This window comes from Micromonospora desertarenae, from assembly GCF_056150265.1.
In genome coordinates, this window is sequence record NZ_JAXCFQ010000025.1 from 1 (window position 1) to 44,435 (window position 44,435).

Sequence of the window (44,435 nt, forward strand, 5' to 3'; positions counted from 1 at the left end):
CACGCAGCAGGCAGAGACGCGACCACCCCCACGCACCAGCCACCGACCCGACCACCGCAAGACGACGCACCCGACGGGCCAGGGCGACGCGGCCAGCACCCGACAGTTCCGTCCCGCGGGGTGGACAGGCGTAACGCGATCGGTGGCCGGGCACGCTCACCCAATAAGGGCATGATCAGCTTTTGGTCACCGCCTGATCGGGGAGGAACAATCCGAGACAACAGGCAGGACGCACGAGCCGGCCATCCGCCCGTCCGGGACGCCGGCGGCGCGGTCCGGGCGACCGGAGGAGCACATGCAGGGTGAGCTGCAACGCATCGTCGACGCACTCGCCGCCCACGCCGGCCGCCCGGCGTTGATCGAGGACCGGCGGCAGCGGGTCGTGGTCTACAGCGAGCACACCGGCGTGATGGACGACGTGCGCAAGGCGTCCATCCTGCGCCGGCAGACCACGCCGGAGGTGATGGCCTGGTTCCGCGACGTGGGCATCATGGAGGCCCGGGAGCCGGTGCGGACCCCGGCGTCGGCGGAACTCGACCTGATGCCCCGGGTCTGCGTGCCCATCCGCCACCAGGACCTGCTGCTCGGCTTCGTCTGGTTCATCGACCCGGACGGCACCATGGCCGACGCCGACCTGGAGTCCACCGGCCTGGTCAGCGAGCTGTCCCTGGCGCTGTACCGGGAGAACCTGCTCGGCGAGCTGGCCTCCCAACGCGAGACCGAGGTGGCGCGTACCCTGCTCGCCGACAGCGCGGCGACGCGGGACCGGTCGGTGCGGGCGCTGCGGGAGGCCGGCCTGATCGCCGGCGACGGCCCGGCCACCGCGCTCGTCGCGCAGCTGGTGACGGCCGGCCAGCCGCCCGACGAGGTCGCCCGGCTGGCGTTGGAGCAGGCGCTGGTGACCACCCGTCGCTGGATCGGGACCCGGGAGGCGCTGCACGTGGTCCGCGACGACCACGGGGTGCTGCTGCTCTGCGGCGGCCGGTTCGCCGGGCGCCCCTCCCCCGAGGCCGCCGCCAAGCTCCTCGACGACAACCTGCGGCAGGCCACCCGCGGGCTCGGCTCCGTCGAGCGCACGGTGGTGGGGATCGGCCAGGCCCGCGCCGGGCTGGTCGACGCCGTCGGATCGTACGGGGAGGCGCTGCGCTCGGCCCGGGTGGGCGTACGGCTGCCCGCCCTCGGCCGGGTGGTCTCCTGGTCCGGGCTGGGCATCTACCGGGTGCTGTCCCGGCTGGACGGCCAGCAGCCGGACATCTCCGACGTGCACCCGGGGCTGGAGCGGCTGCTGCGCGAGCAGTCCAACCCGGTGCTGCTGGAGACCCTGGAGCGCTACCTGGACCTGGCTGGCAACGCGCACGCCACCGCCGAGCAGCTGCGGCTGCACCGCACCACCCTCTACTACCGGTTGCAGCGGATCGAGGAGCTGGCCGAGACCGACCTGAAGGACGGCAACGAGCGGCTCTGCCTGCACCTGGCGCTGAAGCTCGGTCGGCTCACCGGCCGCTACCGGCCCGAGGGCTGACCGGCCCCGGCCGCCGCGCGCCGGCCAGCCGCCAACCCGCCGTCGGCCGGTGCGTTCCGGGAGGCCGACCGGCGACCAGCAGACCCGAGGCGACCACCAGACCCGAGGCCGACCGACGACCGGTCGACCGAGGGCCGGGCGACCGACGACCGACGACCGCCAGACCGCCGGGTGGGCGGGGCGCCGGTGCCGGTGCCCCGCCCACGGACCAGCTACAGGCCGGCGGCGACCGCGGCGCTGCGGCCGCCGACCACCGGCAGCTCGATCCGGCTGCGGTCGAAGTGCACGGTGATCTCCGCCTGGTTCTGCTTGGCCCGGCTGCTGTAGCCGGAGTACGAGCCGAGCAGCACCACGCCGATCTGGTGGCCGGCCTCGAAGACGTAGTCCTCGGGCAGCAGCCGCACGTCGACGGCGTTCTTCTGCCCCGGCACCAGCGGCGTCGACACGCTCAGCGAGTCGAGGTTGAGCCCGTCGAGGATGCCCTTGGTGACCAGTTCCTGGGGGTTGCTGGCCACCGTCTTCTCGGTCTGCCGGTAGCAGGCCTCCTCGGCGTGCCCGCCCCAGGTGGCCGCGCCGCCCCAGCAGTCCTCCGTGCCGAGGGTGCGGATGCCGTCGCCGGAGGTGCTGAACCGGGGCCGGGTCCCGTAGTCGACCAGCAGCCCGGCGAAGCTGGTGTCCACGTCGTCCACCGACGCGTTGATCTTGACGATCGGCGAGCCGGAGACGTGCAGCGGCGCCAGCAGCGGCCGGGACAGGAACACCAGCCGGTTCTCGGTGTTCGCCTGCGGGTCGGACGGGTGACGGATGGCGTTGGTCTGGCTCATCGAGGGGGTGTCCTGGAAGCTGGCCCGGGCGTTGCCGGGGTGCGGACGCACCGACAGCCCGCCGGCCGCGCCGTCCGCGCCGGGCTGGAGGAACACCTGGGTCGGCCGGGCCTGCGGCACCGGCCAGTCCGCGTACGTCTCCCAGACGTCCGGCGCCCGCTCGATGTCGACCATCGGCTCGGCCATGATGCCGTTGTCGATGCCGTGCAGCCAGTAGTCGAACCACCGGTGCAGGGTGTCCACCCACTCGCCGCGGCGGAAGTCGAACGGGTCGACGTGCCCGGTGCCGGTCAGCCACAGCTTGCGCGGCACGTTCCGCTCGGCCAGCGCGTTCCACCAGGTGCTGAAGTGGTCCGGCCGGACGTTGTTGTCGTTGATGCCGTGCACCACGAAGACGCTGGCGCGCACCTGGCCGGCGTGGGGGACGTAGTCCCGCTCGGCCCAGAAGTCGTTGTAGTCGCCGGTGGCGTCGTCGACCTGCTCGCCCAGCCGTTCCCGCACCGGCGCGCAGTACGCCCGCCGGGCCGGGTTGGTGACCGTGTTGGCCAGGCTGCCGGAGTAGTTGTTGGCCCGGGTGACCAGCCCGCCGCTGCGCGAGTAGTCGTACCAGCTGGAGATGGCGGAGATGGGCACGATGGTGGCGAGCCCGTCCACGCCGCTGGCGGCGGCCGCGTTGGCGAGCGTGCCGTCGTACGACTTGCCGATCATGCCCGTGCGGCCGTTGTGCCAGTCGGCGACGACCTCGCGCCCGGCGGCGTCCCGGCCGGGCCGGCGGCCGTTGAGCCAGTCGATCGCGGTCGGCGCGCTGACGTTGTCGGCGTGCCCGCCGGTGACCGGGCAACCGGTCGAGTTGTTGGTGCCGATCATGTCCAGCAGCACCACCGCGTACCCGCGCGGCACGAAGTAGTTGTCGTAGAACAGCGGCCACTGGTCGTTCAGGCCGTCGCCGTCGAGGTCGCCCTTGCACTCGCCCTCGTTGCCCCGGCAGACCGTGGAGTAGTACGGGCTGGCGTCCATCACCACCGGGACGCGCAGGCCGTCGTCGCTGGCCCGGGGCCGGATGATGTCCATCGCCACCACGTCGGCCGCCCCGTCGGCGTCGGTGTCCACGTCGGAGGTGACGAAGACCCGCTGGCGGATCGCGTCGTCGTACCCGTACACCGGCTGGGTGACCCCGTCCTCGACGACCGGCCCGGGGCGCTCGGCCGCCGGCTGGGCCGTCGCGGTGGCCGCGGGCAGGCCGACGGCGGTGGTCGCCACGACCACCACCGCCGCCCGCCACCAGGTTCTCCTGCTTCGCATCGTGCTCCTCCCTCTCGGCACCGGCCGTGGCCGCCACGCCCGGTCCGGACGCGGTCACCGTGAGCACGGCGCTGTGATCGAACCCTACGAATGGGCGGACGGCCGGTCATCGGACACGTGTGGGAGGTGCCGGCCGGCGGCTCCTACGTCTGTCGCAGGCGAGCCCGGCCCGGCGACCGGCCGGCGGGCCGGTCGCCGGCACGTCGGCGGCGTCCGCGCGGTTCCGGCCGGTACGACAGGCGTAGGAGGCGGCGGGGCCCGATTCCAACAGGTGCCCGATGATTCGCGGGCCCGGCGGCCATAGGTTCGGCGACGTGCGGTTGTCGGGTCGGGCCACGATCCCGCGGATCATCGGGCGTTTCGTGGTGCCGGCCCTGTTCGCGGCGCTGTTCGCCGCCCCGCTGTGGTTCATGGTGGTCGGCTCGCTGCGCCCCGCCGGCCTGCCCCCGCCGCGGACCCTCGAGGTCCTCCCGCCCGAGCCGACGCTGGCCGCGTACGCCCGGCTGCCCGAGCTGATCCCGCTCTTCCGCTACCTGGCGAACTCGGCGCTGGTGGTGGCGCTGGCCGTGCCGCTGACCGTGGCCGTCGCCTCGCTGACCGGGTTCGGGCTGCGGCTGCTCACCCCGACCGCCCGCCGGCGGGTGGTGCTCGGCCTGCTCGCGGTGCTGCTGGTGCCGGTCACCGCGGTCTGGGCCACCCGGTTCGAGCTGTTCCGGCTGGCCGGCGTGGTCGACACGTACCTGCCGTTGCTGGCCCCGGCGGCGCTGGCCGGCAGCCCGTTCCTGGTGCTGCTCTACGCCTGGAGCTTCGGCGGCGTGCCGGACAGCCAACTGTGGGCGGCCCGGTTGGAGGGCGCCGGCTGGCTGACCGTGTGGCGGCGGGTGGCGCTGCCCCAGGTCCGCCCGGCCACCCTGGCGGTGGCGGTGCTCGCCTTCACCTTCCACTGGGCCAACTTCATCGACCCGCTGCTGTACCTGCAGAGCGGCGACCGGTACACCTACCCGCTCGGCCTGCAGTTCCTGCGCCTGCTCAACCCCACGGACTGGCCGCTGCTGATGGCCGGCAGCGTGGTGGCCACCGTGCCGTGCGTGCTGGTGTTCCTGCTGGCGCAGCGGGTGCTGTTGAACGACGATCCACTGGCCGCACTCAGATCTGGAGGACGCAGGTGACGAACACCCGGGCACGACGGTGGTGGGCCCTGGTCATGGCCGCCCTGCTGGTCGGCTATGCCGCCGGCTGTGGCAGCGGGGACGACCGTGCCGAGGACGCGTCGGGCATCACCGTGGTGCTCTTCGGCGACGCCGAGGAGATCGCCGGCTACCGCACCATGGTCACCGCCTTCGAGCAGGCCAACCCCGACGTCGACGTCAACCTCTCCCCGGTGGCCGGCCAGGACGAGCTGATGGCCCGGCTGACCACCGCGTTCGCCGGCGGCAGGCCACCGGACGTGTTCCTGCTCAACTACCGCCGCTACGGCCAGTTCGCCGCCCAGGGGGCGATCGAACCGGCGCAGTCCTACCTGGACCGCAGCACCGTGCTCAAGGAGAGCGACTTCAGCCCGCGGGCGCTGGACGCCTTCCGGTACGACGGCAAGGCGCTGACCTGCCTGCCGCAGAACCTCTCCTCGCTGGTCGTCTACTACAACGCCGACCTGTTCGCCGCCGCCGGCGTGCCGCTGCCCAAGGCCGGCTGGACCTGGGACGACTTCCTCGCCACCGCCCGCGCGCTGACCCGCGACGGCCGCTACGGGCTGGGCGTGGAGCCGTCCGTGCCCCGGCTCGCGCCGTTCGTCTGGTCCAACCGGGGCGAGCTCGTCGACGACCCGGCCCGCCCCACCGCGCTGACGCTGCGCGGCGACCCGGCCACCCGGGCGGCGGTGGACTGGTTCCTCGACCTGCAACTGAAGCACCACGTGGTGCCGCCGGACGCCGAGGAGCAGAGCGAGTCCAGCGAGGCCCGGTTCCTGCGCGGCACGCTGGGCATGTACCTCAACAGCCGGGTGGCGGTGCCGACGCTGCGCACCATCGAGGGCTTCACCTGGGACGTGGCACCGCTGCCGGTCGCCCCGGGCGGGGTGCCCGCGTCGATCCTGCACAGCGACGCGTACTGCATGAGCGCCGGGCTGCCCGAGCACGGCGACGCCTGGCGGTTCATCGAGTTCGCGATGGGCCCGGAGGGGCAGAAGATCCTCGCCGAGTCCGGCCGCACCGTCCCGTCCCGGCTCGACGTGGCCAACTCCCCCGTCTTCCTCGACCCGGCCGCGCCGCCGAAGTCGGCGCGGGTCTACCTCGACGCCGAGCCGCACCTGCGCGCCACCCCGCGCACGGCCACCTGGTCGCGGGTCGAGAAGGAGACCGGCACCCTGCTGGAGGAGCTGTTCTACGGCCGGATCGACCGGGAGGAAGGGCTGCGCCGGCTGGAGGAGCAGAGCCGGCAGCTGTTCGCCCTGCCGGTCGGAGGGGGCTGATGGGCGGGCGCGGCGAGATCCGGCTGGCGGAGCTGACCAAGTCGTACGGGCGGACCACCGCCCTCGACGGCGTCGACCTGGAGGTGCGCGCCGGTGAGCTGCTCACCCTGGTCGGGCCGTCCGGGTCGGGGAAGTCGACGGTGCTGCGGCTGATCGCCGGCCTGGACCGGCCGGACCGCGGCCGGGTGCTGGTCGACGGCCAGGACGTGGCCCGGGTGCCGCCGCACCGGCGGGCCGTGGCGATGGTCTTCCAGGACTACGCGCTCTACCCGCACCTGACAGTGCTCGGCAACCTGACCTTCGGGCTGCGGGTGCGCCGGGTCCCCCGCGCCGAGGCCGACCGGCGGGCCCGCGCGGCGGCCGACCGGCTGGGCATCGCCGAGCTGCTCGACCGCCACCCGGACGAGATGTCCGGCGGGCAGCGGCAGCGGGTGGCGCTGGCCCGCGCCCTGCTCCGCGAGCCCAGCGTCTACCTGCTCGACGAGCCGCTGGCCAGCCTGGACGCGCCGCTGCGCTTCGCCACCCGGGCCGACCTGCTCGCCCTGCACCGCGACCTGGGCACCACCACCGTGCACGTCACCCACGACCAGGCCGAGGCGATGACCCTCGGCGACCGGGTGGCGGTGCTGCACCAGGGCCGGGTCCGCCAGGTCGGGCCGCCGCAGCAGGTCTACGACGAGCCGGCGGACACCGTCGTGGCCGCGTTCCTGGGCAGCCCGCCGATGAACCTGGTGCCCGGCGGCGGGGTGCTCGGCGGCGCCGCCGGGCTGACCCTCGGCGTACGGCCGGAGGACCTGGCGCTCGACCCGGCGGGGCCGATCGAGGCCACCGTGGAGGCGGTGGAGGCGCTCGGCAGCGAGGCGGTGCTGCTGACCCGGTGCGCCGACGGCACCCGGTTGACCGTCCGCACCGGACCCCGTCCCGGGGTGCGCCCGGGTGACCCGGTGCGGCTGCGCCCCGACCCGGACCGCATCCACCGGTTCGACGCCGCGACGGGCCGGCGCCGGTGACCGGCGGCCGCAACCGCCGGCCGCTCACCGGCTGGGCGTTCCTCGCCCCGTACGCGGTGGCGGTCGCGCTGCTGGTCGCGCTGCCGGCCCTGCTCAACGTCGGCTACGCGTTCACCGACCACACCGGGCTCACCCGGGATCCGCGGTTCGTCGGCCTGGCCAACGTGCGCCGGCTGCTCGACGACCCGTTCCTGCTGGACAGCCTGCGGGCGTCCCTGCTGCACGTGGCGCTGGCGGTGCCGGTGCGGCTGCTCGCCGCGGTGGGGCTGGCGCTGCTGCTGGCCGCGCCCCGCCCCGGCGGGCGCTGGTTCCGGGTCGCGGTCTACCTGCCGACCGTGGTACCCGACGTGGCGCTGGCCGTGCTCTTCCTCTGGGTGCTCAACCCGCTGTACGGCCCGCTCAACCAGCTGCTGGGCCTGTTCGGCCATCCCGGCTTCACCTGGCTCGCCGACCCCACCACCGCCCGGCTGGCGGTGGTGCTGATGCTGGCCTTCCCGATCGGCGAGGGCTTCGTCGTCGTGCTGGCCGCCCGCCGCTTGCTCGACGGCCGGCTGTACGAGGCGGCGGCGCTGGAGGGCTGCGGGCCGTTCGGGCAGCTGCGCCGGCTCACCCTGCCGCTGCTGGCCCCGGTGCTGGTGCTGCTGGCGGTGCGGGACACCATCCTCACCCTCCAGGTGAACTTCGTCCCGGCGTACGTGCTGACCGACGGCCGGCCCGCCAACGCCACGCTCTACCTGCCGGTCTACATCTTCGACCAGGCGTTCGAGTTCTCCGGCTTCGCCTACGGGGCGCTCATCTCGATGGTGCTGATGGCGGTCACCGGCGTCATCATCACCGGCCTGCTGCTGATGGTCCGGCGCTGGCGGGTGCTGCGGTGAGGTGGCATCCTGCTGCGGTGAGACTCCGGACGTCCCCCGCCGCCGGCCGAGCCGCGTCGTCGGCCGCGGGGCGCCGCGGCGCGGCACTCCTCGCGCTCACCGTCGTCGCGCTGCTGGCCGGCTGCGGCGGCTCGGACGCCCCGCCGGCCACCGACCGGGGCCGGGGCATGCTGGCCAACCTGCCCAGCTGCGACCGGGTGCCGCTGGACACCGAGCCGGAGGTCGACAGCCCGGTCACCGGCCTGGTGCTGCCTGACGGCGCGCGGGTCACCTCGGTGGTGGAGCAGGGGGCCCTGACCACCGTCGAGGCCACCGTGCGGATGACCCCGCTGGACGTCCGCGCCCACTACGAGGGCCGCGCCGACATCGACCTGCTGCGCGTCGAGGACGAGGTGTTCGAGACCGAGGTGCTGACCCGGGCGCAGCAGCGCCGGATGTACCTGCGGGCCGCCGCGCTCTGCGCCGACGGGACCACGCTGACCGCGGTGGTCGGCCCGGATTCCGACGACGCCGGCCTGCCGGAGTTCCAGAGCGGCTCGTGAGCCGCCGGCTCGACAGGTGTCCTAACCCGACGGCCGGAATCCCAACAGTTGCCTGGTGACGTGGCTCACCGCGCCCTCTAGCGTGCGACAGACGACTGATACCGGTCGTACCCGCACGTGGACAGGGAGATGCCGTATGAGTCCCAGCCTCGTCCGAGGTAGACGCGTCCTGCCGGTGGCTGCGGTCCTCGCACTGCTGACCGCGGCCGCGCTGACCACCTCCGCACCATCGGCGAGCGGCGAGGAGTCGCTGGCCACCAGCACCCCCACCGGCCCGATGGAGCTGCCCGCCGAGTGGATGACCGCGCAGCGGCTCAGCGACGGCAGCACCGACCTGTCCGCCGCCAAGTACGCCCGGGCGCGGGGCGAGGCGAACCAGCTCGCCGCGCACACCCGCAGCGTCTACCGGCACCTCGCCGAGCAGGAGTGGAACTTCTTCGGCCCGAGCAACATCGGCGGCCGGGTGGTGGACATCGCGGTCGACCCGCAGGTGGCCAACCAGGTCTTCATCGCCGCCGCGTCGGGTGGCATCTGGCGTTCCGGCGACGCGGGGGCCACCTTCGAGCCCGCCTGGCCGGACACCTGGCAGCAGAGCATGGGCGCGGTCGCGATGACCACCGACGGGGTGCTCTTCGCCGGGACCGGCGAGGCGCAGCCCGGCGGCGGCTCGATCACCTTCGGCGGCGACGGGATCTACCGCTCCCGGGACCGCGGCAAGACCTGGCAGCACGTCGGCCTGGCCGACAGCCACGCCATCGCCCGGTTCGCCATCGACCCGGGCAACCAGAACCGGATCTTCGCCGCGGCCGCCGGCAACCTCTTCGTCCCCGGCGGCGAGCGGGGCGTCTACCTCTCCGAGGACGGCGGCGACAGCTGGCGGCAGGTGCTCGCCCCGCCGAACCCGACCACCGGCGCCACCGAGGTGCTGATCGACCCGACCAACCCGTCGCGGGTGTACGCGGCCATGTGGGACCACCTGCGCGAGCCGCACCAGCGCACCTACGGCGGCCCCGGCTCCAGCCTGTGGCGCTCCGACGACGGCGGCCGGAGCTGGCAGCGGCTGACCAACGGCCTGCCCACCGACGCCGACCAGGGCCGCTGGGGCATCGCCCTCGCACCCAGCAACCCCGACCGGCTGTACGCGTACGTCGGCACCGCGCTGGGCCCGTTCCGCGCCTTCTACCGCTCCGACGACGGCGGTGACTCGTGGACGCAGACCCCGGTCAACGCCAACCAGGCGTCCCAGTCCACCTTCAGCTGGTGGTTCGGCAAGCTGTGGGTCGACCCGGCCAACGCCGAGCACGTCTTCCTCGCCGGGGTGAACCTGCGCCGCTCCACCGACGGCGGGCAGAGCTTCGGCAACGTCGGCGGCGTGCACGCCGACCAGCACGTGATGCGCTGGGACCCGAAGGTGCCGGGCCGGGCCTACCTGGGCAACGACGGCGGCTTCTACCGCTCGGAGAGCAACGGGGTCAGCGACTGGGTCAAGTCGACCTACGAGCCGTACACCCAGTTCTACACGGTCGACGTCGCGCAGACCGACCCGTCGCTCAAGGTCGGCGGCGCCCAGGACAACGGCTGCAACCGCGGCTACAACGGCCCGGGCGGCCCCTGGAACGCCATCGGCTGCGGCGACGGCCTCCAGGTGATCATCCACCCGGAGAACCCGAACATCGTCTTCGGGTGCAGCCAGTACGGCTCCTGCTACCGCTCGGAGACCGCCGGCGGCACCCCGCGCCAGTCGATCGGCCCCGGCCAGACCACCTCGGACCGGCGTAACTGGCTGACCCCGCTGCAGTTCGACCCGAGCGACCCGGATGTCATGTACTACGCCGGGAACGTCGTCAACCGGTCGACCGACAACGGCCGCACCTGGACGGCGATCAGCCCGGACCTGACCGACGGCGGCCCGAACGACCCGTCCGGCTACCCGTGGGGCACCATCACCACGATCGCGGCGGCACCGACCGACGGCGACAAGCTCTACGTCGGCACCGACGACGGCAAGCTGTGGTGGACCGACAACCTCGGCCAGAACTGGCACGAGGTCGACCCGGGCCAGCTGCCCGGCACCTGGGTGACCCGGGTGGCGGTGCACCCGAAGGACGCGAACATCGCCTACGCCACGTTCTCGGCGTTCCGCTCCGGCAGCGACCGCCCGCACGTGATGGTGACCCGCGACGGCGGCCGTACCTGGACCGACATCGGCCGGGGCCTGCCCGACGCGCCGGTCAACTCGGTGGTGCCGACCTCCGACGGGCTGCTGCTGGTCGGCACGGACGTCGGGGTGTTCGTCTCGGCGTGGAACGGCGGCGGCTGGGCGGCGCTCGGCGCGGACCTGCCCGAGGCGGCAGTGATGTACCTGCGCTACCACGAGCCGACCCGGCAGCTGACCGCGGCGACGTTCGGCCGGGGCATCTACGACCTCACCGTGCCGCGTTGCCCGGCGGCGTCGACCAAGCTGCCGCTGCGGGACCCGGGCGTCGGCGTGGTCGGCGCGCTGGCCTCGTGCCGGGCGGGCTGATCCGCTAGCCGGGAGCGGGGGTGTGGACAGCGTCGTCCACACCCCCGCTCCCGTCTCCGCGCCGGTGGTCGCGGGCCGCCGCCGTCGGGCCACCGGGTGGCACCGTACGGGCCGCGTCCTCACGCCGGTGGCGGTCGCCGGCGAGGCGTCAACTCGCCGCCGCCATCGCGATCGGCAGCGCGGCACGAGGCGGACGCGGCAGCAGATCGGCGAGGTCGTCGCCGGTGGCACCGAGGAAGCCGGCCGCCGTCGCGGAGAAGATCGACATCAGCATCGCCGGTTGGAACGGCAGCAGGTCCGCGCCCGCCAGTGCCGCGCGCTGCTCGGCGAGGGACACCGGCTGGTAGGGCACTCCGAGCGCGTCGGCGAGGTCGATGGCGGTGAGCGCGACCGGGCCCGCCAACTCGTACGTGCGGTTGCGGTGCGCGTGCGGCTGCGCGGCCACCTGCACCGCGACGTCGGCCAGGTCCTGCCGGGCCACGGCGGCCAGCGCTCCCGTGCCGAAGGGCGCCCTGATCGCACCGGCGCCGGGAGCGGCCAACTGACCGAACAGCTCCGCGTACAACCCGTTGCGCAGGATGGTCCAGCTCAACCGGCTGTCGCGCAGGCGGCGTTCCGTCCAGCGATGGGCCAGGGCGAAGGCCAGGTGATCACCGGCCGCGGTGAGGCTGGTGTACACCACGTGTTCCACGCCCTGCTGCTCCGCGGCGGTGATCACCCGGTCATGCCGGGCGATGACCAGATCGTCCTCGCCGTAGCCGGCGGAGACCAGCACCAGCGTGCGCACCCCGGAGAGGTCGAGTCCAGCCGGGTCGTCGAAGTCCATCGCCCGGCCCAGCAGGCCGTAGCGGTCGGGGGTCCGGGTGCCGGCCGCCGGGGACAGCCCCCGGTCGACCAGTCCGGCGTGGATGAGTGAACCCAGGTGCCCGGAGGCACCGGTGACGAGCAGCATGGGACAGACCCTTTCCGGGTGGTGATCATTGGTACCGGCCCGATCGTGGAAAACGACCTCGGCGAGTACAAGGAGGCACTTTCGTGTCAGCAGCGAACACCCCGGTAACCGACCAGCTGGAGCCCTGCGGGCTGCCCGGGTATCCGGACTGCGGGATCCGCGACGTCCTGGACCGCATCGGCGACAAGTGGTCGGTGCTGACCGTCGCTGAACTGTCCGCCGGCACCCGGCGCTTCGGGGAACTGCAGCGGGGCATCCATGGGATCTCCCAGCGGATGCTCACCCTGACCCTGCGTCGGCTGGAACGCGATGGTCTCGTGGTGCGGACCGCGTTCCCCACGGTCCCGGTGACGGTGACGTACGAGTTGACCGACCGAGGCCGGAGCCTGAGCCAGCTCGTCCGACAGTTGGCCGACTGGTCCCTGGCGAACAAGGCCGCGATTGCGCAGTCCCACCGGGAGTGGGACAGCGCGCACCCGGGGGCGGAGGTCACCTGACCGACGAGCGAGTGGCGCGAGCCGGGCTGTTCGTTCGCCGGGAGCGGTCGCGCGGGTGCGCCGACGCGGATGGGCGCACTAGTACAAATGGTTGTTACCGGACGACGTCCCGCTTTCTTGACTACCGTAGGTGTCGAGCCGGTTGCGCAGGGCTGCCCGGTCGCGTGGCGAACGGCCGCGGGAGTGCTCGGCCGGCGCGGACACCCGATGGCTGGAGGCGATGCCGGTGACCATGGAAGCGGAGCGCGTGCTGCGCGAGGATGAGGTCGGCCGGCTCGCCGAACTCGCCGCCCAACTGCGGGTGGACGCGATCAGGTGCAGCACCCGGGCCGGGTCCGGGCATCCGACGTCGAGCCTGTCCGCCGCCGACCTGCTCGCCGTGCTGATCTCCCGCCACCTGCGCTACGACTGGGCGGACCCGGGCAACCGGGCCAACGACCACCTGATCTTCTCCAAGGGCCACGCCTCGCCGCTGCTGTACGCGGTCTTCAAGGCCGTCGGCGCGATCACCGACCAGGAGCTGGTCGACACCTACCGGCAGTTCGGCTCGCGGCTGGAGGGGCACCCCACACCGGCGCTGCCCTGGGTCGACGTGGCCACCGGTTCGCTCGGCCAGGGGCTGCCGGTCGGCGTCGGCATCGCGCTGGCCGGCCAGCACCTCGACCGGCTGCCGTTCCACGTCTGGGTGCTCTGCGGGGACAGCGAGACGGCCGAGGGCTCGATCTGGGAGGCGCTGGACAAGGCCGGCCACTACGGGCTGCGCAACCTGACAGCGATCGTCGACGTGAACCGGTTCGGCCAGCGCGGCGAGACCGAGCTGGAGTGGGACCTGGACACCTACCGGCGCCGGGTCGAGGCGTTCGGCTGCCGGGCGATCGTGATCGACGGGCACGACCTGGTCGCCATCGACGAGGCGCTGGGCCGGGCCCGACAGGCGACCGGTCCCACCGTGGTGCTCGCCCGCACGCTCAAGGGCAAGGGGATAGCCGGGGTCGAGAACCAGCCGGGCTGGCACGGCAAACCGATCAAGCCGGAGCAGGCCGAGCAGGCCGTCGCGGCCCTCGGCGGGGTACGCCAGATCCAGGTCACCGGGCCGCGACCCGAGCCGGCCCCGCCCGCCCCCGCCCCCGACCGGCGGCCACCCGAGCTGCCGCGCTACGACAAGGGCGCGAAGGTCGCCACCCGCAACGCGTACGGGGACGCGCTGCGTGCCCTGGGCGCGCGCCCGGACGTGGTCGCCCTGGACGGCGAGGTGAGCGACTCCACCCGGGCCGACCGGTTCGCCGAGGCCCACCCCGACCGGTTCTTCGAGATGTTCATCTCCGAACAGCAGATGGTCGCGGCGGCGGTCGGCCTTCAGGTGCGCGGCTACCGGCCCTTCGCCTCGACCTTCGCGGCGTTCCTCTCCCGCGCGTACGACTTCATCCGGATGGCCGCCATCTCGCGCGCCGACATCGCCCTGTGCGGCTCGCACGCCGGGGTGGAGATCGGGGCGGACGGACCCTCGCAGATGGGGCTGGAGGACCTGGCCGCCATGCGTGCCGTCCACGGCTCGACCGTGCTCTACCCGAGCGACGCGGTGTCCTGCGCCGCCCTCGTCGCGCAGATGGTCGACTGCACGGGGATCAGCTACCTACGCACCACCCGGGGCGGGCACCCGGTGCTCTACGACAACGACGAGACCTTCCCGATCGGCGGCAGCAAGCTGCTGCGCGGCGGCGGGCCGCACGACCAGGTCGCGCTGGTCGGCGCCGGGGTGACCGCGCACAACTGCCTGGCCGCCGCCGACCGGTTGGCCGGCGAGGGGATCGAGTCCCGGGTGATCGACCTGTACTCGGTCAAGCCGCTGGACTCCCAGCGGCTGCTCGACGCCGTCCGGGACACCGGCGGCCGGCTGGTGGTCGTCGAGGACCACTACCCGGAGGGTGGGCTCGGCTCCGCCGTGCTGGAGGCGCTGGCCGACCTCGCCGTCCCCGCGCAGGTGTGCCGGCTGGCGGTCCGCGGGCTGCCCACCTCCGGCACCCCCGCCGAGCTGATGGACCAGGCCGGCATCGGCGTGAGCGCCATCGTCACCGCCACCCGCGACCTGTTGGCCCGGACCAGCTGAGCCCACCGGGTCGTCCGGCCGGCCGCCGGCGGACCGCCCCGGCCACCGGATTGCCGGTCGGCCGCCGGGCGACGGTAGCGTGACGGGGGACACGATCACCACCCGCCGCCGACGCGGTGTCGGCGGCAGGTGATGTGGTGACGCTGGCGACGTCGACGGCGGACCGGGGGGAACCAGTCATGCAGACCCGCACTGATCTCATCGAGGACCTGATGGGGCGGTTCCCGCACGTGCCGCGGGAAGCCGTGATCAAGGAAGACCTGCTGCGCGGGGGCATGGCCTTCGACGACTCCGCGCTGACCGACAACGAGGGCGGCGAGGTCAAGCCGAAGTCGTACTTCATCTTCTCCTTCGACCACCGCACGCTGCCGGAGCTGGGCACCGCCGCGCTGCGCCGGCCGCCGGAGGAGATCGTGCTCAGCGGCGGGCCGTACGGGCTGCGCCGCACTGTCGTCTCCGTGCGGGTCAACCCCGACTCGCCGTACCGGGTGAAGGACGGCGGTGACGGGGTGCTGCGGCTGTACCTGGACGACCGCCCGATCGCCGACGTGGGCCTGCCGCCGATGCCGGAGTACTACCGCCACACGCTCGCCAACGGCAAGTCGGTGATGGAGGTGGCCCCGACCATCCAGTGGGGCTACCTGATCTACCTGACCGTGTTCCGGGTCTGCCAGTACTTCGGCGCCAAGGAGGAGTGCCAGTACTGCGACATCAACCACAACTGGCGCCAGCACAAGGCGGCCAAGCGCCCGTACACCGGGGTCAAGCCGGTCGCCGAGGTGCTGGAGGCGATGGAGATCATCGACCGGTACGACACCCTGGGCGCCTCGCGGGCGTACACGCTGACCGGCGGCAGCGTCACCTCCACCGTCGAGGGCCTCGGGGAGGCCGACTTCTACGGCCGGTACGCCAAGGCGATCGAGGAGCGGTTCCCCGGCCGGTGGATCGGCAAGGTGGTCGCCCAGGCGCTGCCGAAGGCCGACGTGCAGCGCTTCCACGACTACGGCATCCGCATCTACCACCCCAACTACGAGGTGTGGGACAAGCGGCTGTTCGAGCTGTACTGCCCCGGCAAGGAGCGGTACGTCGGGCGCGAGGAGTGGCACCGCCGGATCCTCGACTCCGCCGAGGTGTTCGGCCCCCGCAACGTGATCCCGAACTTCGTCGCGGGCGTGGAGATGGCCGCGCCGTTCGGCTTCACCAGCGTCGACGAGGCGATCGCCTCCACCGCCGAGGGGCTGGAGTTCTTCATGTCCCGCGGCATCACCCCGCGGTTCACCACCTGGTGCCCGGAGCCGACCACCCCGCTGGGCCGCACCAACCCGCAGGGCGCCCCGCTGGAGTACCACATCCGGCTGCTGGAGGTGTACCGGGCGACGATGGAGGCGCACGGCCTGTCCAGCCCGCCCGGATACGGCCCGCCCGGCCCCGGCAACGCGGTCTTCTCGGTCAGTTCGTTCATGGACAGCCTGCCCGCCGAGCCCGACCAGGCCGCCCAGCCGGCGTAGGCCGGACGACCGGTCCCGGCTCCCCCGCGTGCGCCGGGCGGCCGGCCACCGGGCGGGCGGGTGGCCCCGCCGCGACCCGGGCGACCGGGCGAGGGTTGGGCGCCGCCGCGACCCGGGCGGGTGACGGCGACCGCCGCCCGCCCGGGCCACCACTGCTCAGCGGGTGAGCCGGTACAGCTCGCCGCCGCGGGCGTAGTACATGACGCCGGCGGCGTCCATGGTCCACACGTCGCTGATCCCGGTGGCCAGCTTCCGCACCGCCAGCGTCGCCGGGTCGACGCAGGCGACGGTGGTCCAGAAGTTGCCGCAGACCGCGCCGTCCGGCGCCACCGCCAGGTGGTCGCTGCGCCAGACGTGGTCGACGTTCCAGTCGAAGGGCTCCACCTCGACGGTGTTGACCACCGTCCGGCTCACCGGGTCGAACTCGAAGAGCGTCCCGACGGTCGACCCCCAGACCCGGCCGTCCGGCGCGACGATCAGCCGGGTGATCGCCTTGGCGCCCGGGATCGCCGGGCCCTCCCAGACCTTCGTCGCGGTGGCCGGGTCCCAGAGGAAGAGTTTCGCCTCCGTCTGGGTCGGCGCGATGCCGAGGCCGCCCCAGATCCCGGTGCCGCCGAGCACCAGGTTCCCGACCGTGGCCAGCGCGGTCACGCTCTGCTGCGGTACGACGTCGCGGTGCACCTCCTTGGCCCCGGTGGCCGGGTCGACGAGGGCCAGCGCCCCGCCGAGCTGGCCGTACTCGGGGATGGTGCCGAAGGCGATCCGGTCGCCGACCCCGGTGATGGCGAACGGCCGGTCCTGGTGGTCGGTGCGGAGCGAGGCGAACTGGCGCGGGTTGGTGCCGCGCACGATCGGCCTGGTCGGGTCGAGCTCGAACAGGTTCGCCCCGGGGTAGACGCCGGCGTAGATCTTGCCCTGGTAGGAGAGCAGGCCCTCGGCCTGGCCCAGCGCGCCGGCGTTCTCGGCGAACGCGCCGGTCGCCGGGTCGTAGGAGGTGATCCCGCCGCTGGGGTAGGCGCTGGACCAGATCCTGCCGTCCGGGCCGGCTTCGAGCGTCTGCAACTGGGCGGGCAGCCCCGGCACCGGAACCGTCACCACCTTCTTCGCCCCGGTCATCGGGTTGAAGTAGTACATCTTGCCGCCGAGGTCGATCGTGACGAGGGTCCGGCCGCGCCACTCGGGTCCACCGAGGTGGGTCCAGCCGAACCCGCGGGACGTGCCGTACCCGGTGAAGGCGGTCGGGGTGAGCGTCCGGGTCTTCAGGTTGTACGCCATCAGCCGAGCCGAGTTCGACGCGAAGTAGACGTTGCCGTCGTCGTCCGGGGTGGAGAAGTCCAGGCCGCGGCCGGTGCCCAGCTCGGCGATCCACTCGCCGGTGGTCAGGTCGTGCACGAGCACCCGGTTGCTGTTGGTCACCCGGGCGAAGAGCGTCTTGTGGTGCACGTCGAGGTCGTAGACGAACTGCTCGGCGCGGTACTGCTCGGGCAGCGGGATCTCCCGCCGGGCACCGGACTCGATGTCCACCTCGACCACCCGGGCGACCGTGCCCAGACCGGTGTAGATCTTGCCGTTCGCCACGCCGATGCTGCGCACGTACTGCTCGCCGGGCCATACCTGCCCGTAGTCGCGGACCGCTCCGGTGCGGTGGTCGACGGAGTAGACCTTGCCGGTGGGGAAGGTGCCGACGAAGACCCGCTTGCCGTCGTTGGCCAGGCGCCAGGTCGCCGTCTCCCCCGGCGCGGGCGAGCCCAGGTCCTCCACGTGGTCGGCGCCGGGGCGGTAGCGGAACAGCTTGCTGTCGGCGCCGATGTACGCGGTGCCGTCCGGGGTGACGGTGCCGCCCCACGAACCGCCCGCGCCGGGCAGCGGCAGGGTCCGGACCACCGTGGCGGTGCGGGTGTCGATGACGTTGAGCGCGCCGGTGGTGCCGCGCGCCACGGCGTACGCGTAGTCGCCGTCCGGGGTGGAGCCGAAGGTGGCTCCGTAGATGGCCAGGTTGTGGTGCGGCACGCCGACCAGGGTCTCGGTCGGTGGGTCGGCGAGCGCGGGAGTGGCGGACACGGCTGTGGCGGCGACCAGGGTCGCCAGGACCGCGACCGACGCGAGACGGCGACTTCCAGTGAACGGCATAGGCATCCCTTCTCCGATTACGGTCGTCACCGTAAATCTCGATACATCGAAGGTCAACCGTACGTCGATCACCGACACTCGGATTCGGAGGGTGGTTCGGGGCCGGCCGGCCGACACTGGGGTCGGTTACGGCCGTATCCTTTATTCTCCGGACGCCCCGGGGCGGACAGCACGGTGCCGGGTGCGGAGGAGCGTCTCCCCCGCACCCGGCACCGGTGGTGCTACAGCTCCCTGACCCGGACGTTGCGGATCTCGATCAGGTCGTTCGTGCCGTGGTTCTGCAACCCGACGAACCCGCTGAGGAACTGGCGCAGGTCGGTCGGCGGGTCGCCCTGGCGGGACGACGCCTTGCCCGGCGTGTTGTCGAACTCGTTGATCACGACCCCGTTGCGGGTAATCGTGTAGTGCTGCCCGACCACCCGGATCTCGTAGTCGTTCCACTGGCCCTTCGGCGTCACGCCGGCCTGGTCCAGCCCGACCGGGTCGAAGTTGTAGATCGACCCGGTCTTCTGCGGCTCACCGGTGGGCCCGTCGTAGATCTGGATCTCGTGACCGCAGTAGATCGCCACCCACGCCTGGGAACTGCGGGCGGACCCGACCGTGCCGCAACTGCCGGCCGGCCGCTCCTCCAGCGGGGTGCGCGGGTCCGGGAACCGGACGAACGCCCCGCTGTTGGCGTACGTGGTGCCGGTGGAGACGTCCCGGAACTGCAACCGCAGGGAGAAGTCGGCGAACTCCCGCTTGGCGTACCAGAGCATGCCGAGCCCGCCGGAGCTGCGGATCGAGCCGTCCGGCTGGAGCGTGAACGACCCGCCGGGCGCCTGCCGCCAGTCGGCGAGCGAGCCCGCCGAGCCGTCGAAGATCGGCTGGTAGCCGGCGACCTTGCCGATCGGCGACTGGGCGGCGGCCTTCTGCAGCGCGGCCGCCTCGCGGTTGTCCAGGACGCCGGCCTTGCGCAGGTCGCCCACCACGCCGGCGACGTGGCTGACGAACTGGCCGTGGTCGGTCCACATGCGCTCGTCGTCGATCAGGTCGTTGACGGTGCAGTCGCCGCCCACCTCGTGGTTGGTCACCCCGGTGTCGGTGTCGAGCATCCGTACCGTCTTGCGGGTGTCCGGCGCGGCGCAGCCGACCACCACCTGGACCTTGCCGGTGGCCACCTCCCCGTCGGCGTAGGTCACCTTGACCGTCGCCTGGTAGGTGCCGTAGTCGGCGTAGGTGTGGGTGGGGTTGGCCTCGCGGGACGGCGCGCTGCCGTCGCCGAAGTTCCACTCCCAGGCCACGCCACCGGCCTTGGCGCTGGAGAAGGCGATGGTCTTCGGGTTGCTCGGCGCCACCGCCCGCGCGGCGGCGTGGTTCGGGTTCGGCGTGGCCGGACCGCCCTGGTAGGCGACCCGGATCAGCTTCTGGTTGGGGTGCAGGCTGAAGAAGCCGCCCGCGTAGTCCAGCAGGTACAGCGCCCCGTCCGGGCCGAACTTGGCGTCCATCCAGGACTGGAGCTGGGTGCCGCCGCTGCCCGAGCGGATGATGCTGCGCAGGTCCTCGGCGAACGCCGGGGGCCCGGCGGTCGGGACCTTGCTCGGGTCGACGGTGACCGCGATCCGGTTGTTGGCGTTGGACTGGTCACCGATGAACCACTTGTTGTCCCAGTACTCCGGCCACGCCACGCCGCTGTCGACGTCGACGTTCTCCCGCTGGTACGTCGGGCCGTCCATGATGGCCTGCCCGCCGCCCTTGAGGTACGGCTGGGTGAAGGTCTCGTCGCCGACCTGGTACGTCGGCAGCCCGCTGCCGTCGGCGCGCTTCGGGTAGACCGGGCCACCGCCCTGCGGCGAGTACCAAATCATGTTGTCCCGGGCCGGCGGGATGTTCACCAGGCCGGTGTTGCGCGGCGAGGTGTTCTTCAGGTTGTCGCAGTCGTACCAGCCGGTGAGCACGGTGGCGTCGGTGTTGCTGCGGTCCCGGTAGGGCTGCCGGTTGCCCATGCAGTACGGCCAGCCCTGGTTGCCGGCGGAGGTGATGATGGTGGCCGTCTCGTACTTCGCCGGGCCCAGCTCCGGGTTCGGGGCGCCGGCGTCCGGGCCGACCCAGGCGGCGGTCAGCCAGTCGTTGACCGGGTCCCAGGCGATCCGGGCGATGTTCCGCACGCCCATCACGTAGATCTCCGGTCGGGTCTTGCCGCCACCCTCCTCGTTGCCGGTGAACAGGTTGCCCGGCGGGATGGTGTACGTGCCGTCGGGCTCCGGGTGGATCCGGAGGATCTTGCCGTTCAGGTCGTTGGTGTTGCCGGAGGTCCGGCGGGCGTCCTGGAACGAGACCCCCTGGTACTCCTGGGTCCAGTTGTTGCCGGAGTAGCCGTTCGAGCCGCCAGAGGAGTTGCTGTCACCGGTGCCGATGTAGAGGTTGCCGGACTCGTCGAAGGTCATGCCGCCACCGGCGTGGCAGCAGCTGTGGATCTGCGTGTCCCAGTGCAGCAGGTCCTTGCGGGTGCTCTGGTCGATGGTCTGCTTCGCGGCGTCGTAGGTGAACCGGGACACCGTCCGCTGCCCGATCCGCTTGACCCGGTCGATCGACTCGTGCGGCATCCAGTAGACGTACACCCAGCCGTTCTGCGCGAACTTCGGGTCCAGCGTGATGCCGACCAGGCCCTCCTCGTTCTTGACCAGTTCGCTGCCGCTGCCCCGGTTGCCCATCACGGCGAGCGTGGTGAGCAGCTTGACCTGCTTGGTCTTCGGGTCCCACCGGTGGATGGTGCCGCAGCCGAGGCCGACCTTCGGGTCGTCCCAGCTGACGACCGGCCCGGACGGGCAGGCCGCCTTGCCGATGTAGAAGACAGTGCCGTCCGGTGCGATGGTCAGGCCGTGCGGCTCACCGATCTGGTCGAGCTGGCCGGGCTGGTTGGTGGTGGTCAGCCGCTCGATCCGGTAGTTCGACGCGACGGTGGCCTGGCAGTCGCCGCGGACCAGGCCGGCGGTCCACCGGATGGCGCCGAGCAGGTGGCTGCGGAACTGCCTGTCGGTGGTGTAGCTGGCCTCGGTGCGGCCCATGCCGGTGTAGAAGGACCGGCCGCCGTCGTAGTCCTGGCACCAGGAGATCGGGTGGAAGGCGCCGTTGCCGCTCAGACCCGGGTTGTAGGTGCCCTCCTCGACCTGGGCGACGGTGTGCACCCGGCCGACCGGGCTCGGGTCCCAGTTGATCCACTGGTCGGACCGCTTCATGGTCAGCGGCAGGCCCTCGTTGGCCGGGTGCTGCCGGTCGGTGAGGTCGACCACGGCCTCCTGCACCGTGCTGTCCGGCGGCGGGCCGGCGTCCGGGCCGATCAGCCACAGCTCGGCCAGTTGCACCAGCGGCTCGCCACCGTTCGCGGTGACGTTGAGCCGGTAGTGCTGGTACGCCTTGTCGTTGCTGAAGCTGAACTGCCGGGTCTGGAACCGCTGCGGGAAGGTCTCGTTGCTGCGGGTGTCCAGGTCGATCCAGGAGGTGCCGTCCTCGGAGCCCTGCAGGGTCCAGTTCTTCGGGTCCCGGCCGGGGAAGTCGTTGGCCGAGGTGAGCGCGTACCGGCTGACCACCACCGGCTTGGCCAGCTTCACCGCGAGCCAGCCGGTCGGGTTGAAGGTCAGCCACTTGGTGCCGGTCGAGCCGTCGATCGCCTTCGCGGCGGTCTCGTTCGGCGGGTTCTCGGCGCTCGCCGTGGCGCTGACCGGCTTCTCGGCGTTCGGCAGGCCGGCCGCCGGCCGGGTGCCGATCAGCCCGGTGAACCAGGCGGAGCTGGGCTGGGCGCGGGCCGCGTCGTGCACGCCGAGGAAGCCGCCACCGCCCTTGATGTACGCCTGGAACGCCGCCTCCTGGGCGTCGTTCAAGGTCACCCCGTTGGCGGAGAGGAACACCACGGCCCGGTACCGGGCCAGGTTGCCGACGGTGAACACGGCCGGGTCGGCGGAGGCGTCGACGGCGAAGCCGTGCTCTCCGCCCAGGTCCCGGATCGCGTCGACGGCCTTGCCGACCGGGTCGTCCTGCTGGTCGACCGGGCCGTGGAAGACCAGCAGCTTCACCGCCGCCGCGGCGTCGGCGGCGGCCCGCACGGGGGCCGGGGCGGCGGCCTGCGCGGGCAGGGCCAGCAGCCCGAGCGCGAGCACGGCGCTCGCGGCGAGCGCGCCGGTGCGTCGTACGGCCCGGCGGGTGGTGTGTCGTGGGGAGGCTGTGACGTCGACGGGTGGGCGTCCGACCCATCTGGACAGCCGGGAGCGGTGCTGAGCCATCTCGACTCCTTCACAGGTGAGGTGTGGCGGAGGTGCGTTGTCCGAGCGGTTCGAGCAGGCGGTGCGGTCGGGGTTGGCGGGCGCGGACCACGGCGGTGACCCGTGCCGGGTGGTGGCTGCCGGTCCGTTCAGCTCCGGACGGGCCGGCAGCCACCGGCCCTCGTCGGCGGCGCGGCGGCCGCCGGCGGTCACTTGTGCTGGTGCTGCCCGGCGGCGGTGTCCGCGCCGGTGGTGGTGCCGGCCGCGGTGCCACCGGCCGGGTGGGCGTGCGAGTGGTCGTGGCCGGGCGGCATGTTCCCGTTCTCGTCCAGGACGTGCAGCATGGTCGACATCCCGCCGTCGGAGTGGAACTGCATGTGGCAGTGCAGCATCCAGTGGCCGGGGCCCACCGAGTCGCCGGCGGTCACCGTGACGCCGAACGAGTCACCCGGGCCGAGTGGCTTGTTGTCGATGGTCGGGACGAGGTCGGCGAAGGGTTCGCCGTTGGGCAGCACTCCGGTGCGGTTGTCCGCCCAGGCGTGCCCGTGCAGGTGGAAGGTGTGCATGTCGTTGCCGATGCCGACGACGATGAACTCCACCTTCTCGCCCTTGCGGGCGACCAGGCAGGTCGGCCCCGGCTGCGGCTGCTGCGCGTCGCAGGTGTCGGCGGCCGCGCCCCGGCGCAGGTTGATGCTCTGCCGGTCACCGAAGACCACCGTGTAGGTGCGGTCCGGCTTCGGGTCGCCGGGGCGGCGGACCACCAGCCCGCCGAAGAGCCCCGCGCCGAGGCCCTGGGTGCCGTGCGGGCCACCCACCACGTGGTCGTGGTACCACCAGTGGCCGGCCGTGCCCGGCGCGCCGGTCTTCTTGTTCCGCTGCTGCGCGAACCAGGTGTACGTGCGCGACTCGCCGGGCGGGACGAACGAACCGGACTGCACGGTGCCGTCGGAGAGCTGGGTGTACTTGACCCCGTGCACGTGCAACGAGACGCCCAGCGGGTGCGCCGGGTCGGTCCGCAGCTGCTCCAGAGTGGCCGCGGGCACCTGGTTGTGCACGGTGATGGCGAGGCACTCCCCCTCGGTCATCTCGATGGTGGGGCCCGGGTAGGAGGCGGTCTGCGGGGTGAGGCCGTAGCCGAGCCGGACCTGGTTGCCGTCCTTGGGCAGCTCCACCGCGTACAGCTGCATGCTGCGGTCCGGCTTGGCGCAGCCCTCCGGCCGTTCCGCGAAGAACGACCCGGTGCGGGCTGCGGCCAGGCCGCCGGCGCCGACCAGGGTGAGCAGCACGGTGGCCGCCACCACCAGCAGCCGCCGGGTGCTCGGTCGGGGCCGGCGCGGCTCGCCGCCCCGCTCGCCGCCGCTGGCCCCGCCGCCCACCGGCGGCGGTGGGTCCTCGACCAGCCGCCAGGCGCTCACCGTCCACCCCGCAGATCGACGATCCGCTGGTAGCTGCGCTCGGCGGCGCCCAGCGAGCCGGGCGGGTTCGGCTGGGCGCTCGGCGCGGTGTCCTGCTCCCACAGGTAGGTGAACCGGCCACCCCCGTCGAGCTCGGTGAAGAACTCGGCGAACGGGATGGTGCCGGCGCCGAACTCCACGTCCAGGTAGGAGTTGCCCTGCTGCGGGTCGGGCAGCGGCACGCCGTCCTTGACGTGGAACAGCGGGAACCGGTGCGGGTGCGCCTTGACGTAGTCCACCGGGCGGAACCCCGGGTACTTGCGGGCGCCGCCGTACGCCCACAGGATGTCCAGCTCCAGGAACACGTACCGGGGGTCGGTCAGCTCCAGGAACAGGTCGTACAGCCGCACGTCCGGCCGGTCGACCGCGAAGCTGAACTCGATGGTGTGGTTGTGCTGGTAGAGCTTGATCCCGCGGGCCGCGGCGGCGGCGCCCCAGGTGTTGAACTCCGCCGCGGCGGCCTGGTAGCCGGCGATGGTGCGGTTGCCGGTGGGCGCCGACGCGGTGCCGATCGCCGGCATGCCGAGCGTCTCGGCGACGTCCAGTTCCCACTCCAGATTGTTCCGGAAGTCGCCGAGCCCGCGGTGGCTGCCGGCCGCCTTCAGCCCGTTGTCGTCGAGCAGGCGCCGGATCTGCTCCGGCGTGATCGGGCCGACGGCGCCCTGGGTGTAGCCGGCGAACTCCACCTCCCGGTAGCCGATGCGGGACAGCTCCTCGAAGACCGCCGCGAAGCCGAACTGCGCGATCTTGTCCCGGACGCTGTAGAGCTGGATGCCCAGGTGCCCGCGCGGCACCAGGTGCCCGTTGGAGGCGCCGCCGGACGCCGCGGCGGGCAGCGCCCCGGCGAGGCTGGCCGCGCCGACCGCGACGGTGGAGCCGGCGAGGCCGCGTAGCAGGGCGCGGCGGTCGATCCTGTTCTTCGCCATGGTTGGTTCCCTTCGGTCAGCAGCAGCTGTTCGAGGTGGCAGAGGAGGCCGCGCCGCCGGGGCAGCACGGGGACAGCGGCGCGATCCGTACGTCGCGGAAGCTCACGACGTCGGCGGTGCCGTGGTTCTGCAGGCCGATGTGGCCGCTGGTGTGCTGCCGTCCGGCGCCGCCGGGGTCGTCGGCCCGGGGCGGGCTGAACACCGCGTCCGGGGTGTTGACGTACTCGTTGATCAGCTCGCCGTTGCGGAACACGGAGTAGTGCTGGCCCATCACCCGGATCTCGTAGTCGTTCCAGGTGCCCTTCGGGGTGACCCGGGCGCCGGCGAGGTCGACCCGGTCGAAGCCGTACACCGAGCCGCTCTTGTACTGGTCGCCGTCGGGGCGGTCGTGGATCTGCAGCTCGTGGCCGTACTTGATGGCCACCCACTCGGGCCGGGACTCGGCGGGGTGCCCGTGCACCTTCGGGAAGCGGACGAAGACCCCGCTGTTGGCGCGGCCGGTGCCCGGCGCGTCGTCCCGCCACCGCAGCTTCAGGGAGAAGTCGCCGTACTCGGCGGTGGGCAGCCAGAGCATGCCCAGGCCGGGCACGGCGCGGCTGGTGATCGACCCGTCGGCGTTGCGGGTGAAGCCGCCCGCTCCGACCTGCTCCCACCGGTTGAACGACGCCGCCGAGGAGTCCAGCAGCGGCCGGTAGCCGCTCTTCTGGTCCGGCTTGCCGACGCCGGAGCGGGCGGCGGCGCTGACCAGGCGGCCGTGCTCCTGGTGGTTGATCAGGCCCAGGTGGTGCAGGTGCTCGGCGATCTCGGTGACGTGCTTGACGAACTGGCCGTGGTTCGGCCACTCCCGCTCGTCCTCGATCGCGTTGTTGATCGTGCAGGCGCCCTCGACGACCCGGTTGGGCACGCCGCTGTCGACGGTGCCGAGCCACACCGTCGGCCGGGTGTCCGGCACCGGGCAGCCCGGCTCGCCGCTGGCAACGACGGTGAACGTCACCGACGCGGTGCCCGAGGTGTTGCCGGCCTTGTCGGTGGCCCGGTAGCTGACCGTGTGCCCGCCGACCCGGTTGACCGTCACCGGCGCCGTGTAGCGGGCGTACGGCTGCCCGTCGAGGGAGTACTCCACCCGGTCGACGCCCGAGCCGGCGTCGGCGGCGGTGAGGATCACGGTGGCGCTGCCGAGGTAGGCGCCGTCGTCGTCGAGCTGGCCGGAGAGCGCGGCCGTGACGGTCGGCGGGGTGGTGTCCGGCGCCGGCGGGTCGACCACGGTGAAGGACACCGACTGGGCCGCCGAGGTGTTGCCGGCCTTGTCGGTGGCCCGGTAGCTGAGCGTGTGCGCGCCGACCTGGTTGACGGTCACCGGCGCGGAGTAGGCCGCGTACGGCTGCCCGTCGAGGGAGTACTCGATCCGGTCGACGCCGGTGCCCTCGTCGGTGGCCGAGACGGTGACCGTGGCGGAGCCGACGTACGCCCCGGCGTCGTCCCGCTGGCCGCTCACCGTGGCGGTCGCCGTGGGTGGCGTGGTGTCCGGGGCCGGCGGCCGCACCACGGTGAACGACACCGACTGCGGCGCGGCGGTGTTGCCCGCCTTGTCGGTGGCCCGGTAGCTGACCGTGTGCGCGCCGACCTGGTTGACCGTCACCGGCGCGGAGTAGCCGGTGTAGGCCGCCCCGTCGAGGGAGTACTCGATCCGGTCCACGCCCGACTCGGTGTCGGTGGCCGACAGCGTCACCGTCGCCGATCCCACGTACGCCCCGGCGTCGTCCCGCTGCCCGGTTACCGCCGCCGTCACGGTCGGCGGCGTGGTGTCCGGTGCCGGTGGCCGCACCACGGTGAACGACACCGACTGCGCGGCCGAGGTGTTCCCCGCCTTGTCGGTGGCCCGGTAGCTCAGGGTGTGCTGGCCGAGCTGGTTGACAGTCACCGGCGCGGTGTAGACGGCGTACGGCTGCCCGTCGAGGGAGTACTCGATCCGGTCGACGCCGGAGTCGTCGTCGGTGGCGGAGAGGGTGACCGTCGCCGACTCCAGGTACGCCCCGGTGTCGTCCCGCTCCCCCGCCACGGCGGCGGTGACGGTCGGCGGGGTGGTGTCCGGCGCCGGCGGGTCGACCACGGTGAAGGACACCGACTGGGCCGCCGAGGTGTTGCCCGCCTTGTCGGTGGCCCGGTAGCTGACCGTGTGCGCGCCGACCCGGTCGACCGTCACCGGCGCCGAGTACGTCGCGTACGCCCCGCCGTCCAGCGAGTACTCGACCCGGGCGACGCCCGACTCGGTGTCGGTGGCCGACAGCGTCACCGTCGCCGCCCCCACGTACGCCCCGGCGTCGTTCCGCTGCCCGGTCACCGCGGCCGTCACGGTCGGCGGCGTGGTGTCCGGGGCGGGCGGCTCCACCACGGTGAACGACACCGACTGCGGCGTGGAGGTGTTGCCGGCCTTGTCGGTGGCGCGGTAGGTGAGCGTGTGCCGGCCCGGCTGGTTGACCGTCACCGGGGCGGTGTACGTGCCGTAGGTGCCGCCGTCGAGGGAGTACTCGACCCGGTCGACGCCGGAGCCGGAGTCGGTGGCCGACAGCGTCACGGTCGCCGCCCCGAGGTAGGCCCCGTTGTCGTCCCGCTCGCCCGACACGGTCGCGGACGCGGTCGGCGGCGTGGTGTCCGAGCTGCCGCCGGTGACCACCAGCAGCCCGCTCATCCCGCCGTGGCCCGGGATCGCGCAGAAGTACCGGTAGGTGCCCGGCGAGAGGACCACGTCGACGGTCCACCGGCCGCCGTTGGCGTCCGTCGGGTCGGCCAGGATGTTCACGTCGACGTCGCTGTTGTACGCCGGGTTGGTGGTGTCGAAGGTCAGGGTGTGCTGCATGCCGGTGGTGTTGCCGGTCGCCGCACTGTTCTCGAACACCAGCGTCGCCGGCCCGGCCACGGCGGTGGTGGGCGCCGACAGGTACGACAGGAAGTTGTCGCCGGCGGTCCAGGTGAGCACCTGGGCCTGCACCTGGCGCGGCGCGGCGGCGCCGGCGGTCGACCGTCCCGCGTCCAGCGGACGCGCGGTCGCCGGCGCGGCGGCCAGCCCGGCGGTCAGCATCAGCAGGACCGCCGTGGCGACCGCGGTGACCGATCTGCGGAGCCGGCCTCGCGGGCGCCGGCCGGGCGGTGAGTACCCGTTCATGGATGCCTCTCTCACGGTCCAAGGACTCATCTGATCGACGTATGTCGTTGCACTGCCGGCCCGTGCGCCCCCTCCCTGGCCGCACGGGATCCCCGGCCGTGACCAGGCGTCACGGTCGTCCTGACTTGCTTGTGGGGGTGCTGCCTGGGTCAGCGGGCGAGCCGAACCGCCCGCGGCACCAGACACGGTTCCGCGTCGGAGCTGACGGGGTGTGGGTCGAGAGGGGACGGGCATCGGTCAAAGCCACGGCGCTCGCGCACCGGGGCGCCTGCGTGGGCGCCGACCCGGGGTGCCATCCCTGGTCCTAGCCGTGGCCGCCGGACGTGTTGCGCCGCCCGTGGCCTCGATCGAGACTCACCGCGCCGTCGGTTCATCTCGATGAAACATATTGATGTGTCCCGACACTACTAACTTGCCTTCGACGTGTCCAGACCTTTCGCTGACGCCGCCAGTACTTTTCTCCAGACAGACGAAAGTGCGTAGCGTGCCACGCCACGGCGGCGTTACATCCCTGCTCCGTCCGGTCCGGACGGTCGTCGAAACCACCGCCGGACCGCCCGCGCGACGACAGCGGCCGGCGGCACCGATGGTGCCGCCGGCCGTTCGGAGAGCTGTCGTGCTACGCCGGCCAGGACCGGGCGGATGGCGCCCGGCATCCGCGCCGAACCGCGGGCCGGGGGTCGGGCTCGGCTCAGCACCAGCCGTTGACCGGGCCGTTCACGCCGGTCCAGAGGTACGCGTCGGAGACCCAACTGCCGTCGGTGAGCCGGTCCCAGAGCGCGGTGGCGCCGTACCGGCCGGTGTGCGTGGTGCCGTTCGCCGAGCAGGAGACGCTCACCGTGGCGCCGTCGGCGAGCGACCCCAGCGCGGCGTAGCCGGTGCCGGGGCCGGCCCGGCGGGTCAACGTGCCGCCGCCGTTGGCGTCCACCACCGCCTGGGTGAGGCCCAGGGCACCGTAGTTGTGGAGAGCCCCGCCGGCGCCCACCCAGGCCGAGCCGTGCCGCGCCCCGCCCTGGTAGGCCGCCGCACCGTTGCCGAACACCCACTTGCCGATGTCGTGCCCGGCGATCGGCACGTACGCGCTGTTCTGCCGCAGCCCGAAGTGGACGTGCCGGCCGTAGGCGGCCCCGCCGCAGGTGACGTCGGTGCCGGTGTAGCCGAGATACGCCCCCTGGCCGACCGCGGCGCCGTTGACCGAGATGCTGCTCCACAGGTGGTAGTAGTCGGTCGAGTAGCCCCGGTCGTGGATCACCCGGATCCAGCCCTGGCACATGGTGTACGCGGTGCCCGCCCGCGCGGCGCGGACCACCTGGTCGCCCCCGGAAAGGTCGATCGAGCTGTACGGCGTCTCGCTGCCGCCCCAGCCGTGCGGGCCGCCGCCGAGGGTCCAGGTCTGCCCGACCGCGAACGGCAGGGCCATCCCGGTCCGGTAGTCGCCACCGGCGTACATCGGGCTCGGCGCGGTGCCGAAGACCGCCTTCTCCGCCGCGTTGACCAGGGGCGACTCGGCGGCCAACGCGGCGAACCCGGGCTCGCCGTCGAACGCCACCCGCCAGGCGCCGGCCCGGCCGTGCGCGACGAAGACCGCGCCGACCGGATGCGCGTCCTCGGTACGCGGCGCGACCGCGACGGCCGTGCCGAACGCCCAGCGGCCGTCCCGCCGGGTGACCGTGATCCGGGTGTCGGGCCGGTCGGCCGCCACCGCCCCGGCCACCCGGGCCTGCCCCAGCAGCTTCGCGGTCACCGCCGCCTCGACAGTGCCGCCGGCCGGCGCCGCCACGGCGGTGTGCACCGTGGCGGCCAGGACCAGACCCGCCGTGGCCAGCGTCGCGGTGGCGAAGCCGGCCCATCGTCGTGGGTTCATCATTGCCAACCCCTTTTCATAGAAGGTTGTCGCTGCATGATGAGCCGACGATAGGTAACCGATCGAAGAATGTCTACGCGCCGGGTCGGGCACGGTGAAGGTATGTTTCGGCGACCGGCGGGTCACCCCCCGACCGGGCGACGACCCCGGGTCGAGACGAACTGGTAGGACATCACCGCGAACCCCGGGTCGCGCAGCAGCTTGCGGAACGCCTCCAGCTGGCCGGGCGACAGCCCCGCGTCGAGCAGCTCCGGCTCCAGCTGCCGGGAGTTCGTCCCGTACAGCGAGGCGCCGACCGAGCCGCCGGCCCAGCTCTGCGAATGGGTCACCGTGTCCACCTCGACCAGACCCGCCGCGGCCAGCTCGGCGTGCACGTCCTGCGCCCAGGCCAGGTCCGCGCCGTGGCTCTGCAGGATGCCGAGCGTCGCGTCGGTCACCTGGGTGAAGAGCTTCGCCGCGTCGTCGTTCGGCGCGGTCAGCACCCGCAGCGGCGCGGTGCAGTCGAACTCCTCCACCACCAGCCACCCACCGGGGGCCAGCGCGGCGGCCAGCGCGCCCAGCACCCGGCGCCGTTCCGGCAGGTGCAGCAGCACCAACCGGGCGTGGATCAGGTCGAAGGCGTCCCCGGGCGGCGGGTCGGTACGCACGTCGTGCCGGCGTACCTCGAGGTTGGCCGCCGGGGTGAGGTGCCCGGTGTCGATGTCGGTCGCCAGCACCCGACCGGCCGGGCCGACCGCGCACGCCATGGCCCGGGCCACCGAGCCGCCGCCGGCGCCGATCTCCCAGCACAGGCCGCCCGGCGCGAGCAGCGGCGGGGCGATCCGGGCGGCCGTGATCGGATCCAGGAAGGACTCCAGCGCCCGCAGCTGGGGCACCGCCTCCGGGGAGCCGTTGTCGAAGGTGTACTCCGTGTCACGGATGTCTGTCGGCATCGTCGCTCATCCCTGTCGAGAATGGTCGGGTCAACTGCCCGGAGCCGGCCCAGAGCCCGGGCACCGGTCGGGGAGCCGGCGGCTCCGCGACCGCGGCGACGCTGAGCATCGCCGCCAGCGCGCCCGGGTCGGCCCGGGCCTCGTCGGCGGGACGGTCGTAGACCACCCGGCCGTACTCGAGCACCGCGATCCGGTCCGCGACCGCGATGGCGTGTGGCAACTGCTGCTCGACCAGCAGCACGGTCAGCCCCGTCCGGGCCAGCGCGCCGACCAGGTCGCGGATGCGGGCCGCCAGCTCGGGGGCGAGCCCTTCGCACGGTTCGTCGAGCAGCAGCACCCGGGGCTGGCCGAGCAGCGCCCGGGCGATCGCCAGCATCTGTTGCTCGCCACCGGACAACTGGTCGCCACGGTGGCGCAGCCGGACCGCCAACCGGGGCAGCAGCTCCAGGATCCGGGCGACCGTCCAACCCTCTTCGCCGGGCGTCGCGGCCCGCCACGGTGCGGCGGCCAGGGCGAGATGCTCGGCCACGGTCAACCGGGAGAAGACCCGCCGGCCCTGCGGGACGAGACCGACCCCGGCCCGGGCGATCCGGTGCGGCTGCCGGCCGGCGACCTGCGTCCCGCCGATCTCGATCCGCCCGCCGGACGGGCGCACCAACCCGGCGACGGCGTGCACCAGGGTGGTCTTGCCGGCGCCGTTGCGGCCCACCACCGCCTGCACGGTGCCGGCCGCCACCTCGAGGCTCACCTCGTGCAGCACGATCCCGCCGGCGTAGCCCGCGCAGAGCCGCTCCGTCCGCAGCATCAGGCCACCCCTTCCGCGTACGCCTGCCGGACGGGGTCGGAGGCGCGGATCTGCGCCGGCGTCCCGGTGGCCAGCGGCCGGCCGTCGCGCAGCACGGTCACCGTGTCGCAGAGCGCGTACACCAGGTCCAGCCGGTGCTCCACCAGCAGCACCGCGACGGCGCGCGGCAGCTCCCGGAGGAACTCCGCCAGCCGCTCGACCTCGCCGGCGGACAGCCCGGCGGCGGGCTCGTCGAGCAGCAGCAGCCGGGGACGGCCGGCCAGCGCCATGGCGATCTCCAACTGGCGGCGCTGCCCGTGGGCGAGCCGACCGGCGGGGACCCCGGCGAGTTCGGGCAGCCCCACCCGGGCCAGCAGGGTGGCCGCGGTGCGCTCGGCGGCGCGCCGCCTGCCGCTCGGGCGCCACCGGCCGGGCCGCACCGCGTGCGGCAGCGCCGCGACCACGACGTTCTCGGCAGCGGTCAGCGTCTCCCAGACGGCGGGGCGCTGGTGGATCCGGCCGATGCCCCGCCGGGCCCGGGCGGCCGGGCCGAGCCGGGTGACGTCCCGGCCGGCGAGCAGCACCCGGCCGCCGCCCGCCGGGATCGCTCCGCCGAGCACGCCGAGCAGGGTGGTCTTGCCGGCCCCGTTGGGTCCGATCAACGCGTGCCGCTGGCCGTGGTCGATCCGCAGGTCCACGCCGTCCAGCGCGGCCAGCGACCCGTAGCGCACCGTGACGCCCCGGGCGGAGAGCAGCGGCGTCATGCCCGTGCTCCCGTCGGCGCGGGCCGCTCCCCGGCGGCGCGGCGGGTGCCGACGTCCGGCAGCAGCCGGCCCCGCACCGGCGGTGGCCGGTGCCCGCCGCCGGGCAGCAGGTAGACCGTGACCACGAAGGCCAACCCCAGCACCAGCGGCGCGTGCCCGGGGAGCGCGCCGAACAGCCAGTCCCGCCCGGCGACGACGAGCACCGCGCCGACCAGGGCGCCGCCGACCGACGCGGCGCCGCCGATCACCACGCCGAGCAGCAGCAGGGCGGACGTCTCGAAGCCGAAGTCGGCCGGCGAGAGGTACTGCTGGGCGACCACCAGCAGGGAGCCGGCGGCGCCCGCGACCGCCCCCGCGGCGACGTGGACGCCGGCCACCTGGAGCGAGACCCGGTGTCCGCTGGCCCGCAGCCGCGCCTCGTCGTCCCGGCCGGCGCGCAGCAGCAGCCCGACCCGGGTTCGCAGCACCAGCAGCACCAGCCCGACCAGCGCGGCGACGACCACCAGCGTGTACAGGTAGCGGGCCCGGTCCGTGGCCAGCACCGGCATCCCCCACAGTGGACGGACCTGGGCGATGCCGGCCAGCCCGTCGGTGCCACCGGTCACCGAGCGCCACCGGCCGACGAGGACCACGGCGAGCTCACCGACCGCCAGGGTGATCATCAGGACCACCACGCCCCGGGCGTGCACCACCAGCGGGACGGTCACCGCGGCCAGCGCCGCCCCGGCCACCGCCGCGACCGCCAGGTGCACCACCCCGACGTCGGAGACCTGCCCGCCGAGCACCGCACTGGTGTAGGCGCCGGCCGCGTACGGGGCGGTCTGGCCGAGGGTGGGCAGCCCGGCGACGCCGGTGAGCAGGGCGACGCTCACCGCCACCAGGCCGAGCGCCAGGGTGCGGGCGAGCAGCGCCGCCGTGTAGTCGTCGACCGCCCACGGCGCCAGCACCAGGCCGGCCAGCACGGCGGCGGCCACGCCGCGGCGCAGCGCGCGGACGGCCTGCTCCCTCACGTCGTCCTCCGGGTGGCGGCCAGGCCCCGGGCCCGCACCGCCAGCACGGCCGCCATCGCGGCGAAGAGCAGGAACGGGGCGGCCGACGGCGCGAGCGCGACGCCGAGCGTCTGGATCTGCCCGACGGCCAGCGCGGCGAGCAGCGTGCCGGTCATCGAGCCGAGACCGCCGAGCACGACGACCACCAGCGACAGCAGCAGCACCGCGTCGGCGGTGTCCGGCCCGGGCCCGATGATCGGCGCACCGAGCACCCCGGCCGCCCCGGCCAGCGCCCCGGCGGCGGCGAGCACGCCGACCCGGATCCAGGTCGGGCTCACCCCGAGGACGGCCACCATCTCGGCGTCGTCGACGGCCGCCCGGACCAGCATGCCCGCCCGGGTGCGGCGCACCGCGAGGTGGAGCAGGCCGGCCAGCAGCGCGGCGACGACGATGAAGACCAGCCGGTACGCGGCGTAGCGGTGGCCGGCGACGACCACCGACCCGTCCAGCGCGGCGGGCACCCGCACCGGCTGGTCGTCCGGCCCGAAGACCCGCACCAGCAGGCTGCCGCCGACCAGCGCCAGCCCGAAGGTGAGCAGCGCCTGGGTGAGGTGGGTGCGCGCGGCCACCCGGGTGAGCAGCCCGGCGACCAGCGCGCCGGCCGCGGTGGCGGCGATCACCCCGACCGCCAGCGCCAGCAGCAGGCTCGGCCAGCCGCCGTCGAGCAGGGCGGCGGCGGTGTAACCGCCGATCGCGTAGAGCGTGCCGTGCGCCAGGTTCAGGATGCCGGCGACGCCGAAGCAGAGCACCAGCCCCGCCGCGGCGACGAACACCAGCAGCCCGTAGGCCACCCCGTCCAGGGCCGGTACCACGTACGGGTCGATCGGGATGTCGACCGCCACCGCGCTCACCCGCCGACGGTGGCGAGGTCACCCACGACGGTGTTGGACAGCGCCCGACCGTCCTGGCGCACCTGGCGCAGGTACCACTTCTGCACCGGGGCGTGGGTGGTCGGCGAGAACTGCCAGGTGCCGCGCGGGCTGGCGATCTGGCCGAGCTGACCGATGGCCGCGTTGACGCTCTCCGGGGTCGGGTCGTCGCCGGCGGCCGCGATCGCCCGGTCCAGCACCGCCGCGGCGTCGTAGGAGGCCATCGCGTACGTCGTCGGCGAGCCGTCGTACCTGGCCTTCCAGGCGGCGACGAAGGCGCGGTTCTCCGCGTTGTCCAGGTCGGGCGAGTAGTTGAGCACCGAGTAGATGTCCCGGGCGGCCTCGCCCTGGGCGTCGAGCACCCCGCCCTCGGTCAGGAAGCCGGCGGCGTACAGCGGCAGGTCCCTGATCTCGGACTGGGCGTACTGCTTGACGAAGTCGACGGCCGCGCTGCCGGCGTAGAACGTGTAGACGGCGTCCGCGCCGGAGGCCTTGATCCGGGCGAAGTACGGGGTGAAGTTGGTGGTGGTCGGGAACGGCGTGAAGGTGGTCTTGCCGTCCGGGTTGGCCAGCGTGCCGCCGACCTTGACGAACGTGTCGGTGAAGCCGCGCAGCTCGTCCCAGCCACCCTGGTAGTCCGGGCCGATGGCGTAGACGCTGCCCTTGACGTTGTCCCGCACGTGCTGGGCGATCGCCTCGCCCGGCTCGTCGGAGAGGTAGGAGGTGTGCCAGATCCGGGACACGTCCTTCAGCTCCGGCCGCCCGTTCGAGCCCACGAACGGGACCCTGGTCTCGTTGAGCAGCGGGTAGACGGCGGCCACCGAACCGCCGCCGACGATGCCGGTGAGCGCGAGCACGCGATCCTGCTTGAGCAGCTTGGTGGCGGCGGGCACCGCGGTCGGCGCCCCGTTGCCCTCGTCCGCGACGATCAGGTCCACCTTCCGGCCGCCGAGCTTGCCGTCGTGGGTGGAGAGATAGAGCTCGAAACCGTCGCGGATCTCCTTGCCGACCGCCTGGTAGGTGCCGGACAGCGACGCCAACAGGCCGATCTTGATGGATCCGTTCGGGCCGGCGCCCGGCCCGTCGTCGGCACAGCCCGTCGCGGCGAGCAGGACGAGGGCGAGCAGCGCCGCGGTGCGGGCACGGCGACGCCGCGGGGTGGTCAGGGACATGTCTTCTCCTACGGGGGGATGGAAGCGCCGGCGTGGGGGCGCCGGGGGTCAGCGGCTGCGGGCGAGCGCCGCGCGAGCCGCCGGGGTCAACGCGTCGCCGATGCGGTTCGCCAGCTCGGTCATCTCGTAGGAGACCTTGCCGACGTCACACTGCGGATCGGCGAGCACGAGCAGGGAGGCGCCGTCGTTGAAGGCCATGGAGAACATGAAGCCGCCCTCCAACTGGGTGACGTTGGAGATCACCGCGCCGGCGTCGAAGAAGGCGGCCGCGCCGCGGAGCAGGCTCACCAGCCCGCTGCCGGTCGCCGCGAGCTGGTCGGCCCGGTCCGGCGGCAGGCCCCGGGTGGCGGCCACCATCAGCCCGTCGGCGGAGATGGCGATGGCATGGCTGACCTCGGTGGCGCGCTCGGCGAAGGCGTCCAGCAGCCAGCCGAGATCCTGTTGGTCGGTCACGTGCTCTCCCTGTCGGATCAGTTGTTGATCAGGTTGGGCCGCCGGGCCGCCACCCCGCGCGCGTACGCGGCCATCGCGGTGGCCACCTGGGCCGGATCGCGGTACTCGGACCGCTGCCGGGGCACCGTGACGCCGCCGGGCACCAGGTGCCGTTGCGGCTGCCGGCGCGGCAGGCCGGAGGTGGTGGTGGCGGCGACCTCGGGCTCGGTCGCCCGGGCGGCCGTACGCCAGGCGTCGTCGGCCGGACTGGCCCAGGCCGTGCCGTTGCCGTGGTCGGCCTGGAACCAGTGGTTGACCTGATGGAAGATGACGAGCTCCTCGGTGGGCGCGTCATCGCGCGGGGACGGTGCGGGCCGGAACACCGGCGCCGCCGGCAGCACCCGGTCGGTCGTCGGTGCCCCGGCCCGCGGCTGCGGGACCGCCCCGTACACCGGCTCGGCCACGGTGGTGCGGGCCGCGCGCCGGGACGGTCGGGTGGGGGTGAGCAGGAACTCCTCCGGGGGCAGCGGCCGGATCATCGTGCCCGGCAGCGCCGCCTCGGCGATGGTGCCGCGGCGCGGGCCGGGGCGGAGCTGGACGGCCACGCCCAGCCGGGCGGCGAGGTGCCCCACGACCACCAGCCCCATCGCCCGCACGGCGGCAACGTCGATGGCGGGCGGGCGGGCCAGCAGGTCGTTCAGCTGCTGCCGCCGCTGCGGGGAGAGCCCGACGCCCTCGTCGCTGATCTGGACGATCACCCGGTCGCCCAGGCTGCGCCCGGTCACCCACGCCTCGGTCTCCGGTGGGGCGTACCCGGTGGCGTTGTCCATCAGCTCGGCCAGCAGGTGCACGACCTCGTCGACCGCCTCGGCCGCCACGGCCACGTCGCCGTCGACCATGCCGAGGCGGATCCGGGCGTAGTGCTCGATCTGGCTCTGCGCGGCCTGGAGCACCTGTTGCAGCGGTACGTCGTGCTGGCGTACCCGACCGACCCCCACCCCGCCGAGCACCAGCAGGCTGGCGTTGATCCGTCCCATCCGGGTGGCCAGGTTGTCCAGCGTGTACAGCTGGTGCAGCCGCTCCGGGTCGGTCTCGTCCTGCTCGACCTTGTCGACCTGGGCGAGCACCGCGTCGACCAGCCGCTGCTCCCGGCGGCTCAGGTGGATGAAGATGTCGGCGGTGTTGGCCCGCATCACCGCCTGCTCCGCCGCGGTACGCACGGCCGCCCGGTGCACGGCGGTGAACGCCTGCCCCAGCTCGCCGATCTCGTCGTCGCTGGACGGTTCCAGGGCGTCGGCGGCCTGGCGGCGGGCCAGTTCGTCCGGGTCCACCGAGGAGCTGTCCGGGTGCTGGAGCCGGGCCACCACCTCGGGCAGCCGTTCGAACGCGACCGCGTTGGCGGCGTCCCGCAGCCGGCGCAGCCGCCGGGTGATCTGGCGGGCCACCGCCCAGGTGACCAGGGCGGTGAGCAACAGGGCCAGCACGGCGGCGGCCGCCTCGACCACCGTGCGCCGCCGCTGGTCCGCGTGCGCCGCCCGGATGTCGTCGAGCACCGCCGCGTCGACCTGCTGCCGCAGCTCGGCCAGGCGGATCGACCACTGCTGGGTGGCGGTCACCCAGGCGCCCAGGTCCAGCCGCAGCCGGTCGCCCGACGGGGTGCGCGACACCTCGTCCTGCATCCGTTGCAGCACCAGGGCGTCCTCGCCGCTGCCGGCCCGCTCCCACCAACCCCGCCAGGCCGGTCGGGCGAGCGCCAGGAAGTCGAGGCTCGCCTCGGTGAAGCCGGTGCGGGCGGCGGTGATGTCCTGCTGCATGGCGGGGGTCAACTGGTCGGCCGCCACCGCGCGCAGCACGGCGACCTGCTGCTGGCCGACCGCCTCGGCCACCGTGGACAGCGCCGCGGAGGCCCGGATGCCGTCGGCGATCCGGGCGTTGACCACCCCGAGGGTGACGCTCTCGCGGAGGTTGAGCAGGTCGGCGATGGCGATCCGGTAGCTGAAGGTCATCGCCGACACCGAGGCGTGCGCCGCCGTGCGGACCTGGGCGCGCAGCGGCGGCAGTCCGTCCAGCGCCGCGTCGATCCGGGGCAGGACGGCCTGGTCGGCGGCGGCTCCGGCGGGGACCCGGTCGCGCTGCCGGCGGTAGCGGGCCGCGGCCGCGTCGGTGGCGGCGGTGGCATCGGCGAAGGCCTCCTGCTGCTCCGGTGCGCCACGGGTCAGCAGGTCGGCGGCGACGATGCGCTCGTGTTGCAGCCGGTGGGCCAGGTCGCCCGCCTCGGCGCCGAGTTGCGCGAGGTGCCCGAGGTCGCTCGCCCGGGCCGTCTGGCGGGCGCTCTCGGTCAGCGCCAGGCCGGCGAAGCCCATCACGGCGACCAGCGGGGCCGCGACGATGAGGCGCATCCGGCCGGCGATCTTCCAACCGCGGCGGCGGGTCGGGTAGGGTCGGGCCGCGTGGGACCTCGTGCTCGACGCCAAGACTGACTCCCGCGCTCATCTACGACGGTCTATCTGCACCTTGCCGATTGCACGTTTCATTGCGCCGGAACCCGGGCGTCCAGACCAGACCTGACGGTGGTACAAACAGCCCGTACCAGCATCTGTACCCACAGTCAGCGGCGTTGGCGGAGCCGTCGGCCCCCGGGCGGCGCAGACTCCCGCCGAGGTCAGCCCTGGCCGGTCCGGCCGCCCGACGGGTGCGGCGGGGCGTCCGGCTCCGGCTGGCCGCCGAGCACCTGCCCGATCAGCTCCCGCAGCTCGTCGATCGCCGCCACCACCGCCTCCGGGTCGCGCGCGTCGCGCCGGGGCGCCGGTGGCACGACGGCCGGGTCGAGCCGGGCCACCTCGCCGAACCGGGGGCCGCGCCGGCCGTCCGCCGCCAGTTGCTCGGCGGCGACCTGCGGCCACAGTGCCGCCAGCCGGCCGCCGGTGCCGAGCACCTCGTCGCAGCGGACGGCGAACTCGTGGCTGCCGAACCGGCGGCCGGACTCGACGGCGGCGACCGTCTCGCGGCTGAACCGCACCCGCTCCGCCAACGCCCGCTGGGTGAGCCCCTGCCGGGTACGCCACCTGCGCAGTTCGGAACGGAACTGGCGGCTGGCGCCGGCGTGCGCGGCGCTCGACGGGGGCGTGCGATCCATGTGCTCACCTTCACGACGCCGGCGGTGCGGCGTCGGCATCAGATCGAGGTTGGGCGATGAGTAGCCGTTCGCAGGGGACAATTCTTAACCCATCGGGCGACGGGTGTGAAGACGCGACTGCGGAGCGTGGTCGTGCGGCGGCGGGTGCCGCGACCCGCCGGGCCCGGTCGGACCGGCCGCGGTCCGCCGCGGTCGCCGCACCGGCGCGGACGCTCGGCGCGACTCCTGCCGCAGGTCAGCGTCGACATGCCGGCCCGGTCAGGCCGCCGGCCGCCCGGCGGCGGGCACCGGCGGTCCGCCGGCCGGCAGCGCCAGGTCGATGATCACCGGCAGTTCCCGGTGCGCGCGGAACGCGACGTTGGGCTGGAAGGACCGCCGGTGGTCGGCGGTCAGGCGCAGGCCGGGCAGGGCCTCCGCGAGCCGGGCCAGCGCGATCTCGCCCTCCAGCCGGGCGAGTGCCGCGCCGATGCAGAAGTGCGGTCCGTGACCGAAGGACAGGTGGTCCCGGCCGTCCGGCCGGTTCGGATCGAACCGGTCCGCGACGGTGAACACCGCCGGGTCCCGGTTGGCGGCGCCGATCAGCAGCAGGCAGCGCGCTCCGGCCGGGATGGTGACCCCGCTCAGCGTGACCGGCCGGTTCGTCACCCGCAGCCAGCCGTCGATGGCGGGCGCGAACCGCAGCGTCTCGGTCAGGAACGCCGGGATCAGCCCCGGGTCCTCGACGATGGCGCGCCACCGGTCCGGACTGGACAGCGCCTGGTCGAGCGCGTGCGCGAGCAGCCCGGCCGTGGTCTCGTGCCCGGCGACCAGCAGGTTGAACATGATGCTCGACACCTCGGCCACGGTGAGCACCTCGTCGTCGCCGTCGCGGTACGCGAGCACCTGGCTGACGTAGTCGTCGCCGTACCGGCCGCTGTCGAGCCGGGCCCGCACGAGGTCCTGGCAGTAGTGCCAGAACTCCAGCAGTCCCTGCGCGAGCCGAACCTGTTCGGCCGGCTCCGGGCACCCCCAGATCAGCGCGATCTGGCCGTCCGCCCAGGCGCGGACCCGCCCGATGTCCTCCTCGGGAACGCCGAGGAGGTCGAGCAGGACCAGCAGGGGCAGTTCGGCGGTGAACTCCTGGACCAGGTCCGCCCGCCCACCGGGACGGGCGGCCAGGCGGGACACCAGCTCGTCGACCCGGCGGCGGACGATCGGGCCGTAGCGCTGCTCGACCCGGTCCGCGGTGTTGGCGAACGTCGCGCGCAGGGCCCGGCGGGTACGCGGGTGCACCGGCGGATCGGCGGCGGCGGTCGTGGGCGGCGCGTCGATCCGTACGACGATCTCCATCGCCTCCGGACAGACCTGGTAGACCGGGGCGAGGGTGAGCGCGTTGCCGAAGGTCTCGACGTCACCGAGCGCCCGGCGCACGTCGGCGTGCCGGGTGATCAACCACAGCCCGAGGTCCGGGTCGTGGTGCACCCCGCCGGGGGTGTCGAGGATCCGCCGCCACACCTGCGCGGGATCGGCGAGATACGCCCCGGCGAACGGATTCAACCGCATGACCGCCTCCTGAAGTGCTCTGACGGCGAGTGAATTCGGGAGTCACCGCCGACCGGAGACCTTCACGGTGCGGCAATTCCGAAGGCAAGTCAAGATTTGTGTTCGTCAATGTGAAACGTGGTGGGAATTGCGCATTTCTTTCATTGCGCAGCCCTTGCCATGGTGCAAGTTGCGGCCTGGCGCTTGCGCGCCTTCACCCCTCTGAGCAGCCCAAACTACCAGACGGCGACGGCACGTCCGACGCCCGTTCTTCGACGGTGGCAGCAGCGGTCCGTCCGCCGCGAGCGGGATGTGGTCACCTACGGTGGGTCAGCGGCTATCCGCGTCCCGTTCCGTGGCCCGACCGCCGGCCATCGACCAATGCGACCGGCGCAATCACTTCTTGAAAAGGGGGCGGGGCCGGTCGGGCGTGTCGGCGTTATGGCCGCCCGACTCGGGTCAGCCGATCCTCCGCGGCCCGGACGGCCCGACCGTCGCCCCGTCGGGCTCGGCGGTCGGCCGCCGGCCGGCGCGCAGCAGCCAGCGCCAGCGCGGAAGCTCCGCGGCCACCGTGGCCACGGCCAGCACCGCCACGGCTATCGCGACGCCCCGGGGCCACGCGACCCACGCCGACCAGGCGGCGGCGACCAGTTGCAGCACCACCAGGGCGATGGTGACCACGCCGGGCACCGGCACCAGCACGTGCGGCTTGTCGCCGGGTGTCGCGAAGACGGTCGGCAGACCCACGAGCAGCGCCACCGCGGCGACCGCCAGCGGCACCGAGTACCCGGCGAGCGCCCACGGCGTCGCCACCCAGGCGATCAGTTCGGTGCCGAACCGCAGCGCGGAGGCCAGTCCGGGACGGTTCGGCGAGGTCTGCTCGGTCACCGCGCGAGTATGGCCGCCGCCCGCCGCCGGCATCCAGCCGGGCCGACCGCTGGCACACCCACCCGGCTCGGGGCCGTCGCCGAGGGCAGCCGGTCCGGGCGGCGGGCACGGCCCGCCACCCGGAGCGAGCGTGTCAGAGCGTACGGGCGAGCCGGTCGGCGAGGATCCGGGTGAACCGCGACGGGTCGGCCAGTTCCCCGCCCTCGGCGAGCAGCGCGATGCCGTAGAGCAGCTCGGCGGTCTCCTTCAGCGACTCCTCCGTGCCGCCCTGCTCGTGCGCCTTGCGTAGGCCGGCGACCAGCGGGTGGCCGGGGTTGAGTTCGAGGATCCGCTTCACCGACGGCACCTCGTGCCCCATCGCCCGGTACATCTTCTCCAGCGTCGGGGTGATGTCGTGCGCGTCGCCGACCACACAGGCCGGTGAGGTGGTCAGCCGGGACGACAGGCGTACCTCCTTGACGCTGTCGGCCAGCGCCTCGCCCATCCAGGTGAGCAGGTCGGCGTAGTCCTGGCGCTGCCGCTCCCGCTCCGCCTCGGCCTCCTTCTTCTCCTCCTCGGTGTCCAGGTCGACCTGGCCCTTGGCGATCGAGCGCAGGGTGCGGCCGTCGTACTGCCCGACGCGCTCGACCCAGACCTCGTCCACCGGGTCGGTGAGCAGCAGCACCTCGTAGCCCTTGGCCCGGAACGCCTCCATGTGCGGCGAGTTCTCGATCATGCTGCGCGACTCGCCGGTGGCGTAGTAGATGTCGCTCTGGCCGTCCTTCATCCGCCCGACGTAGCCGGCGAGGTCGGTGAGCTCGGCCGGGTCGTGGGTGGAGGCGACGGACAGGATCTCCAGGAGGGTGTCCTGGTTCTCCACGTCGTCGATCAGGCCCTCCTTGACCACGGCGCCGAACTCGGTCCAGAAGGTCCGGTAGCGCTCGGCGTGGTTGGCCTTCATGTCCTTGACAGTGGCGAGGATCTTCCGCACCAGCCGCCGCCGGACGACCTGGATCTGCCGGTCCTGCTGGAGGATCTCCCGGGAGATGTTCAGCGACAGGTCGTGCGCGTCCACCACGCCCTTGACGAAGCGCAGGTAGTTCGGGGTGAGCGCCTCGCAGTCGTCCATGATGAAGACGCGCTTGACGTAGAGCTGCACGCCGCGGCGGCCCTGCGGGGAGAACAGGTCCAGGGGCGCGTGCGAGGGGATGAAGAGCAGGGCCTCGTACTCGAAGGTCCCCTCACCCTTCATGTGCACGATCTCCAGCGGATCGGCCCAGTCGTGGCTGACGTGCTTGTAGAACTCGTGGTACTCGGCGTCGTCGACCTCGTCGCGGGACCGCGCCCAGAGCGCCTTCATCGAGTTGAGCGTCTGCACCTCGGTGGTGGTGTCGCCCTCGGCGCCCGTACGCTCGACCGTCATCCGGATCGGCCAGGCGATGAAGTCCGAGTACCGCTTGACGATCTCGCGGATCGTCCACTCGGCGGTGTAGTCGTGCAGGTTGTCGTCGGCGTCGGCGGGCTTGAGGTGCAGGGTGACCGAGGTGCCCTGGGGCGCGGAGTCCACCGGCTCGACGGTGTAGGTGCCCTCGCCGGTGGACTCCCAGCGGGTACCCCCGGTCTCCCCCGCCTTACGGGTGGTCAGCTGCACCCTGTCGGCGACCATGAAGGCGGCGTAGAAGCCGACCCCGAACTGCCCGATCAGTTCCTGCCGCGCGCCCGCGTCGGCCGACTCCCGCAGCTTGCGCAGCAGCTCCGCGGTCCCGGACTTGGCGATCGTGCCGATCACCTCGACCACCTCGTCGCGGGACATGCCGATGCCGTTGTCCCGGACGGTCAGCGTCCGCGCCGCCTTGTCGACCTCGATCTCGATGTGCAGGTCCGCGGTGTCGACGGCGAGGTCCTTGTCGACCAGCGACGCCAGGCGCAGCTTGTCCAGCGCGTCGGAGGCGTTCGAGATCAGCTCCCGCAGGAAGACGTCCTTGTTCGAGTAGATCGAGTGGACCATCAGCTGGAGCAGCTGACGCGCCTCGGCCTGGAACTCCAACGTTTCGGCCCGGTCGGTCACACCATGTCCTTTCTTCTCGCGTCCAACGGGTTCGCGGAAAGGATACGAGCCGTCGCCGACCGCACCCGCCGGGTAGTCCGGGGACCGACACCGGCACCGGGTGCTCCCGCCGCCGCGACGTGGCTGTGGATCTCTCCGGCGGCTTCCGGCTCGGGACGCGCCTGTTGCGCGCCGTAGTTCCGGTTCGATCCGGTGGACGTTCCGGGGGCGACCGGCGTCGGTCTGACCGTCTGGTCTACTGCTCGGCCGGGCCAACCCGTCGATCCGGCGGCGGCCCGGCCGGGCGTGTCGTGCCGGGTGGGCGGTTTGCGCGCCGGCTGATACCTCAGGGTCATAAATATGCCGCTGAGGTATCACGCTCTCCGGCGATTGACCGGCGGTTGGCCGTCCCCGCGACGCCGGCGGTCTGCGACCTGGCCCGGGATGCGGTCGGCTGGGTTGATCCACTCCGTGTCGGGGATATCGCGGCATCCGAGCCTGCGGACACCCCCATATCGCGGACACGGTGTGGATCACCGGGGTGTCATGGGTGAGTCGTTGGCGACATCAGCTCCACACCGTGCCCGTGGGTGCCTGCCCGCAGGGGCCGAGCCGGTGTCGCCGGGCCGCCCGGTGAGTGGCCGGGTGTCCGGTTCGCGGTGTCCGGTGGTGTGTCGGGGTGCGGGGTGGGTGCCGGTGTGGGGTGGTCGGGGCCACCCTGGCGGCGGAATCGGTGGCGGGTCGGGGTCGTTGAACATGGCATACCCGCGCCACACCCCCTGGGTGCTGGCCTCGCGGGTAGCGGCCCAGCCGGATCGCGGGTGGAATGCCCGCCCGCTGCGGGTCGTTGACACACCCCCGACGGGCCAAGCAAGCCCCCGGGCGCCGGAGCCCCCGGAATGGCGGGCCGGCCCGGATGGTTACACCCCCGACGGGCCGAGCACGCCCCCCCGG

30 protein-coding genes are annotated in these 44,435 nt (G+C 73.3%); 10 read left to right on the top strand and 20 right to left on the bottom strand.

Going from position 1 to position 44,435, the window contains the following annotated elements:
- Nucleotides 1–295 precede the first annotated feature (295 nt).
- Nucleotides 296–1,522 carry a PucR family transcriptional regulator gene (locus SM577_RS31390; protein ID WP_302921453.1) on the top strand — a complete coding sequence of 409 codons (1,227 nt, stop codon included), beginning with the start codon at nt 296–298 and terminating at the stop codon, nt 1,520–1,522.
- Nucleotides 1,523–1,734: 212 nt separating this feature from the next.
- Here the strand turns inward: SM577_RS31390 and SM577_RS31395 are convergent, their stop codons facing one another.
- Complete coding sequence (locus SM577_RS31395) at nt 1,735–3,648, bottom strand: Xaa-Pro dipeptidyl-peptidase (protein ID WP_302921452.1); 1,914 nt, start codon at nt 3,646–3,648, stop codon at nt 1,735–1,737.
- Between the two features lie 314 nt (nt 3,649–3,962).
- Here SM577_RS31395 and SM577_RS31400 point away from each other — a divergent pair, with 314 nt between their 5' ends.
- From SM577_RS31400 to SM577_RS31425, 6 genes are all read left to right on the top strand, one after another.
- Nucleotides 3,963–4,817, top strand: a complete 855-nt coding sequence (locus SM577_RS31400; protein ID WP_302921450.1) for a carbohydrate ABC transporter permease — start codon at nt 3,963–3,965, stop codon at nt 4,815–4,817.
- Nucleotides 4,814–6,115, top strand: coding sequence for an ABC transporter substrate-binding protein (locus SM577_RS31405; RefSeq protein WP_474588680.1), 1,302 nt, complete (start codon nt 4,814–4,816; stop codon nt 6,113–6,115). Before SM577_RS31400 ends, SM577_RS31405 begins: the two co-directional genes overlap by 4 nt.
- Complete coding sequence (locus SM577_RS31410; protein ID WP_302921448.1) at nt 6,115–7,125, top strand: ABC transporter ATP-binding protein; 1,011 nt, start codon at nt 6,115–6,117, stop codon at nt 7,123–7,125. The genes SM577_RS31405 and SM577_RS31410 overlap by 1 nt, the downstream gene beginning before the upstream one ends.
- Nucleotides 7,122–8,003, top strand: a complete 882-nt coding sequence (locus tag SM577_RS31415) for a carbohydrate ABC transporter permease (protein WP_302921447.1) — start codon at nt 7,122–7,124, stop codon at nt 8,001–8,003. Before SM577_RS31410 ends, SM577_RS31415 begins: the two co-directional genes overlap by 4 nt.
- Before the next feature lie 17 nt (nt 8,004–8,020).
- Nucleotides 8,021–8,545, top strand: coding sequence for a hypothetical protein (locus tag SM577_RS31420; RefSeq protein WP_302921446.1), 525 nt, complete (start codon nt 8,021–8,023; stop codon nt 8,543–8,545).
- 175 nt (nt 8,546–8,720) lie between these two features.
- Entirely contained in the window at nt 8,721–11,069 is a 2,349-nt protein-coding gene (locus SM577_RS31425; RefSeq protein WP_474579609.1) for a WD40/YVTN/BNR-like repeat-containing protein, read from the top strand.
- A gap of 148 nt (nt 11,070–11,217) precedes the next feature.
- On the opposite strand, the gene SM577_RS31430 is transcribed toward SM577_RS31425, so the two are convergent.
- Entirely contained in the window at nt 11,218–12,021 is an 804-nt protein-coding gene (locus tag SM577_RS31430; protein WP_302921444.1) for an NAD(P)H-binding protein, read from the bottom strand.
- 83 nt (nt 12,022–12,104) lie between these two features.
- Here SM577_RS31430 and SM577_RS31435 point away from each other — a divergent pair, with 83 nt between their 5' ends.
- The 3 genes from SM577_RS31435 to SM577_RS31445 all read left to right on the top strand — a co-directional run bounded on the left by SM577_RS31435 (nt 12,105) and on the right by SM577_RS31445 (nt 16,133).
- Nucleotides 12,105–12,518, top strand: coding sequence for a winged helix-turn-helix transcriptional regulator (locus SM577_RS31435; RefSeq protein WP_302921443.1), 414 nt, complete (start codon nt 12,105–12,107; stop codon nt 12,516–12,518).
- A 232-nt stretch (nt 12,519–12,750) separates the two neighbouring features.
- Nucleotides 12,751–14,625: a transketolase gene (locus tag SM577_RS31440; RefSeq protein WP_302921471.1), complete on the top strand. Its 1,875-nt coding sequence runs from the start codon at nt 12,751–12,753 to the stop codon at nt 14,623–14,625.
- A gap of 179 nt (nt 14,626–14,804) precedes the next feature.
- Nucleotides 14,805–16,133: a radical SAM protein gene (locus SM577_RS31445; RefSeq protein WP_302921442.1), complete on the top strand. Its 1,329-nt coding sequence runs from the start codon at nt 14,805–14,807 to the stop codon at nt 16,131–16,133.
- Nucleotides 16,134–16,289: 156 nt separating this feature from the next.
- Here SM577_RS31445 and SM577_RS31450 read toward each other — a convergent pair whose 3' ends face one another.
- From SM577_RS31450 to htpG, 18 genes are all read right to left on the bottom strand, one after another.
- Nucleotides 16,290–18,269, bottom strand: coding sequence for an NHL repeat-containing protein (locus SM577_RS31450; protein WP_474588681.1), 1,980 nt, complete (start codon nt 18,267–18,269; stop codon nt 16,290–16,292).
- A gap of 215 nt (nt 18,270–18,484) precedes the next feature.
- Nucleotides 18,485–22,522, bottom strand: coding sequence for a ThuA domain-containing protein (locus SM577_RS31455; RefSeq protein ID WP_474588682.1), 4,038 nt, complete (start codon nt 22,520–22,522; stop codon nt 18,485–18,487).
- 188 nt (nt 22,523–22,710) lie between these two features.
- Nucleotides 22,711–23,916 (bottom strand): multicopper oxidase domain-containing protein, encoded by a 1,206-nt coding sequence (locus SM577_RS31460; RefSeq protein WP_302921439.1) that lies wholly within the window; start codon nt 23,914–23,916, stop codon nt 22,711–22,713.
- A complete protein-coding gene (locus SM577_RS31465; RefSeq protein WP_302921438.1) occupies nt 23,913–24,881 on the bottom strand; it encodes a sugar phosphate isomerase/epimerase family protein in 969 nt (322 codons plus the stop codon). Before SM577_RS31465 ends, SM577_RS31460 begins: the two co-directional genes overlap by 4 nt.
- 16 nt (nt 24,882–24,897) lie before the next feature.
- Nucleotides 24,898–28,044 (bottom strand): OmpL47-type beta-barrel domain-containing protein, encoded by a 3,147-nt coding sequence (locus SM577_RS31470; RefSeq protein ID WP_474588683.1) that lies wholly within the window; start codon nt 28,042–28,044, stop codon nt 24,898–24,900.
- Nucleotides 28,045–28,735: 691 nt separating this feature from the next.
- A complete protein-coding gene (locus SM577_RS31475) occupies nt 28,736–29,908 on the bottom strand; it encodes a peptidoglycan DD-metalloendopeptidase family protein (RefSeq protein ID WP_474588684.1) in 1,173 nt (390 codons plus the stop codon).
- 122 nt (nt 29,909–30,030) lie between these two features.
- Nucleotides 30,031–30,840, bottom strand: coding sequence for a class I SAM-dependent methyltransferase (locus SM577_RS31480; RefSeq protein WP_474588685.1), 810 nt, complete (start codon nt 30,838–30,840; stop codon nt 30,031–30,033).
- A complete protein-coding gene (locus SM577_RS31485; protein WP_474588686.1) occupies nt 30,821–31,645 on the bottom strand; it encodes an ABC transporter ATP-binding protein in 825 nt (274 codons plus the stop codon). The genes SM577_RS31480 and SM577_RS31485 overlap by 20 nt, the downstream gene beginning before the upstream one ends.
- Nucleotides 31,645–32,388 (bottom strand): ABC transporter ATP-binding protein, encoded by a 744-nt coding sequence (locus SM577_RS31490; protein WP_302921431.1) that lies wholly within the window; start codon nt 32,386–32,388, stop codon nt 31,645–31,647. Before SM577_RS31490 ends, SM577_RS31485 begins: the two co-directional genes overlap by 1 nt.
- Nucleotides 32,385–33,398, bottom strand: coding sequence for a branched-chain amino acid ABC transporter permease (locus SM577_RS31495; protein ID WP_302921430.1), 1,014 nt, complete (start codon nt 33,396–33,398; stop codon nt 32,385–32,387). The genes SM577_RS31490 and SM577_RS31495 overlap by 4 nt, the downstream gene beginning before the upstream one ends.
- On the bottom strand, nt 33,395–34,288 hold the full coding sequence (locus SM577_RS31500; RefSeq protein WP_474588687.1) for a branched-chain amino acid ABC transporter permease: 894 nt from the start codon (nt 34,286–34,288) through the stop codon (nt 33,395–33,397). The genes SM577_RS31495 and SM577_RS31500 overlap by 4 nt, the downstream gene beginning before the upstream one ends.
- On the bottom strand, nt 34,285–35,478 hold the full coding sequence (locus tag SM577_RS31505; protein WP_302921428.1) for an ABC transporter substrate-binding protein: 1,194 nt from the start codon (nt 35,476–35,478) through the stop codon (nt 34,285–34,287). Before SM577_RS31505 ends, SM577_RS31500 begins: the two co-directional genes overlap by 4 nt.
- Nucleotides 35,479–35,526: 48 nt before the next feature.
- Complete coding sequence (locus SM577_RS31510) at nt 35,527–35,931, bottom strand: roadblock/LC7 domain-containing protein (RefSeq protein WP_088994396.1); 405 nt, start codon at nt 35,929–35,931, stop codon at nt 35,527–35,529.
- A 17-nt stretch (nt 35,932–35,948) separates the two neighbouring features.
- Nucleotides 35,949–38,309, bottom strand: a complete 2,361-nt coding sequence (locus tag SM577_RS31515; RefSeq protein ID WP_474588688.1) for a sensor histidine kinase — start codon at nt 38,307–38,309, stop codon at nt 35,949–35,951.
- Between the two features lie 263 nt (nt 38,310–38,572).
- On the bottom strand, nt 38,573–39,046 hold the full coding sequence (locus SM577_RS31520; protein WP_302921426.1) for a helix-turn-helix transcriptional regulator: 474 nt from the start codon (nt 39,044–39,046) through the stop codon (nt 38,573–38,575).
- A gap of 258 nt (nt 39,047–39,304) precedes the next feature.
- Entirely contained in the window at nt 39,305–40,588 is a 1,284-nt protein-coding gene (locus SM577_RS31525) for a cytochrome P450 (RefSeq protein ID WP_474588689.1), read from the bottom strand.
- 438 nt (nt 40,589–41,026) lie between these two features.
- Nucleotides 41,027–41,455, bottom strand: a complete 429-nt coding sequence (locus SM577_RS31530; protein WP_474588690.1) for a hypothetical protein — start codon at nt 41,453–41,455, stop codon at nt 41,027–41,029.
- A 133-nt stretch (nt 41,456–41,588) separates the two neighbouring features.
- On the bottom strand, nt 41,589–43,502 hold the full coding sequence (htpG, locus tag SM577_RS31535; RefSeq protein WP_302921423.1) for a molecular chaperone HtpG: 1,914 nt from the start codon (nt 43,500–43,502) through the stop codon (nt 41,589–41,591).
- Between the last annotated feature and the right edge of the window lie 933 nt (nt 43,503–44,435).

What these genes read in the sequence shown, in the direction of transcription:
- SM577_RS31475 (WP_474588684.1), bottom strand. Translation starts at nt 29,908, where the DNA reads ATGAACCCACGACGATGGGCCGGCTTCGCCACCGCGACGCTGGCCACG.
- SM577_RS31450 (WP_474588681.1), bottom strand. Translation starts at nt 18,269, where the DNA reads ATGCCTATGCCGTTCACTGGAAGTCGCCGTCTCGCGTCGGTCGCGGTC.
- SM577_RS31490 (WP_302921431.1), bottom strand. Translation starts at nt 32,388, where the DNA reads ATGACGCCGCTGCTCTCCGCCCGGGGCGTCACGGTGCGCTACGGGTCG.
- SM577_RS31480 (WP_474588685.1), bottom strand. Translation starts at nt 30,840, where the DNA reads ATGCCGACAGACATCCGTGACACGGAGTACACCTTCGACAACGGCTCC.
- SM577_RS31430 (WP_302921444.1), bottom strand. Translation starts at nt 12,021, where the DNA reads ATGCTGCTCGTCACCGGTGCCTCCGGGCACCTGGGTTCACTCATCCAC.
- SM577_RS31395 (WP_302921452.1), bottom strand. Translation starts at nt 3,648, where the DNA reads ATGCGAAGCAGGAGAACCTGGTGGCGGGCGGCGGTGGTGGTCGTGGCG.
- SM577_RS31465 (WP_302921438.1), bottom strand. Translation starts at nt 24,881, where the DNA reads ATGGCGAAGAACAGGATCGACCGCCGCGCCCTGCTACGCGGCCTCGCC.
- SM577_RS31485 (WP_474588686.1), bottom strand. Translation starts at nt 31,645, where the DNA reads ATGCTGCGGACGGAGCGGCTCTGCGCGGGCTACGCCGGCGGGATCGTG.
- SM577_RS31515 (WP_474588688.1), bottom strand. Translation starts at nt 38,309, where the DNA reads ATGCGCCTCATCGTCGCGGCCCCGCTGGTCGCCGTGATGGGCTTCGCC.
- SM577_RS31520 (WP_302921426.1), bottom strand. Translation starts at nt 39,046, where the DNA reads ATGGATCGCACGCCCCCGTCGAGCGCCGCGCACGCCGGCGCCAGCCGC.
- SM577_RS31445 (WP_302921442.1), top strand. Translation starts at nt 14,805, where the DNA reads ATGCAGACCCGCACTGATCTCATCGAGGACCTGATGGGGCGGTTCCCG.
- SM577_RS31455 (WP_474588682.1), bottom strand. Translation starts at nt 22,522, where the DNA reads ATGGCTCAGCACCGCTCCCGGCTGTCCAGATGGGTCGGACGCCCACCC.
- SM577_RS31390 (WP_302921453.1), top strand. Translation starts at nt 296, where the DNA reads ATGCAGGGTGAGCTGCAACGCATCGTCGACGCACTCGCCGCCCACGCC.
- SM577_RS31505 (WP_302921428.1), bottom strand. Translation starts at nt 35,478, where the DNA reads ATGTCCCTGACCACCCCGCGGCGTCGCCGTGCCCGCACCGCGGCGCTG.
- SM577_RS31440 (WP_302921471.1), top strand. Translation starts at nt 12,751, where the DNA reads ATGGAAGCGGAGCGCGTGCTGCGCGAGGATGAGGTCGGCCGGCTCGCC.
- SM577_RS31525 (WP_474588689.1), bottom strand. Translation starts at nt 40,588, where the DNA reads ATGCGGTTGAATCCGTTCGCCGGGGCGTATCTCGCCGATCCCGCGCAG.
- SM577_RS31410 (WP_302921448.1), top strand. Translation starts at nt 6,115, where the DNA reads ATGGGCGGGCGCGGCGAGATCCGGCTGGCGGAGCTGACCAAGTCGTAC.
- SM577_RS31470 (WP_474588683.1), bottom strand. Translation starts at nt 28,044, where the DNA reads ATGAACGGGTACTCACCGCCCGGCCGGCGCCCGCGAGGCCGGCTCCGC.